Genomic DNA, 57212 nt, shown 5'->3' with positions numbered 1-57212 from the left:
CGGGCTGGCCTCGGGGCGGCCACCGAACTGCTGCGGCGGCCCGCCGTAGGGCTGGCCCTGCTGCGGGTGGGACGGACGCTGGCCGTACTGCTGCTGCGGCCCTTGACCGTAGGGCTGCTGGCCGAATTGTTGTTGCGGCTGCGGACCGTACTGCTGTTGCGGCTGTGCACCGTACTGCTGCTGGATTTGTTGCGGCTGCGGCTGGGCGGCGGGCTGACCGCCGGTCTGCGGCTGCTGCGCGTAGGACTGCCCACCCGTCGCGGGCTGCTGGGCGTAAGGCTGTCCGCCGGTCTGCGGGCGCTGGGCTTGGGGCTGACCGCCGGTCTGGGGCTGGTTCTGGTGCTGCGGGCGCAGCTGCTGCGCGAACTGATCGGACTGCGGCCGATCAGGTTGCTGCGGCGCCTGCGCCGGTTGCTGCTGGGGCTGAGTGTGATTGGTCCATTGGCTGCCGTCCCACCAGCGGAGCACTGGGGATCCGGGACGCTCGGGGTACCACCCCGCGGGTTGACTCATGGCCGCATCCTAACGGTGTACAGCGACTCTGCACTTTTTGCACTTTTCGCCCCGCTGTCACCTCTATGATGAGCGGTCGACATCGGGAGGCCGGTTCCAGGTCACCCGGGGAAACGGGGAAAGCATGTCGGCCACAGTCGAATTCGCGGTTTGCCACGGGCGCGGGCAACGGCTGGGCTTATGACCGACCTGGTGACGCGAGCCCAGCTGATCCTGCTGGCCCGAACCCTGCACGTGCCGGTGGAACGGCTCGCCCACCTCGAAAGACTCGGCCCGCACAAGCTGCACGAGCTGCAACAACGCATGGCGGGCACCATTTTCGACCAGCACGCGCCCGTCTTCGACCGGATCGCCAAGCTGGTTCCCCTCATCCCGCTGAGCATTTCACTGCCGATCGTGCAGAAACTGGTGCCGCCCACCATGACCGGGCGCGCGGCCGGGGCGATCGGGGTGCGCTATCCCGAGAAGGCGATCGAAGCGCTGCTGCGCATGGAGGTCGGCTACGCCGCGGACTGCGCGCCGTTCCTGGATCCGCGCACCGTCGGCCAGCTCGCCGACGACGCGCCGCCGGTGCCGGTGGTGGCCATCGTCAACGAGTTGCTGGCCCGCCGCGACTACATCACCGCCGGACCGTTCCTGGCCTATGCGACACCGGATCTCATCCGGGCCGTCGAGGAGGGGGTGCCCGACGACGAGGGCCTGATCCACTCGGCCTCCTACGCCTATTCGAGCGAGGCGATCAGCGCGGTGGTGCGTCAGCTGCTGGCGGGCAGCGGTCAGCGCCTGCCCCGGCTGCTGGGCACGGTGATCAACGGGTCCAAGGACTTACGGCTGGCCGCGCTGTCGGTGTTCGCGCGCTGCACCCCCGATGTGATCGCCGCGGTCGGCGACATCCTCTTCGAGGTGGCCCCGCCCTCGGCCATCGCCGATCTGCTGGCCACCTATATCGCCGCCGACGCCACCGCCGACATGCTGCGCTTCGTCGGCCACCTCAGCCCCACCGCCCTGACCCGCCTGGCCCTGAACCCGGTCCTGCCCGAGGTCGCCGAAACCCTCATCGACGCCGTCGACGGCAGCAGCGACGTCGCCGTCTGGCGCGGCATGCTCGAATCGCTGGCCCGCGCCCCCGTCGAGGTCCGCCGCCGCGCCGGCTACCGCCTGACCCAACTCGACACCCCGACACTGATCACCCTGCCCGCCCTGGCTCAGGCCGCCCGCCTGTGGCCGCCGCTGCTGTGGGTGCTGTCCGCCACCGACGTCGACGTCCAGGCCCACCTGGGCGAACTCTGGGCCACCACCACCCGCTTGGACCTGGCCGTCCTCGAACGCCGCATCACCGACCAGCGTCTGGACCCCCTGCTGGCCACCCTCACCACCACAATCCGCTTCCTGCGCTGACCCGCACGCTCGCCAATCCTGCCGCTGCCGCCGAATCCGATCGCGCCCGCGGCGTTCACGGCACGGGCAGCGGCACGGCCGGAGACGCGGGCGCGGTCGAAGGGCCGATCGCGCACCGGGCCCGGGCGTTGCACAGCGGGACTTCGGCCGCCGGGTTCGGTCGGTCGGCCAGGATCCAGCAAGGTCGGCCTGCGCGAATACGAGGTGAGCGGGCCGGAACCCTTGCGCGACGGGTGATTCCAATTCTCCGGCGGGGATCGACCTGCACCGGGCGGGGCAGGGCGGGCGGCGGCTGGGCAGGGCCGGTCGCGGAAGTGGTAGGAAAGGGACGTGTCCGAAACCGCCGAAAACCACAGCAGCCGCGCCGTGTCGGAAGTGGTGGACCTGGTCAGTGCGCTGATCCGGTTCGATACCTCCAACACCGGTGAACTCGAAACCACCAAGGGCGAGCGCGAGTGTGCGCTGTGGGTGGCCGAGCAACTCGCTGCGGCGGGGTATGAGACCGAGTATGTGGAGTCGGGGGCGCCGGGGCGCGGGAATGTGTTCGCGCGGTTGCAGGGTGCGGATCCCGCGCGGGGGGCGCTGATGATGCACGGGCATCTGGATGTGGTGCCCGCCGAGGCCGCGGACTGGAGTGTGCACCCGTTCTCCGGTACGGTGCGCGACGGCTACGTGTGGGGGCGCGGGGCGATCGATATGAAGGACATGGTCGGCATGATGCTGGCGGTGGCCCGGCAGTTCAAGATCGAGGGGACGGTGCCGCCGCGCGATATCGTGTGGGCCTTCGTCGCCGACGAGGAGAACGGCGGGCGGTGGGGGTGCCAGTGGCTGGTGGAGAATCGGCCCGATCTGTTCGAGGGGGTGACCGAGGCGGTCGGAGAGGTCGGCGGGTTCTCGCTGACCGTGCCCAAGCCCGACGGGTCCGAGCGGCGGCTGTATCTGGTCGAGACCGCGGAGAAGGGGCTGGGCTGGATGCGCTTGCGCGCCAAGGCCCGCGCCGGGCACGGCTCGTTCCTGCACGACGACAATGCGGTCACCATCCTGTCGCCGGCGGTGGCGCGGCTGGGGACCCACACCTTCCCGCTGGTGGTGTCGGATTCGGTGGCCGAGTTCCTGGCGGCGGTGGCCGAGGAGTCCGGGCTCGAATTCGATCCGGCCTCACCCGATATCGAGGGCCAGCTGGCAAAACTGGGGACCATTTCGCGCATCATCGGCGCGACCCTGCGTGACACCGCCAATCCGACCATGCTGCGGGCGGGCTACAAGGCCAATGTCATTCCGCAGACCGCCGAGGCCGTGGTCGACTGCCGGGTGGTGCCCGGGCGGCAGGCCGAATTCGAGCGCGAGGTCGACGCGCTGATCGGCCCGGACGTGGAGCGCGAGTGGATCACCAGGCTCGACTCCTACGAGACCACCTTCGACGGGCATCTCGTCGACGCCATGAACGAGGCCATCCTCGCCCACGATCCGGCCGGGCGCACCGTGCCCTACATGCTCTCCGGCGGCACCGACGCGAAGGCCTTCGCCAAGTTGGGGATTCGCTGCTTCGGCTTCGCGCCGCTGCGGCTGCCGCCCGAACTGGACTTCACCGCCCTGTTCCACGGGGTCGACGAGCGGGTTCCGGTGGAATCGCTCGAATTCGGCACCCGCGTACTGGAACACTTCCTTCTGCACAGCTGACGATTCGAAAGGACTTCTCGTGCCCGACTATTCGTACGACCCGTACGCCGCTCTGCCGCAGGTCCCCAGCTTCACGGTCACCTCCGCCGATGTCACCGACGGCCGGCCCTTCGCCAATGACCAGGTGTCGGGGGTGTTCGGGTCGGGTGGCAAGGACATCTCCCCGCAGCTTTCCTGGTCCGGATTCCCGGCCGAGACCAAGAGTTTCGCGGTCACCGTGTTCGATCCGGACGCGCCCACCGCGTCGGGCTTCTGGCACTGGGCAGTGGCCAATATCCCCGCCTCGGTCACCTCGCTGGCCTCCGGCGCGGGCAGTGAGGGCGGCACCCTGCCCGCCGGTGCGGTCCAGCTGCGCAACGACGGCGCGTTCCCCGGGTTCGTGGGCGCGTCCCCGCCGGCCGGGCACGGCTACCACCGCTACTTCATCGTCGTGCACGCCGTCGATGTGGAGTCCCTGGACATCGACGCCAACGGCACCCCCGCCTACCTGGGCTTCAACCTGTTCTTCCACAGCCTGGGGCGCGCGCAGATCATCGCCACCTACGAGGAACCGGCGAAGTAACCTCACCTCTGAGCCGTTGTGGCCCCGCGCGATTCGCCCGGGGCCACACCCATATCGAGCGACTGTCCCGCTCCCGACGCAGCTGAGCACCCGTCCCGCACCAGGTCGGCGATCAAGATCAGGGAGCTCTCACTGCGGAAATCTGTCCGAATTCCCGCGGTGAGAGCTCCCTGATCTTGAATGAGCCCGGCCAGCTCAGGGCGGCGCGGGGAGCGTGCGCGCCCGCGGCGCACCTTCAGGCGACGCAGTGGGGTGGCATCGCGTGGATATGACTGTGGGCCCGGACATTCGGTCCGGGCCCACAGTTGTCACGGCCGCCCGTGCTCCTGCCCGGCGTGCCGTGCGCACGTCGGGTGTCGGGTTACTTCATGTCGACCACGCCCGTGGGGGCGGGGGACAGGTACAGGGTGGCGATTTCGGTGGCGTATTTGGTGGCGATGGGGCTGCGCTTGAGTTTGAGGGTGGGGGTCAGTTCGTCGCCGCCGGGTTCCCAGCCCAGGTCGAGGATGGTGAAGCGTTTGATCTGCTCGACGCGGGAGAGTTTGGCGTTGGCGATGGTGACGGCGGCCTTGATCTCGGCGACGATCTCCGGGTGGGCGGCCAGGGTTTTCAGTTCGGCGTCGGGGGTGCCCAGGGCCTTGGCGCGCACCACGGCGGTGTCGATGTCGAGCACCACCAGCGCGGCGATGAACGGCTTGGCGTCGCCGATCGCCACCACCTGGCCGACCAATGAGGACGCCGCCTTGACGGTGTTCTCGATATTGGTGGGAGACAGGTTCTTTCCCGCCTCGTTGATGATGAGTTCCTTCTTGCGGTCGACGATGCTGACGTAGCCGTCGCCGTCGATGGTGGCCACGTCGCCGGTGTGCAGCCAGCCGTCGGCGTCGATGGCCTCGGCGGTCTTGTCGGGCATCTTGCGGTAGCCGTGGGTGACGATGCCGCCGCGGATGAGCAGCTCACCGTCCTCGGCCAGGCGCAGTTCCACGCCCTTCATCGGGATGCCGACGGTGCCCGGCTTGGGCCTGTCCAGCGGGGTGTAGGTGCCCACGCCGGAGGTTTCCGACATGCCCCACACCTCGGTCACCGTGAAGCCCAGGCCCAGCAGGTATTCCAGGGTTTCGGGCGGGATGGCGGCGGCGCCGGAGGCGGCGACCTTGAGTTCGTCGAAGCCCAGGGCGTGGCGCAGCTTGCTCAGCACCAGCGCGTCGGCCAGCTTGTGCTGCACCTCGAGCAGCGGGCCGCGGCCGGTGCCGGCCAGATCGGCGCGCGCGGTCTGGGCACCGACGTTCAGCGCCCAGTTGGCGAGAGCCTTCTTCACCGGGCTGGCCTCGGTGGCGAGTTTGGCATCGATACCGGCCTTGATCTTCTGCCACACCCGCGGCACGCCGAAGAAGGCGGTGGGGCGGGCGTCGGGCAGGGCGGCGGCGATCTCGCGCGGGTCGGGCACACAGGTCATCTGCACGCCGGTGAACAGGTTGGCGCAGTGGCCCGAAATGCGGTCGGCGACATGGGCGGCCGGCAGGGAGGACACCGAGCGGTCGTCCAGGCCGACGGTCAGCGGGCCTTCGACCAGGCCCACGATCGGGGCCACCACATTGCGGTGGGTGAGCTCGACGCCCTTGGACGGCCCGGTGGTGCCGGAGGTGTAGATCAGTGTCGCGATGTCCTCGGGTTTGACCGCCCGCCAGGCGGCGTCGAAGTCGAAGTCCGGCTTCGGCGCGGCCTCGACCTCGGCCAGGGTCAGCGTGCCCGCCGCCGAACCCTCCACCAGCACAATGTGTTCCAGCTCCACGCCCGCCGAGCGCACGGTGTCCAGGAACGCCGGCTCGGTGATGACCACCTTGTTCTCGGCATTGGTGAACAGGTGCGCGATCTGCTCGGGCGAGCTGGTGTTGTAGATCGAGAACGGCGTCGCACCCACGTGCAGTGCCGCGGTATCGACCAGATTGCACTCCGGCCGGTTGGTCAGCATGATCCCCACGGTGTCCCCGGGCCCCACCCCCAACCCGGCCAGCCCGGCGGCGATGCTGCGCACCCGCTCCCCGTACTCCCGCCAGGGGATCTGCTGTGTCCCCCCGACCGTCCGCAACGCCACCTGCCCCGGCCGCAGCGTCAACGTCTCCTGAAACGCCTCCGGAATCGTATAAACCGTCTTCCCAGATGCGTGCGCATACCCGATATCAGTCGTCATAACCCTTTTCCCGATTGCCTCTCGCTTCGCCCACCACACGCGCACCCACCTGCGCGAACCCCGACGTCCGAGAGAACGACCAACCCGATCCACGCGATGGCCACGCACCATCTGTGGCACGGCTCACTCATCGTAACCAGATCACGCCGATTGTGTCGCGGACTACAACGGCCACGCCGCTGGCCGAAACTATCGATCCGCCCGCCGCGGCACCGCACCCATGGTTCTCGCGCGGACTCCGGACGCGGCTATGCCGCCCGGTTCGGGATAGCTGTGGTTGGCGCCTCGCCGCTTGGCCTCCATGTACAACGCCGCGCGCTCGCTGCGGGGCTCGGTCGCCAGCGGCACCGCTTCGACCCTGAGCCCGGCATCCTGCACCGCCCGCAGCTTGTCGGGATTGTTGGTCATCAAGCGCACCGAACGCAGACCCAGATGCGTCAGCGCGTCCGCCGCATGGTCATAGGACCGCGAATCGATGGGATGGCCCAGTATGCGGTAAGCGTCGAAGGTATCGGCCCCGGTTTGCTCGCCGGTCCGCAGCCCCATTGCCTTCACGACCAGGCCCTCGCCCCGGCCCTCCTGTTCCAGATAGATGAGAACACCCTGTCCGTTCTCGTCCTGAATCAAATCCATGGCCAGCTCGAGCTCCGGTCCGCAGTCACAATCATCGGACTGCAGCGCATCGCCGTAGAGGCAGCGCGAGTGGATACGGACCAGGCAGCCGTCGCCCGGATGACCGAAGACCAGGACGTGGCCGACGACCTGCTCGACCACCCCACCGGGTCTGTCGCGCAGCTCCATCACCCGCACCGGCATCTCCCGGCCCTTGCGCGAGAGCGAATGCTCGGTTGCCTGAAGCTCTTTCACGGCCGCTCCAGCTGTTTGTACCCTTGGGTAATTATGGCCGAACTGGATCGACCACGGCGCCGGTCGGTCGTCTCCGAGCCGAACCGCTATGGGATTCACGGACGACCACGGTCCGAAACCGTCCTCGCCGCAACCGGGTTCGGATCGGCCTACCCGGACGTGCCGGACGTCCCGATCGTGGGGCAGAAGTGGCCACGGACCTGCTTTACCCGCACATACTCACGTACCACGTCATTGGGTAGATCTACCGCGACAGGCACGCGGGTGACCCGTATCCCTTCGAACTCGAGCTCGGCGACCTTGGCCGGATTGTTGGTCAGCAGCCGTATCGATGCCAGCCCGAGCCGTCTCAGTGTCACGGCCACCTGGCCGTAACTGCGGGAGTCGCTGGGGAACCCGAGCCATTCGTAGCTCTCGAAGGTATTGAGCCCCAACTGTTGGCTGACATGGTAGGCCCGCGACTTGGCGACCAGGCCCTCGCCACGTCCTTCCTGCTCGAGATAGAATAGCACTCCGCTGCCTTCGATCTGGATCTGATCCATCGACCATGCCAGTTGCGCACCGCAATCGCAGTCGTCGGAGGCCAGCGAATCCCCGTAGAAGCACCGCGAATGAATGCGGACCAAACAGCCGTCGCCGATATGACCGACGATCACTGCATGGCCGAAGGAGTGGTCATGGTTGACTCGCATCACGCGGATCGACAACTGTGAGCCCTTACGACTGAGGTAGTGCGCCGGGCCGATGGACAGGTCGGGCCGCGGCCCATCGAGGTGACCGCCGTCCGGGAGCGCACCGGCGTCTGCTGTCATGGACCGATCCTCCGATAGGGGTTCGGCCGGGACATCGAACCCAACCGATCGCGACGCACGATGGGCAGGCGTAATGCTAACCGCTGCGCCGGTCTGCTCGGCGTTTTCGCTCTGAAGTCCCGCTGTGTCGACGATCTCCACGCGCGAACGGCGTTTCCCCATCATCCGATTCGACCGAAACTACACGTTCGATATCGGCGCCGGTCGGCATCGAGTCGGGAACGTTGGGCGCCGGCGTGGTCGCTGCCATGGCCGCAGTCGCCCATTCAAAGTCGGCGAATTCGGCGCTGTGGCCCTGGGTGATCAAGCGATAGGTGAGCGCGGCCGAGAACGCCGATGCCGCCCCCGCCGAGCCCGGTAATACCGCGGCGAATCGTGCCAACTCCAGCGGGGCTCTGCGGACACGGTGAATCGTGCATCTCGAACCATCGACCGCGCACACTGCGCCGACACCGAATCGCAGTAGGCGTTCTATGACCGCTTCACTCGAGCTGTTCGGCCATAACCGACCCAGCTCGGCGGAGGAACCGATGAGGTAGTCCACGGCCCGCAGATACAGGTGCATCGACTGCGGTAATACCTGGGGAGGCGAGACCGCCACGATCAGCCACGGCGGCTCGGGCAGTGAATCCACCACGCGAAGTGTCTGTTCCACGACATCGGTGGCCTGTTCGAAGGTCACCAGCACCGCTCTGGAGTCGGCGATCGCCTGACGCACTGTCGATCGGTCGAGATCCGCTTCGGTCAGATTGATCCGAGGTTGTTTGAACGCGATCGAAAAGTGCAGCCCGGTCAGGTCCATGATCACCGCCGTGACCGCGGTACGCGCACCCGGCTGCACTTTGATCAGGCTCACGTCCACATTCTCAGTGGCGAGGTAGCGCAGGACGAATTCACCGTCGTCATCGTCACCGATTGCGGTGAGCAGGCGGACGTCGAGCCCGAGCCGGGCGAGGGCTACCGCACGGTTCAACCCTTTTCCGCCCGGATGCCGCCGGAAGTCGCCCCAGGCCGAGTCACCCGCGATCGGGATCTGCTCGACGATGTACAGCTCATCGATGACCGCGTCACCGATCACGGTCGCCGTATCCCGCTCCGAGGTGTCGGGCACCGAACCCGAGATGAGCAGATCAGCGAGCGCCTCGAACGCCTCCCGCTCCGGCGCATCGCGCAGCGTCCGGACCGTGGGCGCGGTCGGGATCTGGAGCACGCCGAGTACTTCGTGCAGTTTTCGCCAGGCCTGGGGGAGATAACGGCGGCGCTCGCCGAGATCGGGCCCGTACAGTCGATCGACGTCGATCTCGTTCGACGAGGGCTCCCGCAGCAAGCCCAGACACAGTTCGGCATCGACGATCAGCCGTTGGGTGGGCGGCAGTTGCTTAGCGACGTGCGCGATGGCCCCGGGCAGGGCTTGTTCTGGCGTCAGGTCGTTCAGGTGCGCATATCTCACCACCACGCTGAGCTGAGTCAGGGTGCTCGTTTCGATCTCGGTACTGCCCAAGCGATCCGAGCTCAATCCGGATCGGGTCCTGAGGCGCGTGAGGATACTGCGTACGGCAACGGCACCGGGGTCTTGGGACGACATGACAGAGTCGGCTTTTCGTGAGGGTGTGAGAATACGCCATCCACCTCTTACAGTACCGCCGACCCGTTTTCACGAACAGGCAAAACGCCAATTCTCTTGTAGGAACGGCAAATGCCGGAAGTCGGCGGCAACTGCCATACTTGCGGTAGCGAGTTTCGCACCTGCCAGACGGTACGGGAGGTGATGCCATGGGAGTGATGTACCTGATGCGGCGCATCCGGCGGGGTCCGCGCGCGGCGAGTCGGGTGAACGGGGAGCTCGAGGGCGAATGCGCACCTATGCGGGATCACGGATTCGCTTGCCCGACTTGCCGATAACCCAACGCCTAGTCGCCGCCCCGCCGTCCGCGCGGTTACCACCCGCTGGAAATCACACCACCGGCTGACCATCGACCATGATCTGTTGTCCGAGAAATTCCGAAATAGCGGCTGCCCCGATCGGCGACGATGCCTCACACAAATGGAGACCGTCGTGATCTATGAGAGCAGCCGATCGATGACCAGCAGCGTGACGCCGGAGTGGGCCCGGCGGCTGGCTCGGGATGAGCCTGCGTGGAAATTGAGTTGGCGGCCCGAGCCACTGTTGACTCGGGAGGAGGCTCGGGTCGCCTTACGGCTGACCGAGATGTGTTGTGGCACGGTGGAGCCGGATGAGCGGGCCGACGCGTTGGCGGCGCAGTTGGGGACGACGGTGCGGCATGTGGTGGCGGTGTTGCAGCAGCGCAGGCGGGAGAGGGGGGATTCGTCGTGACGGGCTATTACGTCGCAGTGCGGTGGACAATGATCTCGATTGCCGGAGCCGCGAGATCGACTGTGACATTTCGGGCATTTCATCGGAATTCGTGAGGGGGTGAAATACCGGGCGGTTGGAATGCGATGTGGGGGAGAGATTTGATGAGGGATAGGCCCGGTGCGGCGGATCGTTGTGGCGGGCGGAGTATGGCGTGGGGGCGGGGATCCCGTGGCTCGCGCCGATGGCCCTGGGAGGTTCTTGTGACGATCGATATCACGGTGCGGAAGATGACCAGTGATGTGAGTCCGGAGTATGCGGTGCGGGTGAGTGGGGGCGGGGTGGAGGAGTGGCGGTTGAGTTGGCTGCCGCGGCGGCGGCTTTCGCGGGAGCAGGCTCGGGCGGGGATGGAGTTGGATGAGGTGTTGTCGGATCCGGGGGCGGTGTATGACGAGGGGGCGCAGGCGCGGGCGGCGGGGCATGCGGCGCGGTTGGGGATCGGGGTGGATCGGGCGGTGATACTGCTGGCGCAGCGGCTGGCCGAGCGGATGTATCCGGATCCGGGGGCGGGACGCGGCGGGGCCACGGAGTTGCCGGTGCCGGTGGTGGTCGATCCCGGGTACGGTTCGCGCGCACCCGCTCATGCGGGTGCGCGCTCACGTCGTCTGTGGGGCTGACCGGACCGTCGGGAAAGGCCGCTCACGCCAACGGGTTCCGTGTCGCCGGACGGGGTGTTCCGACGACACGGTGGGCGGCCGTCCGGGGTCAGGCGCTGGTCTTGTGTTCTGCGCCTACGGCTTCGGACAGGTTGCTGTAGCCGTGGGCGCGGAGTTTGGCGGCCAGGCCCTGGTGGATGTGCTTGGCCCACAACGGGCCGCCGTAGATGAAGCCGGTGTAGCCCTGCAGCAGGGAGGCGCCGGCGAGGATGCGTTCCCATGCCTGGTCGGCGGTTTCGATGCCGCCCACCGAGATGAGGACGAGCTTGTCGCCCACGCGGGCGTACAGGCGGCGCAGTACCTCGAGGGAGCGGTCCGCGACCGGGGGGCCCGAGAGACCGCCTGCGCCAATGGGTTCCACCTCGGCGGCGGGGGTGTTGAGCCCGTCGCGGCGGATGGTGGTGTTGGTGGCGACGATGCCGGCCAGGCCGAGTTCGACGGCCAGGTCGGCGACGGCGTCGATGTCCTCGTCGGACAGGTCGGGGGCGATCTTGACCAGGACCGGGACCGAGACCTCGTCGAGGACGGCCTGCAGGATGGGGCGCAGGGAGGTGACCGCTTGCAGGTCGCGCAGGCCGGGGGTGTTGGGGGAGGACACGTTGACGACCATGAAGTCGGCCAGCGGGCCCAGCAGTTTGGCCGAGATGGCGTAGTCGCCGGCGGCGTCCTCGGGTTCGACGACCTTGGTCTTGCCGATATTGGCGCCGATGGGGACCCCGCCGGGCAGGCGGTCGGCGAGGTGTTCGGCCGCGGCGGCGGCGCCGAGGTTGTTGAAGCCCATGCGGTTGATGAGCGCCCGGTCGGCGGGCAGGCGGAACAGTCGCGGCGCGGGGTTGCCGGGCTGGGCCTGGGCGGTGACGGTGCCGATCTCGGCGTAGCCGAAACCCAGTGGGCCCCATGCGTCGACGCCGGAGGCGTTCTTGTCGAACCCGGCGGCCAGGCCCACGGGCGCGGGGAAGTCCACGCCGAACACGCGCGTGCGCAGGATCGGGTCGGGGTCGACGAGCAGCGCGCCGGTGAGCTTGCGGCCCGGGGTGAACCGGGTCGCCAGCGTCATGGCGGCGAAGACCAGATGGTGGATGGTTTCCGGCTGCAGCCGGAACATCACCTTCAGCAGCAGGGCGTACAGGCGCTCATACATTCGGGTTACATCACCGCCTCGGGTGTCGGGGATAGCAGGGGGCTCTTGCGGCGGCGTAACAGCACGCGACGACTGCCGTCGGTGTAGGCACGCACCCGCGACAGCTCCCAGCCGCCGTATTCGGCATGAATGGCTAGACGCATGGCGGTGGTCACCCTGCTGATGCCCGGTGGCAGCCGCAGGGGCACGTATTCCCATTCGTCGCTGGATTCCTCCCAGCCTTGCGGTAATGTGCGCGATTGGTGCGCAGATCGTGAGGCCCGAGCCATCACTGCCCTCTCTTCCGCTGGTCCGCGCCGATCCGTTGCAGACCGTCGCCGGTCGCGGATCCCACGAACATGTCACCGGTGCGGTCGTCGATGGTCACCGCGTTGGGCTGGCGCACCGTCGGGTAGCGCCCCACCTCTACCGGTATACCCGTCGACAGGTCGTAGCCGACGACTTCGTTGCTGCTTGTCAGCGTCACCCACACGGTCTCGGACCGCTGATCGTAGGCGAGTGCGTAGGGAGAGGAGCCTACCGGGAAACGCTGGTGCAGGACCAAGGGATCGGCCGTGTAGACCAGCAGTGCCCCGCCGGCGGTGTCGGTAACCAGGCGGCGGCCGAAATGGTCGCCGATCATGTTCGTCGCGCCGTCGCCCGCGCGCAGCGACAGTCCGAGCCTGGTGTCGCCGTCGGTCTGGACGATGGCGGTCTGGCGGCGGTCGAGCACCACGATCGCGCCGTCGCGCACGTCGACGGCATCGGCGGAGGACAGGCCCGAAATGGTGTGGCGCACAGTGCCGTCCGCGTCGAGCAGCACCACCTTGCCATTGGCCAGGCCCGCGACCAGGGTTCCGTCGGAGCGCAGCGCGGCCGAGCGCACATCGCCGTCGACCCCGAGCTCGGTGACCGCGCCGGTGGCGGCGTCCACGCGCACGATCTTGCCGGGCACCGCGACCAGGATCTCCCCGGGCTTGCCCGCCGAGAGCGCGGCCGCCTTGCCGGGCAGGGTGATCGAGCGGGTGCGGCCCTGGTCGGACAGTTGCAGGGTGGTCCCGGAGTCCACGACCGCGGCCAGCACGCCGGTGGCGGGTTCGTCGAACAGCAGCGAGATCGGCGCGCTGGGGCTCACCTCCCCGGCCGGGGCCGCCTTGGCCGCGGGGGCGGCGGCGGGGGTGGCGGGTTCACGAGTGGCGTTGTCGGCGTTGTTCTCCTGGGAGGAACATCCGGCCAGCAGGGTCACCACGGTCACACCCGCGAGGGCTGAACCGATCCAGCCGCGACGGCGCATGCAGCGAACTCCTTACTGACCGAACTGACCGACGAAATCATGCGTGCTCTCTAATCTGACCATGGTGCGCCACGATGCCCGATAAGCGGGGGTCTTCGGGACGGCGTGGCGCGTGCACGACCTGCCGGTTTGCATGATGTGACATGGGGTTTCGGGTGCGGTGTCGGTGCGGGCGGTTACCGTGGAAGGCAAAAAGGCGCTGTATCAGGGAGATGTGTTGGTAGCCGACCACCCTTCGGGCTTCACCGTCGAAGACGTGACCGTGGGTCGTTATGCGCACGGGTTCGGGGTCACCGCGGACGGGCGGTCCTTCGCTTTCCGGACCAATCGGGCGACGCTGACCGTGGAGATCTACCGCCGCGATCTCGATGCGGCGGTGCCCGCCCCCGAGGATGTCGAGGCGGTCGCGCTGGCGCCGGTGACCGATATCGATCTCGATGACGAGCGCAGCGTGGTGGCGCTGGTGCGGGACCTGATCCCGCAGGCCAGCCCGGTGCCGGCGGCACAGCCGCGCGAGACCACCACGGTGCGGGCGCTGCTGGGCCGGTTGAGCACGGTCATCGACGGCCGCTGAACCCGGCCCGGGGCAGTGTCTGTGACACGGGAATCACCATCGCGCGCAGCGCATGACAGACTGGCGGCACACAACCGCAGTTCGAGCTGACGAGGATGTTGATGCGACTTCGACGACCGGTGACCGCCGCGCTCCTGTTGACCGTGCTGGGCGCGTCGATCGCCGCGTGCGGCGGCTCCGACGACGAGTCCAAGGTGGCCGCGGCCCGCTCCTCGGCGTACGCGGCGCTGAGTTCGTCGTCACAGGCCGCGGCGGCCACCAGCGCCGCCCGGCCCGCCATCCCGACCGCGGCGCAACTGGATCAGCAGATGAAGGCGGCGCTGGATCCGAATCTGCCCGACAGCGACCGCACCGCGCTGATCGAGGACGGGGAGGCGTTCAAGGACGCGATCCCCGACATGTACAAGGCCCTGGCCGACAATCCGCGCGCGGTGTACGGGGTCAAGGATCCGGTGTTCGACAATCACGACGGCACCCTGACCGCGACGCTGAGCCTGGACAAGGACGGTTCGGGCACCAATATCCGCACCACCGTGGTGCATTTCGTGTACAAGGACGGGCGCTGGAAGATCTCGCGCACCGACCTGTGCGGGATTCTGCGCTCGGCCGATTACAAGACCGCGGCCTGCGGCTGATGCCCGAAGCCGGATCCCCGCGGTGGGGGCGTCTGATCCACCGCTTCCGGTATGCGGTGTTCGCGGCCTTCGGGCTGGTGGTGCTGGTGTCGGGATTCTACGGGCGCGACCTGGGGGATCATCTGACCCAGGAGGGCTGGTTCGACGAGTCCAGCCAGTCGGTGGCCGCCTCGAAGCTGGCCGACAGCACCTTCGGGCGCGACACCGACGCGGATCTGATCGCCGTCTACACCGCCCCGCCGGGGCTGACGATGGACGACGAGCCGGTGCGCGGCGCGGTGGCCGCGGAGCTGACGCGGCTGCGCACCACCTACCCGGACAAGATCTTGAAGATCGACTCCTATTGGGACGGCGCGCTGATGGGCCGCTTCGCCGACGCCTCGCGCGCCCACGCCTTCGCCAGCATCGGGTTGCGCGGGGACGGCGGCACCGACACGGTCAACAATTATCTGGCCGTCAAGAACGAATTCCATGCCGGGACACCGGGTTCGGGGCCGGGCGGCACCACGGTGCAGCTGGCCGGGTTGCAGCCGGTGGTCGAGGGCATCAACACCGGCATGCAGGACGACATCCATCGCGCCGAGCTGATCGCGCTGCCGCTGGTGGCGATCCTGCTGTATTTCGTGTTCGGCGGCGTCGTGGGCGCGCTACTACCGGTGCTCATCGGGGGCATGACGATTCTGGGCAGTCAGGGCATCATGCGGCTGCTCACCGATCATCTGCAGGTCAACGTGTTCGCCTCGGCGGTGGTCACATTGGTGAGCCTGGGGCTGGCCATCGACTACGGCCTGTTCGCGGTGACCCGGTTCCGCGAGGAGCTGGCCGCGGGGCGCAGCGTGGAGGAGGCGACCGCGCGCACGGTGGCCACCGCCGGGCGCACGGTGCTGTTCTCGGCGGCGATCATCGCGGTGAGCCTGGGCGCGTTGTTCATCTACCCGAACGGGGTGCTGCGCTCGGTGCCGCTGGGTGGCATCTCCTCGGTGCTGCTGGCGGCGGTGCTGTCGGTGACCGCGCTGCCCGCGGTGCTCTCGATCGTGGGCCGGCGCATCGACATGTGGGGCTGGCATCGGCTGGCCGGTATCCGCACCGCCGAGCAGATCGATGCCGGATTCTTCTCGCGGCTGGCGGTTTTCGCCATGCGCCGTCCCTGGCTGGTGATCGTGCCGGTGGTGCTGATGCTGCTGGGGTTGATCCTGCCGTTTCGTCACATCGAGTTCGGCGGGCTGTCCGAACGCTATCTGGCCTCCGACAATCCGGCGCGGGTCGCCCAGCAGGATTTCGACCGGTTGTTCCCGCAGTTCCGCACCGAGCCGTTGAAACTGGTGGTGGTGGGCGCGAATCCGCAGCAGCTCTCCGACATCCGGTATGAGGCCAACCAGCGGGTGGGTGCGCGGATGACGGGGCCCTTCGATCCGGCCGCCCCGACCAAGGACGCGGTGACGGTGCTGGCCAGCGGGCTGGCCGACAAACGCGACGCCGATGCGGTGATGGCGTCGCTGCGCGCGATCCCCGAGCCCGACGGGGTGGTGGTGATGGTGGCGGGTGTGCCCGCGCTGGAACGCGATTCGATCCAGGGGTTGATCAAGGGGCTGCCGTTGCTGGCGGCGATCCTGATCGCGGCGGCTCTGGCCCTGATGTACGCGGCGTTCCGGTCGCTGGTGCTGGCGATCAAGGCGGTGGTGATGAGCGCGCTCAGCCTGGGGGCGACGCTGGGGGTGCTGACCTGTATCTTCGTGGAGGGCCACGGGGCGGGGCTGTTCGATTTCACGCCGGGCCCGCTGATGTTCGCGGTGCTGGTGCTGATCGTGACGGTGCTGTTCGGGCTGTCCACCGACTACGAGGTGTTTCTGCAGTCGCGCATGGCCGAGGCGCGCGCGGCCGGCGCCGACGCACCCGAGGCGATCCGCTACGGCATCGCCCACACCGGTGGTGTGATCACCTCGGCCGCCGCGATTCTGATCGTGGTGACCGGGGCGTTCGGGTTCTCGGATCTGGTGCTGATGAAATACATTGCCTACGGCATGATCGCGGCACTGGTGTTGGACGCCACCGTGATTCGCATGCTGTTGACTCCGGCGGTGTTGAAATTGGTGTGGCGTTGAAGTTGGTGTGGCGATGAGCGTGCTCAAGGGCGCGAACCTGCTGGTCATGTTCCTGCTGGAATTGAGCGTGCTGGGTGCGGCGGCCTGGTGGGGCGCCACCGTGTCGGGCCCGCTCGCGGTGCGCATCCTGGTCGCGGTGGCCGCGGCGGCGGTGTTCATCGCGGTGTGGGCGCTGTTCGGGGCGGCCAACGAGCCGCGCTTCCCGCAAACCGGTTGGCGGCGGGTGGTATTGGAGCTGGGATGGTTCGGTGCGGCCTCGCTGCTGCTGGGGCTGGCCTGGACGCCGCCGGCCGGGCTGGTGATGTTCGCGCTGTGGTTCGGCAACGGGGTGCTGCGGCTGGTGTGGGGGCAGCAGAAGCTGTGACCGGCGGCCCGGAATCGATTGTGGTGCAGCGATTCCGGGCCGCCCGGCAGGTGCGTCAGCCGCGGACCGGCAGCACCAGTTGCGCGCCGGTGACCGGATGGTCGAACACGTCGACCGGATGCTGGTAGACGCGGGTGAGCAGTTCGGGGGTCAGGATCTGCCGCGGCGGGCCGTCGGCGGTGATGCGTCCGGCCTCGAGCACCGCGATGCGGTCGGCGTAGGCCGCGGCGACACCCAGATCGTGCAACACCACGACCACGGCCGCCCCGGCGCTGGCCCGCTCGCGGGCCAGGCGCAGCACCTGCTCCTGATGCCCGAGATCGAGTGCGGCGGTGGGTTCGTCGAGCAGCAGGGTCGCGGTGTCCTGGGCCAGCACGCGCGCCAGCGCCACGCGGGCGCGTTCACCGCCCGACAGTGCCGGGAACGGGCGCTCGGCGAAGCGTTCGACGTCGGTGGCGGCCATGGCCGCGGCGATGGCCGCCTCGTCCTGGTCCTGGCGGTCGGTGCGCGCCCATGGGGCCCGGCCCATGGCCACGACCTCGCGGGCGCGGAAGGCGAATCCGACGGTGTGCGATTGCGGCAGCACCGCGCGCCGGCGCGCCATGTCCAGGTGGGTCCAGTGGGTCAGGGCGTGCCCGTCGAGTGCGACGCTGCCACCGCAGAGTTCGAGTTCCCCGGCGAGTGCGGCCAGCAGGGTGGACTTCCCGGCGCCGTTGGGGCCGACCAGGGCCACGATCTGCCCGGCGATCACCGGGAAGTCGACGCCGTCGAGCACCGTGCGCGCACCGCGGCGCGCGCTGACATTGCGGGCGCGCAGGGTGACCGCGCCGGGTTCGGGGGTCTCCGGCAGCGCCGGTGTGCGGGTGAAAACCGTTGCCAGCCCGCGCAGCCCGCTCATGCCCAGCCTCCCGATCGCGAGCGGGTGCGGCGCAGCAGCCAGAAGAAGAACGGCCCGCCGACCAGCGAGGTGATCATGCCCAGCGGCAGGTCCGCGTTGTGGACCAGGGCGCGGGCCCCGATGTCGGCGGCCACCAGCACGGCCGCGCCGAGGAGCGCCGAGAGCGGGATGAGCACCCGGTGCCCGGGCCCGACCAGCATGCGCACCAGATGCGGCACGATCAGCCCGACGAACAGGATGATGCCGGTGAAGGCGACCCCGGCGGTGGCCAGGATCGCGACGACCACGATGATGTTGCGGCGCAACCGTTCCACGTCCACGCCCAGATGCCGGGCCGCGGATTCGCCGAGGGCGAGCAGGTCCAGGCGCGGGGCCATCCACACCGCGGCCGCGATACCGGCCAGGGTCAGCGGCCACACCACGTTGACCGCCTGCCAGGTGGCGCCGTTGAGGCTGCCCATCTGCCAGAACACCAGCTGGTCGCGCGCCGCCGGGGACGCCTTGAACAGCAGGAACGAGATCAGGCCCCCGGCAAAGGCATTGATGGCCACACCGGTGAGGATCAAGGTCACCACCTCGGTGCGCCCGCCCGAGCGCGAGAGCAGATACACCAGCGCCGTGGTGCCCAGCCCGGCCGCGAACGCGCCCGCCGCCACCGACCACGACGCCACGAACGCGCCCCCGATCACGATGACGGTGCCCGCCCCGACCGCCGCGCCCGCCGACACCCCGATCACGCCGGGTTCGGCCAGCGGATTGGCGAACACGCCCTGCAGCAGCGCGCCCGCGGTGGCCAGCGCCGCGCCGACCAGCACCGCGAGCACGACCCGCGGGAACCGCACCTCCCACAACGTCACATACCCGGCGGGATGCTGCGGCAGCGGACCCCAGTCCAGGCCGATGCGATGAAAGACACTGCCCGCGACCTCGGCCGGACTGGTCGGCACCTGCCCGATCCCCGCCGAGACCAAGGCCAGTACCACCAGCGCGACCAGCGCGGCCGCGAAGATCAGCGCGGTCCGCGAACGACTGCGCCGACCGGTCGGTTCCGGGTCGATGCTGGCCGGGAACTGCTGCGCGGCAACCGATTCCAGCATCGATGCGTCCACCGCGCCGGTCCGGCGATCGGTCGACTCGCCACCCTCGCCCCCCGCGGCCTCGCTCGTCGCGGCGTCGGCTGTGGCAGCGTCGGCGGTGGCGCGATCGGAGACCGCGGCGGTGGTGGCGCGGCCGGTCGTGTCGGTGGTCGCGGTGGGCGATGTGGGTTGGGTACCGGTGTGCCCGTGCGCTTTTGCCCCCGACGCCGAGCCGGTCGCGGCACCGGCGGCCGGACCCGCCGGGTTCGCGGGGGACGGGTTCGTCCCGTTGCCGTTCGGGGTGGCGGGGTCTGCTCCAGTGCCCGGATGCTGTTGCGGGGGTTGCGGATCGGTCATGCGTTGGCGGTGCCGTAGACGGCCTTGACCAGGGCGGTCAGGACGCGGCCGGTGTTGGGGCCGAAGGACAGCAGCACGGCGTCGGACATGTCGACCACGCGGCGGTCGCGCCCGGCGGGGGTCTGGGCGACGCCGGGGACCTTCTCGAGGCCGTCGACGCCGCCGACCGAGGCCAGGCCGTCGCTCATGACCAGCAGCACGTCGGGGGCGGCGGCGATCATGGCTTCGCTGGTGATGGGCAGGAAGTCCTGGGTGACGCCGGAGGCGGTGGCCGCGTCGGTTCCGCCGATGGCCGCGATCAGCGATTCGGCGCCGGAGCCGGGTCCGAAGATCATGGTGATGGCGGTGGAGCGCAGATACAGGAATGCGATCCTGGGCTTGGTGTCCTGGTGCGGGACCGAGGCGGTGGCGGCGGCGATCTCGTCGCCGGTGCGCTTGGCCAGCGCCACACCCGCCTGGTGCACTCCGAGCGCGTCGGCCACGGCCTGGATCTGGGGCACGACGCCGTCGAGGGTGCGTTTGGAGTCGAAGTAGACCACGGTGATGCCCAGCGACTCGAGCTGGTCGCGCAGGGCGGGGGTGACCGCGGTGGTGTCGGTGAGGAACACCGTGGGCCGCAGGGCGGCAACGGCTTCCACGCTCAGGGTGCCGCTGCCGCTGGACACGGTGGGCAGGTCGGTGACGGCGGGGAAGGCCGCGGAGTTGGAGCGGCCCACCAGTTTCGCGCGCAGGCCCAGTGCGACCACGGTCTGGGCGAGGGTGCCGTAGCGGTCGGCGGCGATGATGCGGCTGGCGTCGGTGACGGTGACCTCGGTGCCGTCGAAGGATTTCACGCTCACCGGCAGCGCCGGGGTGGGTTCGGGGCCGATGGCGACCGGGTCGAGGTCGCCGACGCTGGCGGTGACCGGGCCGCGTTGCCCGCTACTGCCCGAGGTGCCGCTGCCGCAGGCGCTGACGCCGGCGACCAGGCCGAGTCCGAGCAGCATGATCAGCAGGGGACGGGCGGCCGAGCGGGCAGTGCGGAGACACCTCATGCCGGTAAGGGTAGCCTTGCTCATTCTGTGCGTGCGCTCACGTCTCCCAGGGCCGCGGCGATGGCGCGCGGAAGTTCCAGGGCCTCGGCGGCCAGAATCCCGGTGAGCTGCCCGATGTCTCGCGCCCCGACCAGCATCGACGCCACCGCGGGCTGATCGCGCACCCAGGCCAGCGCGACCGCCAGCGGGGAGGTGCCCAGCCCGTCGGCGGCGGTGACCACCGCGTCGACCACGCGCACCGCGCGCTCGTCGAGGTGGGCGGTGATCTCGGCGGCGGTGGCCTCGTCCGCGCCGCGCGAGTCGGCGGGCACGCCGTCGCGGTATTTGCCGGTGAGGATGCCTCCGGCCAGCGGGGCGACGGCGAGCACGCCCAGGCCGTGATGCTGTGCGGCGGGCACGAATTCGTGCTCGACCCCGCGCGCGAGCAGCGAGTAGGGGGTGGTGGCGGCGGTCAGCGGGGCGGCCGCGGCCAGGGTGGCCAGCTGCCAGCCGTCGTAGCCGCGGGCCCCGGCGTAGCGGACCCGGCCCGAGCGCACCGCCCACGACAGGGTGTCGGCGATTTCCTCGAGGGGGGTGTGCGGGTCCCAGGCGGCGACGGTCCACAGGTCGAGGTGGTCGGTGCCGAGCTGGGTCAGGGTGTGGTCGAGCTGGCGCATCATGGTGCGCCGGGAGGCGTCCACGGTCCAGCGCACGGCGGCGGGCGCGTCGGCGGCGGCGTCGCTGAGTATCGGTGTGTATCCGGCGTTTCCGGCCAGCACCAGGTCTGCGCGCCCGATCTCGGAGACCAGTTCGCCCAGGATGTGTTGCGCGGCGCCGTCGCCGTAGGCCGGGGAGGTGTCGACCAGGGTGCCGCCCGCTTCCACGAACGCCATCAGCTGGGCGGCCGCGTCCTCGGCGTCGGTTTCGCGGCCCCAGGTGTGGGTGGCCAGCCCGAGCCGAGACACCCGCAGCCCGCTGCGGCCGACCGTGCGTTGTTCCATCACCGCGCTTGCACTTTCGTCACATGCGTCAGCCTAGGCGCACCTGTCGCATCTACCCCGCTATGGCCCGCGGCGAGATCGGCGGGTCGACGCGAAATTCGCGCGGGCGTGTCCGGATTCGGACATCGCCCGGTAAGGTCGCTGCGGTGTCGCGGCGCCCCTGCGCCACCGCGGCGGCCGGATCGCGCGGCGCCCGACTGGAATCGGGCAGTGCGCGAACCGAACCGGACGAACCGATAGGTGGGCGAGACGATCCGCCGGGGTGCACGAGACGGTCCGGCGGGCCCGCGGGTCCCCGTCCGGCGGTTGCGCGCACCGGTCGGGCCGGGTCGGCGGGGTGCGGGCCGGGTCCGATGGCGGACGCGGTCGGGCGCCGGGCGGGCCGCAACCGGGCAGGGTTGGTGAATGCCGGGCACGGTGGCGGCGAATCGTTCACCGGCGGTACAGGATTCGGGACTGGAGGGTGTGTGGGCGAGTCGATGACGTGGGTGCAGGCGCTGGTATTGGGCCTGGTGCAGGGGTTGACGGAGTTTCTGCCGATCTCATCCTCGGCGCATCTGCGGATCACCTCGGCGGTGTTCTTCGGCGACGACGCGGGGGCCTCGTTCACCGCGGTCACCCAGCTGGGCACCGAGGCGGCGGTGCTGGTGTACTTCGCCCGCGACATCTGGCGCATCCTGGTGGCCTGGTGCACCACGGTGTGGCTGAAGGTGGTTGTGCGGCAACGGGAGTCGGTGCCCGTGCACGAGGCGCCGACCACGCGGCTGCCGGTGCTGAGCGAAGACGGGCGCTTCACCTACGGCCCGGATCCCGAGGTCCAGCGCGAACTGGACTACCGGGTGGGCTGGTATGTGATCATCGCCACCGTCCCGATCGGGGTGCTGGGGCTGCTGTTCAAGGACCAGATCCGTACCGGCGCACGGAATCTGTGGCTGATCTCGATCATGCTGATCGTGTTCGCGCTGGTGATCGCGGCCGCGGAGTACTACTCGGGCAGGATCTACGGGCGCGCACGCCGCCCGCTCGAGCTGTTGACCACCCGCGACGGCCTCATCATGGGCCTGGCACAGTGCCTGGCGCTCATCCCGGGCGTGTCGCGTTCGGGGGCGACGTCCTCGGCGGGGCTGTTCTGCGGGCTGACTCGTGAGGCGGCGGTGCGGTTCTCGTTCCTGCTGGCGATTCCGGCGGTGGTGGCCTCGGGCCTGTTCTCGCTGCCCGATGCCTTCGAACCCGCCGGTGAGGGCCTCAATGCGTCGGGTCCGCAGCTGCTGGTGGCGACGCTGGTGTCGTTCGTGGTCGGGTATGCGTCGGTGGCGTGGCTGCTGAAGTTCGTGACGCGGCATTCGCTGGACTGGTTCGTGGGCTATCGCATCGTGCTGGGGTTGACGGTGATGGCGCTGCTGGCGACCGGCGTCGTGTCGGCGACCTAGTCGGTAGGCTGTCCCGGTGACGGTGATCCTGTTGCGGCACGGCGTGTCCACGTCGAACACTGCCCGCACCCTGGCCGGGCGCAGCGCCGGCGTCGATCTGACCGACCGCGGCCGTGAGCAGGCGCAGGGGCTGGTGCAGCGGCTGGGATCGCTGCCCATCGAGGCGATCGTGTGCTCACCGCTGCTGCGCTGCCAGCGCACCGTCGCCCCCCTGGCCGACAAGCTCGGTGTCGAGGCCGAACCCGACGAGCGGCTGCTCGAGGTCGACTACGGCGACTGGACCGGCAAGGCCCTGGGCGACCTGGTCAGCGAGCCGCTGTGGAAGGTGGTGCAGCGCCACGCCTCGGCGGCCACCTTCCCCTCCGGAGAGTCCTTGGCGCAGGTGCAGTTTCGCGCGGTGTCCGCTATCCGCGAACGCGATCGGCAATTGGCCGCCCGGCATGGTAGCGATGTGTTGTGGATTGCGTGCACGCACGGCGATGTCATCAAGGCGGTGCTGGCCGACGGTTTCGGCATCCACCTCGACGGCTTCCAGCGGATCGTGGTGGAACCGGCCTCGATCAGCGTCATCCGCTACACCCCGACCGCCCCGTATGTGTGGCGGGTGAACGACACCGGCCCGGATCTGTCCGGCTTGGCGGCGATTTCACCGCGAACCGGCGGCGCATCGCGCTCGGGGCCGGTTCCCGGCGGAGAAACGGGTACCACCGACAGTACGGATAATGGGGTTGCGGAACGCCCCGATTCATAAGTGTGAGTGAACCGAATGGAGGTGCAATGGGCCGGGCAATCCATATCTTCCGCACCCCCGATCGTTTCGTCGCCGGCACCGTCGGCGAGCCGGGCGACCGCGCGTTCTACCTGCAGGCGGTGCAGGAGCCGCGGGTGATCAGCGTGCTGCTCGAGAAGCAGCAGGTGAAGGTGCTGGCCGATCGGATGGGTCTGCTGCTGGACGAGGTGCAACGCCGGTTCGGCACGAACGTGCCGCCCCAGGCCGCCGATGTGGCCGACACCGCGCCGTTGGTCACCCCGATCGATGCCGAATTCCGGGTCGGCACCATGGGTTTGGGCTGGGACGCGGATGCGAACGCGGTGGTGGTGGAGTTGCTGGCGATCACCGAGACCGAGGTCGACGAGTCGGTGGTGCTCGATGACACCGAGGAGGGGCCCGACGCGGTGCGGGTGTTCCTGACCCCGATCCAGGCGCGCGAGTTCGCGTTGCGCTCGGCGCGGGTGATCGCCGCCGGGCGCCCGCCGTGCCCGCTGTGCGGGGAGCCGCTGTCCCCGGCCGGGCACATGTGCGTGCGCACCAACGGCTACAAGCGTGGCGAGATCTTCGGCGCCACCGAGACCGACGACGACGAGGACTGAATCGTGGACGACCCGCTGGCCACCGCCGAGCTGACGGTGATCGGGCAGGTCACCACCGCCAGCAATGTGACCCTGGTGTGCGAGACCGGCGAGGGGCTGCGCGTGGTGTACAAGCCGGTGCGCGGGGAGCGCCCGCTGTGGGATTTCCCCGACGGCACCCTGGCCGCGCGGGAGGTGGCCTCCTATCTGGTGTCGCAGGCGCTGGGCTGGGGCGTGATCCCCGAAACGGTGTTGGGCCAGGGGCCCTTCGGGCCGGGCATGGTGCAGCGCTGGATCGAGGTCGTCGAGGACGGCGAGGGTCCGGATCTGGTGGATCTGTGCCCGGTGGATGCGGTGCCGCCCGGCTATCGGGAGGTGTTGCGGGCGCTGGATCCGGCGGGGCATCCGGTGTCGCTGGTGCACGCCCAGGATCCGGGGCTGCTGCGCATGGCGGTGCTCGATGTGCTGATCAACAATGCCGACCGCAAGGGCGGGCACGCGCTGGCCGGGCGTGACGGGCGCGTGTACGGGGTCGATCACGGGATCTGCCTGCACGCCGAGCCGAAGTTGCGAACGGTGTTGTGGGGGTGGGCCGGTGAGCGGGTGGCCGATGAATTGCTCACCGACATCACGGTTCTGGTCAAGGCGCTGCCCGGGGAGCTGGGTGAGCGGCTGGCGGGGTTGATCACCGACGCCGAGATCGAGGCGCTCGAGGCGCGGGGGCGGGGTCTGCTCGAGGATCCGGTGATGCCGCGCCCCTCGGGTCAGCGCCCGATTCCCTGGCCCGCCTTCTGATTCCCGCCCCTCTTCCGATTCCCGCCCCCTATCGACGGTGTCGTTCGGTTCGGCGTGATTGCAACCGTTGACACTTCCGCGCCCGTGACTAGGGTGCAGGTCGGCCCGTCCGGGCGCGTGTCGCGCGGCACACCGGTGCGGGGGTGGCGGGGGCGCGCGGCGATCTCGGCGTTAACCTCGACTCATGCAGTCCTGGCCCGATATCGCCGTCCCTTCCGTTCCCGGATCCGGGCCGGCGTTGCGTCTCTACGACACCGCCGACAAGCAGGTCCGCCCGGTGACCCCGGGTGCGACGGCGACGATGTACGTGTGCGGCATCACCCCCTATGACGCCACCCATCTCGGGCATGCCGCCACCTATCTGGCCTTCGATCTGGTCAACCGGCTCTGGCGCGACGGCGGGCACGAGGTGCACTACGTGCAGAACACCACCGATGTCGATGATCCGCTGTTCGAGCGGGCGCGCCGCGACGGTATCGACTGGCGCGAGCTGGGTACCCGCGAGATCGAGTTGTTCCGTGCGGACATGGCCGCGTTGCGGGTGATCCCGCCGCGCGATTACATCGGCGCGATCGAGTCGGTGGCCGAGGTCGTGGAGCTCGTCGACAAGTTGCTGGCCTCGGGCGCGGCCTATGTGGTCGAGGATCCGCAGTATCCCGATGTGTACTTCCGCCACGACGCGACCGAGCAGTTCGGTTACGAGTCCGGCTATGACCGGGCGACCATGGAGCGACTGTTCGCCGAGCGCGGTGGCGATCCGGAGCGCCCGGGTAAACGCGATCCGATCGACGCGCTGCTGTGGCGGGCCGAGCGTCCCGGTGAGCCGTCGTGGCCGGCGCCCTTCGGGGCGGGCCGCCCGGGCTGGCACATCGAGTGTGCGGCGATCGCGCTCAACCGCCTCGGCACCGAGTTCGATGTGCAGGGCGGCGGCAGCGATCTGATCTACCCGCATCACGAGTATTCCGCCGCGCATGCCGAAGCGCTGGTGAAGGGCCGCCGTTTCGCCCGCCATTACGTGCATGCCGGGCTGATCGGCCTCGATGGCGAGAAGATGTCCAAGTCGCGCGGCAATCTGGTGTTCGTGTCCAAGCTGCGCCGCGCGGGCACCGATCCGGGCGCGATCCGGCTGGGCCTGTTCGCCGGACACTACCGTGCCGACCGGGAATGGTCGGATGTGGTACTGGCCGAGGCGAATTCGCGTCTCGAACGCTGGCGTGGCGCGGTGGCGCCGGCCGCGGGTCCCGACGCGAGCGACACGGTGGCGCGGGTGCGCCGGCATCTGGCCGATGATCTGGACACCCCCGGGGCGCTGGCCGCGATCGACGCCTGGGCGCAGCAGGCGCTGACCTACGGCGGCCCCGACGCCACCGCTCCGGCGTTGATCAAGGACACGGTCGACGCGCTGCTGGGCATCGCGCTCTGATCAGCCGGTCCGGCCCCGGCGCGAGCCGGGGCACTGCCGCGACACCGCGCAGGTCCTGACACCGCGCCGATCGGTCCTCGCTCCGGCCCGGCGCGACGGCGTGACTGGAATCCGGTGCGTGCCAGTCGGTTACAGCAGCTCGGCGAGCATGGCGGCGGCCTTGTCGGCGCCGTCGGCGGGCACGGGCAGGTAGTCGGGGTGGCGGGTGAGTTGTTTGCGCAGGGCTTCGGCGAGGGCGGCCGGGTCGGTGGCGACGGCGTAGTCGAGGTGGTGGCCGGCGCGGTGGCGGTCGAGGCGGTGGCGCACGTGGCGTTGCTGTTCGAAGTGGTGGCGCAGCGGGACGTAGAGGAACGGGATCTGCTGGGCGGTCAACTCCATGCAGGTGGTCAGCCCGCCCTGCACGATGGCGGCGTCGCAGGCGGCCAGGCGGCGGTGCGGGTCGGGCAGGAAGCCGTGGATCTGCACGCCGTCGGGGCGCGGCATGTCGGCGCGGTCGATGCGGGGTCCGGCGACCACGACGAAACGCACGTCGGGGTCGAGGTGGCGGACCAGGGGGACCGCGTCGAGGACGCGGCGCAGCAGGTGCTGCCCGACGCCGGAGCCGCCGGCGGTGACCAGGCAGATCTTTTCGCCCGGCGCGTAGCCGAATTCGGCGTGCAGTTGCGCGCGGCGCAGCCCGGCGGGGTCGAATCCGGTGATGTAGCCGGTGAATTCGAAGTGGTTTTCGGTCCAGTCGCGGATGCGGGGCAGGCCGGGACCGAGGCGGTCGGGCACGATGTCGTCGGGGTCGCCGATGAACAGGGAGCGGTCGCGCAGGCGCCGGTAGCGGGCGCGCTGGGTGATCATTTCCAGGTTGTAGTCGGCGGTGAGGGCGGCCTCGTGGGCGCCGCCGTCGGGTTGGAGCAGCCAGCCGACGAAGTCGGTGAGCCAGGCGTAGGCGAAGGTTTTCAGTTCGGGGTTCTCGTGCAGGAAATGGTCGATGTCCCAGGCTTCGTCGGCGATGACGAGGTCGTAGTGGCGTTCGGCGATCAGGTCGGCGAAGACCATGAAGTTGGTGACCAGGGACCCGCCGGTGAGGTCGGCGAGTTTGGCGGCGACGCCGGGTGGCACCACCGCGGTGGCCACCTACAGCGAGGGGGCGCGGCTGGCGCGCGAGACCGGGCGGCCGCTCGAGTTGGCGGGGAATCTGGCCGGTCTGGCGTGCGTGCAGGCGCGTCAGGGACGTTTCGACGACTGTGCGGCGAATGTGGCGGCGGCCCTGGAGATCTGCGAGCCGCGCCGTATCCACCTGTTCCGGGTGTGGGCGATGCAGGCGCGCGGGGATGCGGCGCTGGCGGCCGACGACCCCGAGACCGCGCGCGCCCGGTGGGAGGAGCTGGCGGGTTTGCTGACGCAGCTGGGGGTGCGGGATCCGGATGTGGATCCGGGCCCGGATCTGGTGGAAGCCTATCTGCGGGTGGGTCTTGCGCAGCGGGCGCGCCCGGTGGCGGCGGCGTATCTGGCCGCGGCGCGGCTCAAGGGGCAGCCGTGGGCGCTGGCGCGCGCGTATCGGGCGCTGGCGCTGCTGTCGGGCGACGCGGTGATGCTCGAGGCGTTCGAGACGGCGCTGGCCTGGCATGCGCGCACCCTCGACGCGTTCGAGGAGGCCCGCACCCGGCTGGCGTTCGGGGCCCGCCTGCGCCGGGCGCGCCGCCGCCGTGATCGGCGAGCCGGATTCGGGGTCGTGAGCGCCGCGGTGGCGCGCTGGTGTGCGGGTGGGTGGTTAATGGGTCGACCCGGGGGTGCGGGGTCGCGCATGCTGGAGGGCGGTGTGTCGCTGCGCAGGTGAGGAGATGTCGTTGGATACCCCGGATTCGGGCTCGGTGTCGTCGACGGCCACGGTGTCGCCGATGACGAGGGTGTCGCTGGCGGCCGCGCGGTTCGCGCGGGCCACCGATCGGCTGGTGGAGTGCGCGGTGTTCTATCGCGACATGCTCGGGCTGGCACAGCTTTTCGCGTTCGAGGATCACGCGGGCTACAGCGGGTTCGTGTTCGGGTTGCCCGATGCGCGCACGCAGTTGGAGTTGGTGCGCCGCGATGACGCGCCGCCACCGCCGCCGGCTGATCCCGAACACGCGGTGGTGTTGTATGTGCGGGCGGGGTTCGAGGGGTTGCGCACGCGGCTGGCCGGTCACGGTGTGGCCGAGGTGGTTCCGGACAATCCGTTTTGGGTGGCGGCGGGGGCGTTCGCGGTGACCGATCCCGACGGGTGGATGGTGATCGTGGTGCCGGCCGGACCGGAGCCGGTGGGTATCGAGGAGTACGACGGTGATCGGGCGGCGATCGCGTTCTCCTTCCGTGAGGCCGAGGATTCCGAGCAGGCCCTGCAGGGCCATATCGGGCGCGGGCGGGTGTGGGTGGCGCGGAGCGGGGCGGGGGTGGTGGTCGGTCACATCCAGGCGGCCCCGGAGGCGGACGGGTCGGTGTGGGAGATTCTCAATACCGCAGTGGCCGAGCCGTTCCGCGGTGGCGGGGTGGGCCGGGCGATGATCGAGACGGTGTTGTCGGCGGCCGCGGCGGCGGGGGTGGTGCGGGTGGAGGTGGCCACCGCGACCGCCGATGTCGGCAATCTGCGCTTCTATCAGCGGTGCGGGTTCCGGATGACGCGGGTGGTGGCCGATGTGTTCACCCCCGAGGCGGGGTATCCGGAGGTGATGGAGGTCGACGGGCTGCGGTTGCGCGATCAGGTGTGGTTCGCGCGCACTTTGTGAGCGCTGTGGTGAGTACCCGCGAACCGCAGGTGTTCCCTTGCCGGTGGCGGGGTGGACGCGCTGGTGTGGATCGCGCGGGTGCGCGAAGTCTGACGTAAACCACGGTTCTGTCTTCCCGTGGGTGGTGCGCGGCCGTACCGTGAGGGCCGGATGGTGTTCTGGGATCCTCAGCGAGGAGGTGGACCGTGACAGCGGTGCCGGGATTGCAGCGGTTGCGTGCGGTGGTCGAGCAGGGACTCGACCGCAGCGCGGGGGTACGCCGACAGTTGCGCGCGAGCGGTCAGCTGCTCGACAGTGTGCGCCGCGATCCGCGCATCGTGCGCGAACTGATCGCCGGATTCACCGGCCGCGGTGGGCAATCGGAGACGGCGGTCCCGGCCGCGCACGAGCTGCCCGCGGGGCTGGCCGACTACACGCGCACCGCGCACGCCCACCGCGAGCTCGACACCGGTGCGGCGGTGACGCTGGGGTATCTGGCGCAGCTGGGGCGGCTGCCCGAATGGGTGGTGTTCCATGCGGGCTGGCGCGGGGACGCGCCGGGCGCGGCGGCGGTGGGCGTCGCCTACACCCAAGCGGTCAAGTTCATGGGGATTCCGGCGGATGTGGCGTGGACGGTCACCGAGGTGAGCGAGCGCGGGCTGGGGTTGCGCGGGCGCGGCCCGCAGGGGCTGAGCCTGGGTTTGTGGATCACGGTGACTGCACGCGGGCCGGGGTCGGTGGTGTTCGTCGATGCCGGGTTGTCGGGGCAGCCGATCGAGGGTCCGCTGGGTGCGACGGTGGCGCGGGCGCTGGGTGATTCGCTGCGGGATTCCCTGGCCGCGTTGCCCGGTGCGCTGGCCACCGCCGGTGCCGGTGGCGCGTCGGGTGAGCGGGGTGCGCCCAAGGCGGTGCGGCATCGCGCGTCGGGGGTGGTGCTGGCGCCGACGACGCCGGTGCTGATCGGGGTCGGGCAGGTGGTGGAACGCAGCCCCGATGCCTCGTATGCCGATCCGGCGCAGCTGGCGGTGGCGGCGTTGCGGGCCGCGGCCGCCGATGCCGGGGCCGGGGATCGGCTGTTGCGGGCCGCGGACGCGGTGTTCGCGGTCGCGCCGACCTCCTGGCAGTACCGGGATCTGGGTGCGCTGGTGGCCGCGGCGGTCGGGGCGGGTCCGGTGGACACGGTGCAGTCAAGCCCCTTCGGCGGGGACGGCGGGCAGCTGGTGCTCAACGAGGCCGCGGCGGCGATCGCGGCCGGGGACTACGAGCTGGTGCTGGTGACCGGCGCCGAGGCCGGTGCCACGCAGGCGGCCGCGCAGCGCGCGGGCATCGACTTGGATTGGCCGACACAGGATTCGGCGGTGGCGCCGACGCGGACGGTGGGGATCGACAAGCCCGCCAACAATGCCGCGGAGGCCGCGGTGGGGTTGCAGGCGCCGATCAACATGTACGCGCTGCTCGAGTCGGCGAACCGGCACCGGTTGGGGCGCACGCTCGCCGAGCACGCGGTCGCGGTGGCCGAGTTGTGGGCGCGGCTGTCGGCGGTGGCGGCGGGCAACCGGTATGCCTGGCAGCGGCGGGAGTTCTCCGCGGCCGAGATCGCGACGGTCACCGACGCCAACCGCATGGTCTCGGCGCCCTACACCAAGCTCGAATGCGCGAATCTGGCCGTGGACATGGCCTCGGGCATCATCGTGGCCAGCGCGGCGGCCGCCGAGGCCGCCGGGGTGCCGCAGGACAAGTGGGTGTTCCTGCACGCGGGCGCCTCGGGCACCGACGAGTGGTTCGTGAGCGAGCGCGCCGAACTGGCGGCGTCCCCGGCCATTCGCGCGCTGGGCGCGGCGGTGCTCGACCACGCGGGCATCACCGCGGACGAGCTGGCCCACGTGGACCTGTACGCGTGTTTCCCGGTGGCGGTGCAGATCGCCGCGCGGGAGCTGGGGCTGCCCGTCGACGATCCGAAACGCCCGCTGTCGGTGACCGGCGGGCTGAGCTTCGGCGGCGGGCCGGGCAACAACTACGGCGGGCACGCGGTGGCGAGCCTGGTGCAGCGGTTGCGCGCCGAACCCGAATCCTTCGGCCTGGCCACCTCATTGGGCTGGTATCTGACCAAGCACGCGCTCGGAGTGTATTCGGCGACGCCACCGCGGCGGGCCTACCGGCATCTGACCCCGGTCATCGAGTAGCCCCCGGCCCGCCCGGCCCGCACCGGATACACCGGCGAGGCGGTGGTGGAGGCCTACACCCTGCCCTACGGCCGCGACGGCCACCCGGAGGCGGCGATCGTGAGCGCGCTGACCCCGGCCGGTGAGCGCGTCCTGCTGCGCTGCACCGATTCCGGCGTGCTGGGCACCCTCGCCGAGGACGACTGGCTGGGCCTGCCGGTCACCGTCGACGGCGACACCCTCACCCCCGCGGCCGGGGCCGCCGGGCCGGCCACGGCGGGTGCGGGCCGGGTCGAGTTGCCGCCTCCGCCACCGGCTCCGGTGCTCATCGAGCGGCGCGGGCCGGTCATGATCATCACCATCAACCGGCCGCGGGTGCGCAATGCGATCGATCTGGCGACGGCGGTCGGGCTCGAACGGGCCGTCGATGCCTTCGACGCCGATCCGGACGCGCGGATCGCGATCCTGACCGGTGCGGGCGGGTTCTTCAGTGCCGGAATGGATCTCAAGGCGGCCGCGCGCGGTGAGGTGCCGGTGACCGAGCGGCGCGGCATTCTGGGCATCGTGTCGCAGCCGCCGCGCAAACCGCTGATCGCGGCGGTGGAGGGTCCGGCGCTGGCCGGTGGCTGCGAGCTGGCGTTGGCCGCGGATCTGATTGTGGCGGCGGCGGATTCGACCTTCGGTATCCCCGAGGTCAAGCGCGGGCTGGTGGCGGTGGGCGGCGGGGTGCTACGGCTGTCGCAGCGGCTGCCGCGTGCGATCGCGATGGAGCTGGCGTTGACCGGTGACCCCATCAGCGCGGCCCGCGCCGCGCAGATCGGGCTGATCAATGCGGTGGCCGAGCCCGGGCGGGCGCTCGAGGCGGCGCTGGCGCTGGCCGAGCGGATCGCGGTCAATGCCCCGTTGAGTATCGATGCCTCCAAGCAGATCATCGAACAGGCCCCGGATTGGTCGGTGGCCGAGGCGTTCGCCAAGCAGGGCCAGGTCGCGGCGGCGGCCTTGTCGTCGGCCGATGCCGGGGAGGGCATGCGCGCGTTCGTGGAGAAGCGTCCGCCGCTGTGGCGGGGCCGCTGACCGGGCGGCGAGTCCCGGCGAGGGAGCATCGAGGAACGGTCATGACATCGGATCTGCTCGAGTCCACGCGCACCCTGCGGCGTGACGGGCTCACTTTGACCGCACGCCATTTCGGCCCGGCCGGGGCCCCGATGGTGATGCTGCTGCACGGGTTTCCCGATACCCCCCACACCTGGGACGGGCTGATTCCGCGGTTGGTGGCGGCGGGTTTTCAGGTGCTGGCGCCGTGGCTGCGCGGTTACACCCCGGGCTCGGCGTCGCGCTCGGCGCGCTATGACCCGATGGCGGTGAGCGCGGATGTGGCGGCCTGGCATCGGGAGCTGGGTGGCCCGCCCACGCATCTGGTGGGCCACGACTGGGGCGCGTTCGCGGCGATGATCCTGGCCAAGCAGGATCCGGGCCGGTGGGAGTCGTTGACGCTGTTGGCGATTCCGCCCTTCGGTGGCGGTCTCGCGCCGGGGATGTGGCGGTGGTTGCCGCGTCAGCTGGTGTTGTCGTCCTACATCCCGGTGATGCAGTCGGGGTATTCGCCGCGGTTGCTGACACGGCGGGACGCGGCGTTCGTGCGGGGTCTGTGGCGGCGCTGGTCGCCGGGCTGGGCGTTCACCGACGCCGAGTTCGCGCCCACCGCAGCCGTGTTCACCGATGCGACGATGGCGTGGGCGGCGACGCGCTATTACCGGTCGCTGTTCACGGTGGGCCGCAGTGCGACTCGGGAGTTCAACACGGTGTTGCTGGCGGCTGCGGCGCCGCTGCCGACGCTGGCGCTGGCCGGGTCGCGCGACGGCTGTATGTCCCCGCCACTGCAACGGGTGCTGGCCGAGCATGCGGGCGCGCGGCATGCGCAGCTGCCCGGCTGCGGGCATTTCCTCCAAGCCGAGCGTCCGGATGCGGTGGCGCAGTGGGTGATACCGCACCTACGGGCGGCCCGCGCGCCACGCTGACCGCCGGGGTCAGTGGCTCGAATGTGGATCGGCCTCGGTGCCGTTCATCCCGCGTGTGGCGCCGGAGCCGTTGTCGCCCATGGGCATCGGGTGGCCGTCCATGGGTGTGGGGGTGAAGGCGGGTGCCTGGCCGGGGTCGAGGATGAGGAATTGGCCCATCATGCCCTTGTCTTCGTGGTGGAGCAGGTGGCAGTGGTACATGTACGGGTGGGCGGCGTCGGCGGGTCCGGTGAAGCGCAGGGCCAGTTCGTAGGTGCGGCCGGGTTCGGTGTAGACGGTATCCTTCCATCCGGCCAGGTGTGGCGGTGGCGGGGTGGCGTCGATGGCGCGGATGCGGAATCGGGTGTCGTGGACGTGGAAGTTGTGGGGCCAGTCCTCGCGGTTGGTCACGGCCCAGATTTCGGTGGCGCCGGTGGGGATGGTCAGGTCGATGCGGTTCATGTCCATCTTCGCGCCGTTGATCATGAACCATTCGAGATCGAAACCGCGCGTGACCGGTTGGCCGGTATCCACGGGCGGCAAGGTGGCCAGGGTGGCGGGCAGCGCGGGGGACGCGGGCGCGTCGGGGGTGGCGCGCAGGGTGAGGACCTCGAAGCTGTCGTCGAAGCCGAAGCGTTCGGGGCGGTCGATGCCGGTGCGGGCGGTGACGGGCAAGGCGTGCAGCGCGGCAGCGGATCCGGGGGTGAGTTCGACGGTGATCTCGGCGCGTTCGCCGGGGCTCAGATGCAGGCGGGTCAGCGCTACCGGGGTGGGCAGCAGTCCGCCGTCGGTGGCGATCAGCGTGAAGCCGCGGTCGTCGGTGAAGCCGAGATTCAGTACGCGGCTGCAGGTTCCGTTGAGCAGGCGCAGGCGGGCGCGGGTGGCGGGCAGGTCGTGGTGGCCGGGGACGGCGCCGTTGACGGTGAGGGTGTCGCCGAGCAATCCGTAACTGCCGGTGGGTGTTTCGTCCAGGCGACCGTCGGGGGTGAAGCGGGCGTCGGCCACGACGACGGGGAGGTCGTCGATGCCGTAGCGGTGCGGCAGATCCAGGCCGTCGGACAGGTCGTCGTCGAGGTAGAACAGTCCGGCCAGTCCGCGGTAGACGTGTTTCTCGGTGGCGCCGTGCGGGTGTGGGTGGTACCAGAGGGTGGCGGCGGGCTGGTCGATGCGCCATTGCGGGGTCCAGGTGGCGCCGGGGGCGATCATCTGGTGGGGTCCGCCGTCGGCGGCGGCGGGTACGTGCATGCCGTGCCAGTGCACGCTGGTCGCTTCGGGCAGGGTGTTGGTGACGGTGAGCGAGGCGCTCTCCCCGCGTCGCGCGCGCAGCGTCGGCCCGAGGATCGACCCGTTGTATCCCCAGGTGGGGGTGAGGGTGTCGGTTCGGATCCGGCTGTGCCCGGCGCGGGCGGTGAGGGTGAAGTGCCGCACGCCCGCGGCGTCGAGGCGGCCCGGGTCCAAGGGCGGGATGGGCAGCGCCCGGGTGGCGGGTGCGGGGGTGGTGCGGGTGCCGCCGGTGGCGGTCAGGGCCAGGGGCAGGGCGGCGGCGGTGGCGAGCAGGCGTCGTCGCGAGATCACGGGTTTGCTCCTCGGGTCGGTGCGTCGACTCCACCCTGCTGGGTGCGCGGGCGCCGCGAGTCCTCCCGGAGGCCGCGTTCGGCGGCCCGATCGCGGCCACGGGAGTCTTGTGGCGGGGCGAGCCGTGTGCTATCGCGACCCGTGTGTGCCGGGCGGGCCGCGGGTTCTCTACGGTGGATTCGTGATCGATGTCGGTGGCCGGGGGCTGGGCTGGAGGGCGGTGCGGTGGCTGCCGCTGGCGCTGATCCCGGTGGTGTTGGCGGCGAGCACGTTCCCGGGCGAGTACCGGGTGCCGCCGGTGTACTGGCTGCTGGCGGTGGCGGCGGGTGTGGTGTTCGCGATCGGTGATCGATGGCCGCTGGCGATGTCGCTGAGCCTGTCGGGGCTGGCGGCGGGGATGTTCGTGATTCCGGCGTGGGGGCCTTCGGAGCTGGTGCCGTATCTGGGTGCGCTGGGGTTGGTGGAGGCGGTGGCGCGCGGTGGCCGGCGCGCGAGCGTGGCGGTGTCGGCGGCGTGGGCGCTGGCGTGGGTGGGCGGGCATTGGGGTGGGCACGCGCCGACGTTCTGGCGTGGGGCGACGTTCGTGGCGGCGGCCGCCTATGTCGGGTTGCCGCTGCTGGCGGGTTTGTATCTGCGCGGGCAGCGGCAGTTGACGGCGAGCCTGGCGGCGCGCGCGGCCGAGGCCGGGTTGCGGGCGCGCGCCGAGGAGCGCGCGGCGATGGCGCGCGAGCTGCACGATCTGGTCGCCCACCACATGGCCTCGATCGTGTTGCGGGTCAAGGTGGCTCGCCGGGTGCTCGCTGACCCCGATCCGCGGGTGGGCGAGGTGCTCGACGATGTGGGTGGCACCGCCTCGGGCGCGCTCACCGATATCCGGCGGCTGCTGGCGGGGCTGCGCGATCCGGGCCTGGGCGCGGCGCCGCTGCTCGATGCCGAGATGGTGCGCGCCGAGATCGCCGCAGCGGTCGAGCGGGTGCGCCGGGGCGGGTTGCGCGTGGATGCCGAGATCGCCACGCGCCTCGAGGGTCTGGACGCGATCGCGCGGCTGACGCTGCTGCGGCTGGTGCAGGAGTCGCTGACCAATGTGATGAAGCACGCCGACCGCGGCCGGCCGGTGTGGATCGCGGTGGCGCGCACCGAATCCGGTGTGGCGGTCCGGGTCGGCAACGCTGTCGCCGCGGCGGCGGGTCCGCCCGGGCACGGCCTGATCGGGATGGGTGAGCGGGCGGTGCTGGCCGGTGGCTCCCTGCACGCCGGTGCGCGCGGTGATCGGTGGCTGGTCCAGGCGCACCTGCCCGCGGTCTGCGCCACTGCGGCTACGGCGGACGGCACGCAATCCGTTACGCGATTCGGTGCGGAATCCGGCACGCAATGCGGTGCGGAGTTCGATGCGCAATCCGGTGCGCACCCAAGCGTTCCGGAGGCGACACGGGCCGGTGAGTCGGCAGCGGTTGCGCGGGCGGCAGCGGTTGCGCGGGCGGCGGGGCGGGGGTCGCGGTGATCGGGGTGTTGCTGGTCGATGATCAGCGTCTGGTGCGGGCGGGGCTGGCGATGCTGGTGGAGGCGACGCCGGGGTTGCGGGTGGTCGGTGAGGCCGCCGACGGGGTGACCGCGGTGCGGGCGGCCGCGCAGTTGTCACCGGATCTGGTGTTGATGGATCTGCGGATGCCGGGCATGGACGGGGTGGCGGCGACGCGGGCGATCGTGGCGGGCCCGTCGGCCCCGAAGGTGTTGGTGCTGACCACCTTCGACGATGACGAGCATCTGTTCCCGGCGCTGGCGGCGGGCGCGAGCGGGTATCTGGTGAAGGACACCGAGCCCGAGGCGCTGGTGGCCGCGCTCGGGCGGGTGCTCGACGGGGAGCTGTTGTTCTCCCCGCCGCTGCTGCGCCGGCTGGTCGCGCGCGCGATCGACGCACCCGGATCCCCGCCCGGATCCGCTACTGCCGCAGTCGATCTGACCGCCCGCGAGGCCGAGGTGCTGGCATTGGTGGGTGAAGGGTTCAGCAATGGCGAGATCGCCGATCGCCTGCATCTGGGGGTGACGACGGTCAAGAAGCATCTGGCTCGTCTGATGGACAAGACCGGGTGCGACAACCGGGTGCGCCTGGCGGTGTTCGCGGTCGGCCGGGCGCACTGAGCACCGCCGGCCCGCCGCGGGTGATCGGGCCGGGCGGCGCGGGAGTGCGGGTGTCGGGTCAGGCGTCGGCCAGGGCGGCGACGGCGGGGGCGAACATGGTGGACTTGATCGCCGTGAGAGTCGCCTGATCCTTGGCCCCGATCGGGCCCAGGATGCCCAGCGCGGCCGCGGTGAGCGTCTCGGCCTCGGCGGTGGCGTCGACCAGGTCGACGGCCAGGGCGTCGGGGCCGCCGTAGCGGCGGGCGGTGGTCATGGCCGCGATGGCGGTCTTCGGGGTGAGTTTGGCCTGGATGAGCGCGGCCATGCCGCGGGTGAACGGGATGCGGATGTCGGCTTCGGGGAAGCAGAAGAATCCGCGGTCGGCGCGCATGACCCGGTAGTCGTGGGCGATGGCGAGCATGGCCCCGGCACCGAAGGCGTGCCCGTTGAGCGCGGCCGCGGTCGGCATGGGGAAGGTGAGCAGGCGCGCCAGCAGCGACTGCACCTGCGCGACATACCATTCGGCGCGTTCCCCGTGCGCGGAGAGCCAGTCCAGATCCAGTCCGTTGGAGTAGAACTTGCCGGTGGCGGTGGTGATCAGGGCTTGGCTGCCGTCGGCGAGAACGGTGTCGAGGTGGGTGCCGATCTCGGTGAGAAGCTCGGGGGCGAAGCGGTTCTCGGTGTCGCCGAGGTCGAGCACGGCGATCTTGTCGTGGTGGGTCAGGGTGGGCATGGGTGTCCTTCCGGGGTGTTCAGGCCGGTGCGGGCCCGAGGTCGAGGACCGCGCGGACCGCGGCCTGCAACTGGTGGCGGGCGGTGGGATCGGTGAGCCGGTCGCGGGCGAGCAGGATCGCTGTCGGCAGGTCGACCAGGCACAGGGTGAGGGTGTCCACGGCGCGCGCGTCGGCGCGGTCCCAGAGCCGGCGCGCGAGGGTTTTCATCAGTTCGACCAGGGTGGTCTGGGTGGCGTCGAGGTCGGCGCGCACGGTGTCGGGCAGGTCGGCGCCGAGCAGGTCGGTGCGCCGGATCCGGAAGACCAGTTCGGTCGAGCGCGGGTGGCGGGCGGCGAATTCGGCGGGTGCGTCGGCGGCGGCCAGCACCGCGGCGACCGGGTCCCCGGCGTGGTCGACCAGTTCGGCCTGCACGGCCAGGAACCGGCGGGCGGCGCGAATCCAGGTGCGCCCCAGCAGTTCTGCCCGCGAGCCGAAGCTGTGGTAGAGCGCCCCGTTGGAGATGCCGGTGGCGGCGGCGACCGCGCGGATGGTGACCGCGGCGGGCCCGCCGTCCACGGCCAGCGCCTCGGCGGCGTCGAGCACGAGATCGGGGTCGTGGATGCGGGGGCGGGCCATGCACCGACCATAACAGAGCAAGTGCTCTGTTATGGAGGGTCAGTTTCCGCAGCCCCGGTCGGTCAGCGCGCTCAGCGCCCGCGCAACCCGCCGCGCCAGGCTGCGCTCCCGCCCGGGCACCACACACGCCACCACGCCCGCGACCACGGCCACGCTCACCGCGCCGGCCTGCCCCGCCGTCACGCCCAGCACGATGAGCGCGCACACGAACACGAAGCACATCCCGACCAGCGCGACCACACTCAACGCGACCTGCCATGTCCACGAATGCTGTTGCGCCCCGGCCGATCCGGTCACCGCGGCCCCCACAGATCCGGCCTGGGCCGTTTCGGCCGTCTCGACGGTGTGGGCGGGTCCGGTGCCGGGCGCGGCGGGGTGGGCCGGGGTGGTGTCGAGGATCATGCCCAGCAGGGCTTGGCCGCGGGTGAAGCGGCGCTCGGGCAGCCAGCTCAGTTGCCAGTCGGCGTCGTCGGCGGCGCCGGGGACGCGGTAGGCGAATTCGGGGGTGTGCACCGATTGCATGGCTTGCTCGCTGATGTGCAGGCGGCCGGCGTAGTGGCGTTGCAGGTGCGGGTCGAGGCCGTGGGCGAGGTAGCGGGCGCGCCGGGCGGGTGCGTGCCCGCGCGTGGCGGGGATGCCGGCGCGCACGGCCGCGGCGCCGGGGCTGCCGAAGGAGGAGTGTTCGAGCAGTTCCTCGACGCGAGCCGCAGGTGTTGCGCCCCTGTGGTGTTGGCTGTCGTACAGCACGGTTGCTCCCGGTGGTGGATTGGGTGGGTGGGCGCCACGTCATCGTGGGTTGCGCGCGAGCCGCGCGATCCAGTCGTGGCCGGCCATAAAGGCCGACCAGCGGCGTTCGACGGTGCGGGCGCTGGATTCGCCGTAGATTTCGGCGATTTCGGCGTTGGTGAGCCCGGTGGCCTTGCCCCACACGATGTTGCGGTCGCGCCCGGACAGCTGGGCCAGGCGGTGGCGCAGGTGGTCGCGGCCGGTGAGTTCGCGCACGGTGTCGTGGGTGGCGTAGTGGTCGGATTCGGGGCGGGCGGCTTCGTGGCGGGTGACGGCTTGCACGGTGCGGTGGTGGCGTTGCTGGGCGCGGCGTTGGAGGCGCAGTTCGTCGAGGAAGGCGTAGAGGCAGCGGCGGGTGAGGTAGGTCGTCATGGCGGCGCCGCCGGGTTGCCAGCCGGTGCCGGCCAGGGCGCGGCGGCGGAAGTCGTGCAGGGCGACGGCGACGGTGGCGTCGGCGAGGTCGTCGCGGTAGTCGTCGTCGAGGGCCAGCCGGTGCAGTTCGGCGGGGGTGAGTTCGGCGCGTACGCCGATGGCGCGCAGTTCGGTGCGGATGTGGCCGGTGGCCAGCCAGGCGCGCATCACCCCCAGGGCGTAGCGGGCCATTTCGGTCTGGGTGTACTGCCAGGCCGGGCCTGCGAAGCCTTCGTCGCGCAGTGGCGCGAACAGGGCGGTGTCGGCGGCGGCGCGGATGTGCGCGGCCGGGTCGGGGCGGGTTTCCGGTTCGCTTGTGGCGTCGGGGATTTCGCCTGCCGGGCGGATGCTGTTCACGGTTCCCACCCCCTGGATACGTCGAACATGACGGGCCTGCCTTCCACGGTGCGCCGTGGTGGTCGACCCCGGTGGCGCCGTGCTGGTGCTGATATCCCGGTTATACGCACACCCGTCCCGCGTCCCCCGGCCCGCGCGCGCACCGTGGAGCGCATCGCCGATTTCGATTGGGCCGCACGGTATTTCAGCAGGTCACACGGCATTCCCGCAGGCCGCACAGCATTCCGGCCGCGCCCGCCCGGCGGGGGCGGTCGCGGCCGGGTGGCGACGGTGCGGGTCAGGCGGCGAGTGCGGGTCAGGCGGTGGGTGCGGTGTCGGGTTCGTGCACGCCTTCGGCGAGTTCGGTCTCGTACATGCGGTCGATGTCGGTGGCGTATTTCTCGGCGATGGGTTTGCGGCGCAGTTTCATGGTGAGGGTGATCTCGTCGCCGCCGGGTTCCCAGAAGGTGGGCAGGATGGTGAAGCGTTTGATCTGTTCGACGCGTGAGAGCCGCGCGTTGCCGGCGGCCACGCCGCGGGCGATGTCGGCGATGACGGTCTTGTCGGCGGCCAGCGCGGCCGCGGAGGCGTCGGTCAGGCCGTGCTGGGCGGCGTAGGGGCCCGCGGATTCGGCGTCGAGGACGATGAGCGCGGTGTTGTAGGGCCGGTTGTCGCCGATGGTGACCAGGGCGCCGATGAGGGTGGTGGCGGCCTTGACGGTGTTCTCGATATTGGCCGGGGACATGTTCTTTCCGGCGGAGTTGATGATGAGTTCCTTCTTGCGGTCGACCACCCGCAGGTAGCCGTCGGCGTCTTCGGTGATGATGTCGCCGGTGGCCAGCCAGCCGTGCACATCGAGGGCGTCGGCGGTCTTGGCGGGTTCCTTGCGGTATTCGCGCATGACCAGCGGCCCGCGCACGAAGTATTCACCGTCCTCGCCGATGCGCGATTCGAGCCCGGGCAGCAGCTTTCCGACGGTGCCCAGCCGGGCCTGGCCGGGCGGGCTGACCGACACGACGCAGGTCAGCTCGGACATACCCCACACCTCGGAGATGGGGATGCCCAGCCCGTAGAAGAATCCGAGGGTTTCCGCGGGGATGGGCGCGGCACCGGAGAGCGCCCATTTGATTTGGTCGAGACCGATTTTGGCGCGCAGCGGGCCCAGTACCGCGGCGTCGGCTTTGTCCCATTCGGCGGCCTGGGTGTCGTCGAGGGGCACTCCGGCCAGCTGGGCGGTCGCTTTGCGGGCGGCCACGTCCATGGCCCAGTCCAGGGCGGCGCGGCGGGCGGGGTCGGTTTCGGCGGTGATCGAATATTCCACGGCCGCTTTGAGTTTCTCCCACACCCGTGGCACCGCGCCCCAGATGGTGGGGTGCACGTCGGCCAGGGCGGCGGGCAGCTGGGTGCGGTCGGGCACGACGGTGATCTGGGTGCCGAAGTATTCGTGCAGGTACAGGTTGGTGACCCGGTCGGCCATGTGCGCGGTCGGCAGGAACGAGGTGATGCGGTCACCGAATTCGACGGGCATGACCGAGGCGTAGGCGCGGCATTCGAATTCCAGGTTGGCGTGGGTGATCTCGACGCCCTTGGGGTTGCCGGTGGTGCCGGAGGTGTAGCAGAGGGTGACGATGTCGTCGGGTTCGATCGCGGCCCAGGTGGCGTCGAAGTCGAAGTCGTTGCGCCCCAGCTGGTGTAGTTGCGCCACCGAGATGCTGCCGGGGGCGGGGGCGTCGACGCACACGATGGTTTGCATGGGTATCCCGGCCGCGCGGATACGGTCGACGTATTGGGCTTCGCAGATCACCACCCGGTTGCCGGCATTGGCGAACACGTAGTTCAGCTGCTCGGGTGAGAGGGTGTTGTACACCGAGAACGAGGTCGCGCCGGTGTGCTGGGCGCCGACTTCGAGGGGGTAGAACTCGACGCGGTTGGCCATCATGAACGCGACGGTGTCCCCGCGTCCCACCCCGAGTGCCGCGAGCCCGGCGGCGGTGGCGCGCACCTGTGCGGCGTAGTCGCGCCAGGTCAGGGTGTGGGTGCCGCCGATATCGCGGACGGCGATCGCGTCGGGGTCGATCGCGGCGGTCGCCTGGAACGCGGCCGGGGCCGTATTGGGTTGGTTCATCGCAGTTCTCGCCTCCACTGTCCACCGAAGCCTTCTCAGACGGTAAGGCGCGGGACGGGTTCCGCGTGGGTGTTTGGACCGGTTCGGGGCGATCGTCCTAAGGGAGCGTTAGGAATCGGCCCGATCTCTTGGGAGCGGGTGTGTCGGGGGCCACAGTGGAGCCCGGATGTGATGAGGCATTCGCGGTGAGCGAGGGAGAACGACTGTGAGCAGGACACACGCGCCCGGGGAGGCCCGGGTGGTGGCGAACGTGATGCGCGGCTCGATCGGCAACCTCGTCGAATGGTAGGACTGGTATGTCTATGCGGCGTTCAGCGTGTATTTCGCCAAGACGTTCTTCCCCGCCGGGGACGCCACCGCCCAATTGCTGTCCACCGCCGCGGTTTTCGCGGTCGGATTCCTGATGCGCCCGATCGGCGGGTGGGCGCTGGGCCGCTACGCCGACCGGTTCGGGCGTCGCAGCGCGCTGACCCTGTCGGTGACGGTGATGGCGGCCGGTTCGCTGCTGATCGCGCTGACACCCTCCTACGCCTCGATCGGGCTGGCGGCGCCGGTGATCCTGCTGCTGGCACGGCTACTGCAGGGGCTCTCGGTGGGCGGGGAGTACGCGACCAGCGCCACCTATCTGTCGGAGGTGGCCTCGGCGGGGCGGCGCGGGTTCTATTCGAGCTTCCAGTACGTGACCCTGGTCTCGGGTCAGCTGGTCGCGCTCGGGGTGCGGATCGTGCTGCAGCAGGTGCTGACCGGCGCGCAGCTCTCGGCGTGGGGGTGGCGCATCCCGTTCCTGATCGGGGCGGCCTCGGCGGTGATGGTGACGCTGTTGCGCCGCGGCATGGACGAATCCGAATCCTTCCGCGCCGAGACCGCGGAATCGGGTGCGGGACAGGCGGGTTCGGGTCGGGGGTCGCTGGCGGTGCTGGCGCGCTATCCGCGCGAATGCCTGCTGGTGGCGGGTCTGACCCTGGGTGGCACGGTGGCGTTCTACACCTACACGACCTACATGCAGAAATACATGGTCAACACCTCCGGGATCGCGAAGTCGACGGTGGCGTGGATCAATTTCGTGGCGTTGCTGGTGTTGCTGCAGCCGATCGCCGGGGCGCTCTCGGATCGAATCGGGCGGCGCAAGCTGCTGATCGGGTTCGGGGTGGCGGGCACGATCGCCACGGTGCCGATCATGACGCTGCTCGGGCACACCAGAAACCCGGTGGCGGCGTTCACGTTGATGCTGGCGGCGCTGGCCGTCATCACCGGCTACACCTCGATCAACGCGATCGTGAAGGCCGAGCTGTTCCCCACCCGCATCCGCGCCCTGGGTGTCGGTCTGTCTATCACGCGTTCGCGCTGCTGGTTTCGCGGGCGGCGGCGGGGTCGGGGGTGTGGATAGACGTGCTGGTCACGGCCGGGTCCCTCGACAATCTGGCGTTGCTGGCGCGCGGGGACGCCGATATCGCACACCTTAGGGCAGTGCGGACCGATCCGCAGTACAGCGTGACGGGGTCACACCACCATCGGGCGTCACAGTGACGAACAAGCCTGGGGGAGTGGCGAATCGGCGGGGGAGCGCGGCAAGTCCCGGCGCGCGGCGGCTGCGCTGGCGCGGGGTCCACATGTGAGCCACACACCGCGGCGCGGTCAGCGGTGGGCCTGCGTGTAGATGCCCGCGGCTACGACCTCATCGCCGTGAGGGGTGGGGTGGAAGGGAATCGCGCCCGGTTCCCGCGGGTCCTGATAGTCGTTGATCCACGACTCGACCGAACACAATCCGTGGCCCGCCGTCGCCGCCCGCGCGTCGTAGAAGTCGACCGCGAGCAGCCGCGCCGCCTCCCGCTGCGCCTGATCGAGCCGGTTCACCGCGTTGATCGCCGCCCGCCCGCGCGGCTGCGTGAACCGCGCCGCACCGAACGCGTCGAAGCACACCGAATCCTGACCGGTGCCGAACAATTCCGGATATCCGACCAGCACGATGCGCGCGTTCGGGGCGTAATACTTCACGTAGGTGACCACACTGCGCAGCCGTTCGGCATAGCGCTCGCCGGTGACCTCACGCGTATCCAGCCCCCGGTCGGGCACCGCGGCCTCGGCCCCGCATCCACGAATCAGGTCCAGCACGCACTGTTGCAGTGCGTACCACATGGTCGTGGTGTTCTCGCCCCATCGATCATTGAGCCCGAACTGCAAGGCCACCAGCTCGGTTCGCGGCCCGAACGCCCCGGCCCGGGCGGCGTGTTCGGCCTCCGAGGCGGCGGTGCGGGTCGGCGGGGTGACGATCGATGCTCCCGGGCAGGACACATCGAGGAAGTCCGCGGTCCCCGCCACCCCCAGCGCAGCGCCCAATCGCGTGGGCCACGACGTGCTCCCGTGCGCGCAGTCCTCGGCCTCCGAATCCACCACCCACGCATTGGCGCTGAACGAATCTCCCAGCACCACCACCTGTTTGCCCTGCGCGGGAGCCGCCGAGACCGCGCCCAGCCCGCTCGCCGAAGCAGCGACCGCCAATACCACCGCGACCCAGGACCTCATCGCAAACCTCACGCAACACTTTGAAACGAACATATTTCATCCAAGGGTGAGTCTAGGCAGCATCCCCACGCCCCCGCGGCGGTCCGCCCGCATTTCCGCCCCCCAATTCCTCGCCCCCTGAACCCTGGGGCCCGCCGCCGGGCCCTCGCAACACCTCGAATGCCGCGAATCCGGCCCGACGGCAACAACTTCCACCATCCAGCCAGCCCACCTCATTACGTCACTGTGACGCAATGACCGGTCAGGGGGAGTCGCAGGGGAGTAGCCGACCGACAACCCCGGCACGCCCGAGCCCTGAATCCGAGCCGCATTCAGCCGATCCGGCCAATATCGGAAAATTTCCACCAAAGACCGGATAAGCCAAAAAATTTCATTTCAGCCCTCGCATGGCATCCACGGCATCGGCGAGGGCGGAACCCGGCGCGGGGGAATCCGCGAGCCCGCAGCGCCCCGGACCCGGCGAGCCGAGCGCGCGCACGTGAACACCGCATGCGCACAACATCTTTCAAGATCATTCCCGATGCCGTAACCGCGCCGATAATCAAAATTATGTCAAGTTGAGTGTGGAGGGCCGTCCCCGACAACGGCCACACAACTCCCCTCCGCTACGCCGGGGTGACGGCTCGCACGACGAGCATGCGTTGCGGGCTCGGGCAGATCAGGCTGTCCCAGGGCAGCCACATGGATTCGGTGTTGTCGGGCGGGTAGACGCGCAAGGTGTTGGTGCGCAGGGCGGCGCAGTCGTTGACCTGTTTCGGGTAGGTGATGAATTCGAACTCGGCGGCGGCACCGGGCGCGAGGACGACCGGGGTGGGCTTGGGGGCGCCGGGGCCCTGGTCGCGTTCGGCGGGTTCGCCGACGGGGTCGCCGGTGGGGCCGTTGGTCTGGGAGATGCCGGGGAATCCTTGGATGACACAGGTTTTGGAGCTCTGGTTGATGAATTTGAGGAACCAGTCCCCTCCCACCGGGCCGCCGCGGCCCTTGTCCAGAACGATCTGGAGGGTCACGCACTTGGGGACGGCGCCATTGCCCGGTGTCGTCGGATCGGTCACGGGCGCCCCGGCATTGTCCCCGTCGTGGTCGATGCCTCCCGGAGTCGAACCGCCGGGCTGCGTCGCCTGCCCCGGCTGCGTCGCCTGCCCGGGTTGGGTGGTCTGCGCGGCCGGGGTGGTCGACGCGGGTCCCGTCGTGGTGGTCGGGTCGCACCCGCTGACCGAGATGGCGACACCGGCCCCGAACGCGGCGACAATCACTGACTTGATCCGCATGAGATCCCCTCGAGTTCGGTACTGCAACCGTTCGTCTGCAAACAGCACATCGAGCCCTCCCCGACCCCGTTACTTCCCGGTACGAGCGAAAGTTTGCGTAATCGCCTGCGGTTCAGCGCAGTTCGTCGTAGCCTTGCGCGAAACCCCCTGCTCCGGGCACCTGCCGGCAAAGCGTTAACACCGCACCGGCGTCACTGGTGCCCCAGAAAGTGGGGGCCGGTCGGTGCGGCTTCTCCCCCGCGGCCCGCGCGGTGAACCGACCCGCGATCGATGTCGTGGTCCAGAGCGGGATGCCTCCGACATGAGCGATCAAGACTTGATTCATTCCAGAAAAACGGGCAGAGTGTGGGTTGTGCCCACGCCTACGGATTTCGAGCGCATATTGCGCGGGGCCGCCTTGCGTGTGACCGCACCGCGGCTCGCGGTGCTGACCGCGGTACACGAGCACCCCCACTCCGACACCGACTCGCTCCTCGGTTTCGTACGCGAAAACCTCGGCGGGGTCTCCCACCAGGCCGTCTACGACGTCCTGCGGGCCCTGACCAGTGCCGGACTGCTGCGCCGGATCCAGCCCATGGGCTCGGTCGCCCTCTACGAGACCCGCGTCGGCGACAACCACCACCACGTGGTGTGCCGCTCCTGCGGGCAGATCGCCGACGTCGACTGCGCCGTCGGCGACGCACCCTGCCTGACCGCCTCCGACAACCACGGGTTCGCGCTCGACGAGGCCGAGGTCGTCTACTGGGGCCTGTGCCCCGAATGCTCGAAAACAGCGGCAACACAACAGAAGTAGCGGCCACAATTCGTGGTCGACAGCCCCGATCACCGACATGGAAGGACATATCGTGACTGAAGCCACTACCGGCGGCTGCCCCGTCGCGCACGACCGCCAGACCGACCCGGCCGAAGGCGGCAGCACCAACCGCGCCTGGTGGCCCAACCAGCTCAACCTGAAGATCCTGCAGAAGAACCCGGCCTTCGCCAACCCCATGGACGAGGGCTACGACTACGCCGCCGAGTTCGCCACCCTCGACCTGGCCGCCGTCAAGGCCGACATCGTCGAGGTCATGCACACCTCCCAGGACTGGTGGCCCGCCGATTTCGGCCACTACGGCCCGTTCTTCATCCGCATGTCCTGGCACGCCGCCGGCACCTACCGCGTGCAGGACGGCCGCGGCGGCGCCGGAGCCGGCATGCAGCGCTTCGCGCCGCTGAACTCCTGGCCCGACAACGCCTCCCTCGACAAGGCCCGCCGCCTGCTGTGGCCGGTCAAGAAGAAGTACGGCAAGAAGCTGTCGTGGGCCGACCTCATCGTCTACGCCGGCAACGTCGCCCTCGAGGACATGGGCTTCGAAACCTTCGGCTTCGGCGGCGGCCGCGTCGACCAGTGGGAGCCCGAAGAGGACGTGTACTGGGGCCCGGAGACCGAATGGCTCGGCGACGCCCGCTACACCGGCAAGCGCGACCTCGAAAACCCGCTCGCCGCGGTCCAGATGGGTCTGATCTACGTCAATCCCGAAGGCCCCAACGGCAACCCGGATCCGATCCTGGCCGCGGTCGACATCCGCGAAACCTTCGCCCGCATGGCCATGAACGACGAGGAGACCGCCGCCCTGATCGTCGGCGGCCACACCTTCGGCAAGACCCACGGCGCCGGCCCGGCCGACAACGTCGGCCCCGAGCCCGAGGCCGCCCCGCTCGAGGAGCAGGGCCTGGGCTGGGTATCCACCTACGGCACCGGCGTCGGCAAGGACGCCATCACCTCCGGGCTGGAAGTCACCTGGACTCCCACCCCCACCAAGTGGGACAACTCCTTCCTCGAAACCCTCTACGGCAACGAGTGGGAACTGTCCAAGTCCCCCGCGGGCGCACACCAGTGGGTCGCCAAGGACGGCCAGGCCACCATCCCCGACGCCTTCAACCCGGCGATCCGCTGGCTGCCGACCATGCTCACCACCGACCTGTCGATGCGCATGGACCCGATCTACGAGCAGATCACCCGCCGCTGGCTCGAGCACCCCGAAGAGCTGGCCGCGGCCTTCGCCAAGGCCTGGTACAAGCTCACCCACCGCGACATGGGCCCCAAGGTCCGCTACCTCGGCCCCGAGGTGCCCGCCGAGACCCTGCTGTGGCAGGACCCGATCCCGGCCGTGGACCACGAGCTCATCTCCGACGCCGACGCCACCGCCCTCAAGGCCAAGATCGTCGAGTCGGGTCTGACCGTGGCGCAACTGGTTTCGACCGCGTGGGCGGCCGCCTCCTGCTACCGCGGCTCGGACATGCGCGGCGGCGTCAACGGCGGCCGCATCCGCCTGCAGCCGCAGGCCGGCTGGGAGGTCAACCAGCCCGACGAGCTCGCCCAGGTGATCCGCGTCCTGGAAGGCATCCAGGCCGGCTTCGGCAAGCCCGTCTCCTTCGCCGACCTGGTCGTGCTGGCCGGTAACGCCGGTATCGAGCAGGCCGCCAAGGCCGCCGGCGTCGACATCGAGGTCCCGTTCCGCGCGGGCCGCACCGACGCCACCCAGGAGCAGACCGACGTCGAGTCGTTCGCGGCGCTCGAAACCGCCGCCGACGGCTTCCGCAACTACCTCGGCAAGGGCACCACCATCCCCGCCGAGTACCTGCTGCTCGACAAGGCCAACCTGCTCACCCTCTCCGCCCCGGAGATGACCGTCCTGGTCGGCGGCCTGCGCGTGCTCGGCGCCAACCACGGCGGCTCGCAGCAGGGTGTGTTCACCGACGAGCCGGGCGTGCTGTCCACGGACTTCTTCGTGAACCTGCTCGACATGTCCACCAAGTGGTCCCCGGTCGACGCCGACAACTCGAGCTACAACGGCACCGACCGCACCACCGGCGCCCCCAAGTGGACCGCCTCCCGCGTCGACCTGGTCTTCGGCTCCAACTCCCAGCTGCGCGCCCTGGCCGAGGTCTACGCCGAAGACGACTCCAAGCAGAAGTTCGTCAACGACTTCGTCGCCGCCTGGACCAAGGTCATGGAGCTCGACCGCTTCGACCTGGCCTGATCCCGACGGGAGGACCGGCACCGCGCCGGTCCTCCCCCGGAACCGACAAGGTGTCCCGCGAACCGAATCCGGCTCGCGGGACACCTTTTCCGTCACCACCCGGCCTCCCGCACCTCCACCCGGCCGTGGAAGCGCTGACCGATATCCCCGCCGTCATGGTCGTAGGCGGCCATGATGTCGGCCAGCTCGGCACGCACCAGCCGCAACGCCTCGGATTCGACACCGGGCCCCGACCAGCCCCACGTCGGCGGGACGTGCGCGACAAGGATCCGAATGCCCGCGTCGAAGGGAGTGTCCACCGTGTAGGTGATCCCCTCCGGCGCGTCACGAATCGCATTGCGGGCGGCCAGTTCTCCCGGCACCGCCGCATCGGCGAAGACCCGCGCCAGCGCGATATCCTCCCGGATCATGTCCGCGAGGCGCGAAAGCCCCGCATGCCGCCCACCGCGGGAATGCCGCTGCCCGTAGCTGCGATCCCCGGCCGTCGGGCGGGCCCGACCGGGGTTGCCGAGAATCCGGTCCAGCAGGCGCTGCGCCGCCGCCCGTTCGGCCGCACCGGTCCGCGGATGTTCGATCAGACTGCGCAGCCGTTGAATTCGGCTCTCCGCGGCCACGTGCTTCCATTCCGACGCCTTCGACCTCCGGTCATGCCAGTGCCCCGGGTCGCGATGCCATGACCGGCAGCGTGACCCGGGGCCTCGGGTGGGCTCAGGCGGGGCGGGGTTCGTGGGCGATGCCCGCGTGCTCCGCACCGCGGCGGAAGCGCAGCAGCCGTAGCGCGTTCGCGACCACCAGGAGAGTGGAACCCTCGTGGATGAACACCGCCGGGCCGATCGGCAGGCCGATCAGGGTGGCGGGGACCAGGGCCGCGACGATCACCAGCGCGACCGTCAGGTTCTGGCGGATGATCGCCGCGGTGCGGCGGCTCAGGGCCACCGCGAAGGGCAGGCGGCCGATGTCGTCGGACATCAGGGCCACGTCGGCGGTCTCCAGGGCGACGGCCGATCCGCCTGCACCCATCGCGATTCCGACCGAGGAGTTCACCATGGCGGGCGCATCGTTCACACCGTCACCGACCATGGCCGTGCCGCCCTTAGCGTTCAGGCGCGCGATCATCGACACCTTGTCCTCGGGCAGCAGGCCACCGTGGGCGGCATCCAGGCCCAGACCGTCGGCGACCGCGTCGGCCACCCGCTGATTGTCACCGGAGATGACGACCATATCGGTGATGCCCAGGCCGCGTAGCTGTTCGATCACGGAAGCCGCCTCGGCGCGCGGGGTGTCCATGACACCGAGCACACCCAGATAGACGCCGCCGTGGCGCACGATCATCGTGGTGCGGCCCAGCGCGTGCAGCCGGTCCACGGTCGCGGCGACCTGCTCCGGCACACCGGCGGGATCCAGCTCCTCGAACATCGTCAGATTGCCGATCTCGGTGGGGTGGCCGTCCACCCGCGCCGTCACACCGCGGCCCGTCACCGAATTGACCTCCTCGGCAACGCTTTCCGTACCGGAGGCGACCTCGCCGGCCAGATCACGGGTGATCGCCGCGGCCAGCGGATGATCACTGAAGGACTCGACGGCCACCACCGTGGTCACCAACCGCTCCCGCAGCTCGGGCCGCACCGGCACGATGTCGGTGACGCGGGGCTGACCCCAGGTCAGGGTGCCCGTCTTGTCGAACGCGATCGCCTTGACCCGGCCCAGCGACTCCAGCGGCCCACCACCCTTGGCCAGCACGCCCGCCTGCGCCGCCCGCGCCACCCCCGCGAGCACCGCGCTCGGGGTCGCGATGGCCAGCGCGCACGGGCTGGCCGCGACCAGCACCACCATGCCGCGATAGAAGCTGTCCGCGAACGGCTCCGACAACGCCAGCGCACCGAATCCGATCACCGTCAGCACACCCGCGATCACGGCCGGGACGTACACCAGCTGGAAGCGGTCGATGAAGCGCTGGGTCGGCGACTTCTGGGTGTCGGTGTCACGAACCATGGCGATCACCCGCGCCAGCGTCGAGTCCTCGGCGCGATTGGTCACCAGCACCTCGAGCGCACCCGAACCGTTGAGCGTGCCCGCGAACACGCGATGCGACTCCGACACGGGGCCTCGGCCCGCCACGGCGGCCTGCGCGTCGGCGACCGGTTGCTTGTCGACCGGCATGCTCTCCCCCGTCACCGACGATTCGTCGATGGCGGAAGTACCGGCGACCACGATCCCGTCCGCGCTCAGCCGCGAATTCGGCAGCACCACAACGGTATCCCCGACCCGCAGGTCCGCCACGTCGATCTCCTCGACCCGGTCGGGACCCCGGCGCACCAGCGCCGTGCGGGGCTCGAGTTCACCCAGCGCCGCGATCGACCGCTCGGCGCGGCTCATGGCGTATTCCTCGAGCGCGTGGCCGAGGCTGAACAGGAACAGCAGCACCGAACCCTCGGCCCACTTCCCCACCGCCGCCGCACCCACCGCGGCCACGAGCATCAGGAAGTCGACCTCGAAGCGGCCGCGCCGGATGGTCTCGACCGCCGAGCGGACGGTGAAGAAGCCACCCAGCACGTACGTCGCGAGAAACAGCGTCGTCGGCACCCACCCCGGAGTGTCGAACAGATACTCCGTCGCCATACCCGCGGCGTAGGTGATGCCGGATCCGATCGCGAAGCCCATCTCCGCGCGCGGTGCCAGCAGGCCGTCGCCGTGCCCATTCTCGGCTTGCCGGTTGTTCGCTGTGGTCTCCATACCTGTGAGAATAACTTAGTTACATGCGCATGTCTGCATGTGTTTATTCACGGAAGGTGTGTGAGATTCGACCGATCTATCCCGCAGCGCAGGCCGCCGCGAGCCGCTCGATATCGGCGGGCCGCACCCGGCAGCAGCCGCCCACGATGGCCGCGCCGAGACCCGCCCACCCAGCGGCCCGCGCGACCGAAAATTGGGACTCCCCCACCCAGCGCCGATGCTCGGCGTCCCACTCCTCCCCGCTGTTCGGGTATACGATCACCGGCTTGCCCGTGATCTCCCGCGCCAGCGTCACCGCCGCCGCCACGTCCCCGGGCGCGCAGCAGTTCACGCCCATGGCCACGATCTCGCGCACCTCGGCCGCGAGCGCGAAGGCCGCGCGCAGGGACTGCCCGGCCCGGGTCCGCTCTCCCGCGATGGTGTAGCTCAGCCATGCGGGCACCCCGCTACTGTCGAGCAGCCCGGCGAGCGCCTCGGCCTCGTCGATATCCGGGATGGTCTCCAGCGCAAGCACATCCGCCCCGGCCTGGGCCAGCACCTCGAGCCGCGGCAGATGCCAGCGCTTCAACGCCGCGATCGAAAGCCCGTAGCGGCCGCGATATTCCGAGCCGTCGGCCAGCGCCGCCCCGTAGGGCCCGACCGAGGCGGCGACCCAGCGCTCCCGGCCGTCGTCGAACTCCGCGCGGGCCGCACCCGCCAGCTCCACGCTGCGTCGCAGCAGCCGCACACCCTGATCCCGGTCGATGCCGCAGGCCGAGAATCCCTCGAAGGAGGCCTGATAGCTCGCGGTCGTCGCGATCACCGCTCCGGCCCGGAAGTAGGCGGCATGCACGGCCCGGATCTCATCGGGCGCGTCCGAGAGCAGTCGCGCCGACCACAATTCGCCGGACAGGTCGTGACCGCGCGCCTCGAGTTCGGTGGCCAGCCCGCCATCGGAGATCAGCACCTCGCCCAGTGGAACTCCGAACACGACCACCGGCCTCCAAACTGAAACCTGTTCTATGTTGGATGGCGTGGATGTCACCTACGAGAACACCCGACGCGAAATCGCCACCGACAAAGGCGTCCTGCGCTACCACGAGGCCGGCGACGGCCCACCCCTGATTCTGCTCCACGGCTCCGGAATCGGCGTGAACGGCTGGCGCAACTTCCGCGGCAACCTCGGCTTCTACGCCGACCACTTCCACTGCTACGTCCTGGAATTCCCCGGCTTCGGCGTCAGCGACCCCGTCCCCGGCCACCCCGTCCTCACCGCCGTCGACTCCGTCGTCCGCTTCATGGACGCCCTGAACATCGACTCCGCCGCCATGCTCGGCAACTCCATGGGCGGCGTGGTCGCCGTCAACGTCGCCATCGCACACCCGCAGCGGGTCGAAAAGCTCATCGCCATCGGCGGCGTCGGCCACAGCCTGCTCAGCGCCAACCCCAGCGAAGGCACCCGCCTGCTCTCCGAATTCGCCGACAACCCCACCCGCGAGGGCCTCGACCGCTGGCTGCGCTGCATGATCTACGACCCCAAGATGATCACCGACGACCTCGTCGAGGAACGCTGGAACGCCGCCGTCGATCCGGCCGCCCAGGCCAGCCTCAAAGCCATGTACGGGTCCGAAGCCCTTGCGCTGCAACAACAGTTCCTCGAGCACTCGCCCACCCCGCCGTACTGGTCCATGCTGCACAAGGTCAAGAGCCCGGTCCTGCTGACCTGGGGCGCCGACGACCGCCAATGCCCCACCGACATGGCGCTCATCCCGCTGCGCCAGATCCCCGACGCCGAACTGCACGTCTTCCCCAAGTGCGGCCACTGGGTCATGTACGAGGCCAAGGAAGCCTTCGAACGCGTCACCCTCGAATTCCTGCACCGTTGAACAAGACCGCGGGTGGGTACGCCATACCCACCCGCGCCACGGTCAGCGACCGCCGAACACCGTCGCCTGCGCGGCGGTCAGCAACGTCACCAACTCCTCACACTCCTTGTCGTCGAGCACCGCGAACGCGGGCGCGATCAACTCCTCGGTGATCGACTCCGCCTGCATCCACCGGCCCTTCAACTCCGCGGTGATCTCGTCGAACGGCTCCGGCCAGCCGAAATTGCGCGCCTGATCCGGCCCCTGCTTCAACGGCGACCCGGCGATCAGCACCGCCTGCAACGGCGTCAGCCCACTACCCAGCACACCCACCAGGTGCAGACCGCCACGCAGCTCACGCAGCACGTGAATCAGCTGCAGCACCAGCCCCGGCGCGTCCGAGGCCTGCGGCAGCGCCCGCCAGCCCGCGAACAGCGGCGCACCCACCGGATCGGCCGCGGCCACCACCCGCTGTAGCAGTTCGGCCAACCGACCGGCGTCCTCGAACCCGGCCAGCTTGCGGCGGCCGAAGTCCTGGCAGGCCTTCAGATATCCCTGCGCACCCGCCGCCGCGGAGGTCGAGGCGGTCGACTCCCACGCCTGGCGAATGGCCTCGGGACGGAAGAAACCGAACGCCGCGGTCACCACATCGGCATCCACATCACCCAGCACCCCGCCGCGCCCGCGCGTGTAGCCCGGCATGAAACCCGGTACTCCGGTGCTGTCGGCGAAGACTCGGGCTTCGCGGGAGAACATGAATCCCCCACCGATGGTCTGGATCTGATCCTTCACCGCGGACGCTACCGACATGTCCGTTCCTCTCTGACGACATCTCGAACACCCCATTCTTACGGGACGGTCGAGACCACCTTCCTCAGGTGTCCCCAACTCACGTCGGTGCTGGTGCCGAGTGAGTTTCGGTTCCCGCGTCATCCAGGCCGGTTCCGCCGACACCGTCATGGTGTCGACCAGCGCCTTCCCGTCGACGGGCCTTGTTGACCCGGCCTCTTGTCGAGAGGTCCGGGGATCGTGAAATGTCGTTGTGCATCGTCGCCCACACAGCAAGATTGACGGCCGCATTCGTATCGCGGTCCGCGCCGAACCCGCACTCGCACACGAATATTCGTTCGGCAAGTGTGAGAGCCGAATTGATGACTCCGCAGGAGGAGCACCGCTTGCTCGAGGGGTACCATCGATCCGCGACGACCACGGTCCCACCCCGCCACTGCTGCTTGTAGGTCAGCAGCCGCGCGAATTCACCCCATGCGGCGTCGCTGATCGCACTTGCCGATCGTCGGTTGCGAAGCACACCCGCCACATTCAGGTCCTCGATCACAAGCCGGTCGTGGGTCTTGACCAGCTTGTTCGTGACCCGATGCAGGAAATCGCGGCGAACGGCCGCGATATGACGGTGATAGCGCGCCAACCGGAGGGCCACGCGACGTCGGCGACCGGATCCTTTCTTCTTACGGGACAGCATCTTCGACAGCTGCTGTAGTTGCGAGACACCCACCGCGAGGGCCCGCGAAGGATCATCGACGCGGGCGACCTCAGCGCCCTGGGTGGTGGCGGCAACCAGGAATACCGCGAGCCCGCGGTCCACCCCGACCCACCCGCTGGAGTCCGACACCGGAAGTGCCGACTCCGCCCGCCACTCAGCCTGAAAGGGGTGTCGGTCAGATCCGCTAACCTTCAAGCGGTGCTAGGACATTCACATGCGACCAGCGGCGCGCTCGCCTGGTCGGCGGCTGCGGCGGCGCTGCCGTTCACCGTCTTGACCTATCCCGCAGTGCAATCCGGGGCCATCGGCTCCGTCGATCTGGTGATGGGAACCTTCCTCACCGCGGGCGCCGCGCTGCTGCCCGACGCCGATCACCCCTCGGGCACTATTTCCCATGTGCTGGGGCCGATCTCGCACTACGCGTGCAAGTTCATCTCGTGGATCTCCGGCGGGCACCGCCACGGCACCCACTCCTTCGCCTTCGTCGCCGCCGTCACCTACGGCACCTGGGCCGGGGAACACCTGCTCGGCCGCTGGTTCACGCTCGCGCTGGTGTTCTTCCTGCTCGCCCTCGCCATCAAGTCGCTGGGCCTGGCCCCCAGCGGTGACGGGCTCAAGTCCTACGGCACCGTCGTGATCCTCGCCGTCTGCGGCACTTTCGCCATCGACCACTGGATCAGCGACAAACCCGCCTGGCTGCCCTTCTCCGTCGGCCTCGGCGCCCTGGCCCACCTCATCGGCGACTGCCTCACCGACCGCGGCTGCCGGCTGCTGTGGCCCTTGAAGATCCGCACCCGCATCCCGATCGTCGACCGCACCGGCAACAAGGTCGAGACCATGATCCTGGTGCCGCTGTTCGCCCTCGGCACCCTCGCCCTGCTCTGGTACACACTGACCCACCACCCCTGAACCGCCTCGTATGATCCGAAGACCACCGCCGCGGGCAGAACGGAGCACAGCATGAGCGATCGCGAGGAACTGAGCTGGGAGCTATTCGGCGAGGCCAGCCGCGAGCTGGCGCACACCATCGCCGATGACGGCTTCGAACCCGACCTCATCCTGTCGATCGCCCGCGGTGGCCTGTTCGTCGCCGGATCCCTCGGCTACGCCCTCGACGTCAAGAACCTGCACGTCATGAACGTCCAGTTTGCGACGGCATAGGGAAGCTCCCCACTGGAAATCACCCGGTCGGGGAGCTTTTCCTATTGCAGGACAATCGGTTACGACTCTCAGCCCCTCCGCCAACTCATCCGGTGAGATCAGCCGGAATCTCGTTCGATCACGCTGAATTCGTGCTCTTAAACGTGCTATGCGTGCCACGGCATCAGACCCACTGACCAGGCTGTAACGTCTCCTCGAAGGCCCAACATCCTTCAGCCTCAGCCCCTCCAGCCAATCACGCCAGATGCCGCCGGAGGGGCTCAGTGCTACCCGCCCACCCAAGCGCGCTCGGTAGCCCAAATCACGCCACCGTTTTCGTAGCCGCCAATCCTCCCGGTCACTGGCCGGATCACACACCGGGCGGACACATGACCGCGAAACCCGAACACCATACGGGTTTGACATCCCAACACGCTCGCCGCCAGCCTGGACAATTGACCAGTTCCCAAGGAGAGGCCGCGACCGTGCACGACAACACCCCCAACGCGAAACCGAAGATGTCCAAGGGCAAGAAGTGGGGAATTGGCCTCGCTGCATTCCTGGGACTCGCTGCTATCGGCTCACTCCTGCCCGACGACAAGAAGGAAACCAAGGCAGAAGCAGCCACGGAAATCACCACATCCACTCAGCCGAAGGTGACCAAGGACGCCCCTTACGTGATCACCGACAACCTGAGCAATGCGCAGGGCAAACACTCCGGCATCAAGTTCGAGCCCGTCGATATCCTGCCCGCACTCCAGCAGTCCGGCGCGGCGCCGGCCGACGAGATCACCACCAACACCCGGTCCGTCATCGACTCCGGCAACTGGGCGATCGTGGCGCAGTGCAACACCTACACGGAAGGCGAGCCGTTGAAGGTGGGCGTTATCAAGGTGAGCGAATATCAGGAGCAAGGCAAGTACAACAGCACGCTCCTTGATCTCGGTTTGGTCGGTGGTGATACCGGGAAGGATTCCCCCGGCCGGATGTTCGTGGACAACTTCCACGCCTACGCCCTGGATTGCGCCGCTTAGCCATCGCCGCCGAACGAAGACCCCCGACCCGAACCATGGGTGTGGGGGTCCTGTCGTCTACGGGGTTAGTACT

At 69.7% G+C, this 57212-nt stretch carries 52 protein-coding genes and 3 pseudogenes (1 of these 55 running past the window's edge); 29 read left to right on the top strand and 26 right to left on the bottom strand.

Annotation, left to right across the window (positions count from 1 at the left end; genetic code table 11):
- Positions 1 to 513, bottom strand: the start of a protein-coding gene (locus tag NS2_RS10620) for an LURP-one-related family protein (protein ID WP_033087261.1). The gene continues 693 nt to the left of window position 1, outside the view; the window shows 513 of its 1206 coding nt (coding positions 1-513); its start codon is at positions 511 to 513; its stop codon lies off the left edge, out of view.
- Between the two features lie 180 nt (positions 514 to 693).
- Here NS2_RS10620 and NS2_RS10615 point away from each other — a divergent pair, with 180 nt between their 5' ends.
- The 3 genes from NS2_RS10615 (at position 694) to NS2_RS10605 (ending at position 4153) form a co-directional block, all read left to right on the top strand.
- On the top strand, positions 694 to 1911 hold the full coding sequence (locus NS2_RS10615) for a hypothetical protein (RefSeq protein WP_052086255.1): 1218 nt from the start codon (positions 694 to 696) through the stop codon (positions 1909 to 1911).
- Between the two features lie 330 nt (positions 1912 to 2241).
- Positions 2242 to 3591 (top strand): M20/M25/M40 family metallo-hydrolase, encoded by a 1350-nt coding sequence (locus NS2_RS10610; protein ID WP_147207148.1) that lies wholly within the window; start codon positions 2242 to 2244, stop codon positions 3589 to 3591.
- Positions 3592 to 3610: 19 nt separating this feature from the next.
- Positions 3611 to 4153 carry a YbhB/YbcL family Raf kinase inhibitor-like protein gene (locus NS2_RS10605; protein WP_033087260.1) on the top strand — a complete coding sequence of 181 codons (543 nt, stop codon included), beginning with the start codon at positions 3611 to 3613 and terminating at the stop codon, positions 4151 to 4153.
- A gap of 361 nt (positions 4154 to 4514) precedes the next feature.
- Here NS2_RS10605 and NS2_RS10600 read toward each other — a convergent pair whose 3' ends face one another.
- The 4 genes from NS2_RS10600 to NS2_RS10585 all read right to left on the bottom strand — a co-directional run bounded on the left by NS2_RS10600 (position 4515) and on the right by NS2_RS10585 (position 9524).
- Positions 4515 to 6344, bottom strand: a complete 1830-nt coding sequence (locus NS2_RS10600; RefSeq protein ID WP_147207147.1) for an AMP-dependent synthetase/ligase — start codon at positions 6342 to 6344, stop codon at positions 4515 to 4517.
- 189 nt (positions 6345 to 6533) lie between these two features.
- Positions 6534 to 7211, bottom strand: a complete 678-nt coding sequence (locus NS2_RS10595) for a GTP cyclohydrolase II (protein ID WP_228102789.1) — start codon at positions 7209 to 7211, stop codon at positions 6534 to 6536.
- Positions 7212 to 7360: 149 nt separating this feature from the next.
- Positions 7361 to 8023, bottom strand: coding sequence for a GTP cyclohydrolase II RibA (gene ribA / locus NS2_RS10590; RefSeq protein WP_081985818.1), 663 nt, complete (start codon positions 8021 to 8023; stop codon positions 7361 to 7363).
- Between the two features lie 76 nt (positions 8024 to 8099).
- A complete protein-coding gene (locus NS2_RS10585) occupies positions 8100 to 9524 on the bottom strand; it encodes a carbohydrate kinase family protein (protein WP_186817589.1) in 1425 nt (474 codons plus the stop codon).
- A gap of 579 nt (positions 9525 to 10103) precedes the next feature.
- On the opposite strand from NS2_RS10585, the gene NS2_RS10580 reads away from it, so the two are divergent.
- Together NS2_RS10580 and NS2_RS35955 are read left to right on the top strand one after the other, a co-directional pair.
- Complete coding sequence (locus NS2_RS10580) at positions 10104 to 10358, top strand: hypothetical protein (protein ID WP_147207145.1); 255 nt, start codon at positions 10104 to 10106, stop codon at positions 10356 to 10358.
- A 269-nt stretch (positions 10359 to 10627) separates the two neighbouring features.
- Positions 10628 to 11014 carry a hypothetical protein gene (locus NS2_RS35955; RefSeq protein ID WP_063864959.1) on the top strand — a complete coding sequence of 129 codons (387 nt, stop codon included), beginning with the start codon at positions 10628 to 10630 and terminating at the stop codon, positions 11012 to 11014.
- 88 nt (positions 11015 to 11102) lie between these two features.
- On the opposite strand, the gene NS2_RS10570 is transcribed toward NS2_RS35955, so the two are convergent.
- The 3 genes from NS2_RS10570 to NS2_RS10560 are packed head-to-tail and all read right to left on the bottom strand — an operon-like array spanning position 11103 to position 13467.
- Positions 11103 to 12182: a quinone-dependent dihydroorotate dehydrogenase gene (locus tag NS2_RS10570; RefSeq protein WP_033087282.1), complete on the bottom strand. Its 1080-nt coding sequence runs from the start codon at positions 12180 to 12182 to the stop codon at positions 11103 to 11105.
- Positions 12183 to 12199: 17 nt separating this feature from the next.
- Positions 12200 to 12463, bottom strand: a complete 264-nt coding sequence (locus NS2_RS10565) for a DUF5703 family protein (protein ID WP_033087257.1) — start codon at positions 12461 to 12463, stop codon at positions 12200 to 12202.
- Complete coding sequence (locus NS2_RS10560) at positions 12463 to 13467, bottom strand: YncE family protein (protein ID WP_033087256.1); 1005 nt, start codon at positions 13465 to 13467, stop codon at positions 12463 to 12465. Before NS2_RS10560 ends, NS2_RS10565 begins: the two co-directional genes overlap by 1 nt.
- A 181-nt stretch (positions 13468 to 13648) precedes the next feature.
- Here NS2_RS10560 and NS2_RS10555 point away from each other — a divergent pair, with 181 nt between their 5' ends.
- The 4 genes from NS2_RS10555 (at position 13649) to NS2_RS10540 (ending at position 17142) form a co-directional block, all read left to right on the top strand.
- The gene (locus NS2_RS10555; RefSeq protein ID WP_228102788.1) at positions 13649 to 14041 is read left to right on the top strand and encodes a hypothetical protein; all 393 of its coding nucleotides are present in this window, start codon (positions 13649 to 13651) and stop codon (positions 14039 to 14041) included.
- Positions 14042 to 14142: 101 nt separating this feature from the next.
- Positions 14143 to 14676, top strand: coding sequence for a WKL family lipoprotein (locus NS2_RS10550; protein ID WP_228102787.1), 534 nt, complete (start codon positions 14143 to 14145; stop codon positions 14674 to 14676).
- Positions 14676 to 16778: an MMPL family transporter gene (locus tag NS2_RS10545; protein ID WP_033087254.1), complete on the top strand. Its 2103-nt coding sequence runs from the start codon at positions 14676 to 14678 to the stop codon at positions 16776 to 16778. The genes NS2_RS10550 and NS2_RS10545 overlap by 1 nt, the downstream gene beginning before the upstream one ends.
- Positions 16779 to 16791: 13 nt before the next feature.
- Entirely contained in the window at positions 16792 to 17142 is a 351-nt protein-coding gene (locus NS2_RS10540; RefSeq protein WP_033087280.1) for a DUF2568 domain-containing protein, read from the top strand.
- A 55-nt stretch (positions 17143 to 17197) separates the two neighbouring features.
- Here the strand turns inward: NS2_RS10540 and NS2_RS10535 are convergent, their stop codons facing one another.
- From NS2_RS10535 to NS2_RS10520, 4 genes are all read right to left on the bottom strand, one after another.
- Positions 17198 to 18040 (bottom strand): heme ABC transporter ATP-binding protein, encoded by an 843-nt coding sequence (locus tag NS2_RS10535; RefSeq protein ID WP_071344179.1) that lies wholly within the window; start codon positions 18038 to 18040, stop codon positions 17198 to 17200.
- Positions 18037 to 19137 (bottom strand): FecCD family ABC transporter permease, encoded by a 1101-nt coding sequence (locus NS2_RS10530; RefSeq protein WP_081985823.1) that lies wholly within the window; start codon positions 19135 to 19137, stop codon positions 18037 to 18039. The genes NS2_RS10535 and NS2_RS10530 overlap by 4 nt, the downstream gene beginning before the upstream one ends.
- A 332-nt stretch (positions 19138 to 19469) precedes the next feature.
- A complete protein-coding gene (locus NS2_RS10525; protein ID WP_033087252.1) occupies positions 19470 to 20507 on the bottom strand; it encodes a heme/hemin ABC transporter substrate-binding protein in 1038 nt (345 codons plus the stop codon).
- A 20-nt stretch (positions 20508 to 20527) separates the two neighbouring features.
- The gene (locus NS2_RS10520; RefSeq protein WP_147207144.1) at positions 20528 to 21487 is read right to left on the bottom strand and encodes an aldo/keto reductase; all 960 of its coding nucleotides are present in this window, start codon (positions 21485 to 21487) and stop codon (positions 20528 to 20530) included.
- 23 nt (positions 21488 to 21510) lie between these two features.
- Here NS2_RS10520 and NS2_RS10515 point away from each other — a divergent pair, with 23 nt between their 5' ends.
- The 5 genes from NS2_RS10515 (at position 21511) to mshC (ending at position 26485) form a co-directional block, all read left to right on the top strand.
- Positions 21511 to 22917 carry an undecaprenyl-diphosphate phosphatase gene (locus NS2_RS10515; RefSeq protein WP_306455122.1) on the top strand — a complete coding sequence of 469 codons (1407 nt, stop codon included), beginning with the start codon at positions 21511 to 21513 and terminating at the stop codon, positions 22915 to 22917.
- Positions 22918 to 22933: 16 nt separating this feature from the next.
- A complete protein-coding gene (locus NS2_RS10510) occupies positions 22934 to 23668 on the top strand; it encodes a histidine phosphatase family protein (RefSeq protein WP_033087250.1) in 735 nt (244 codons plus the stop codon).
- A 26-nt stretch (positions 23669 to 23694) separates the two neighbouring features.
- On the top strand, positions 23695 to 24288 hold the full coding sequence (locus tag NS2_RS10505) for a DUF3090 domain-containing protein (protein WP_033087249.1): 594 nt from the start codon (positions 23695 to 23697) through the stop codon (positions 24286 to 24288).
- 3 nt (positions 24289 to 24291) lie between these two features.
- Positions 24292 to 25062, top strand: coding sequence for an SCO1664 family protein (locus tag NS2_RS10500; protein WP_228102786.1), 771 nt, complete (start codon positions 24292 to 24294; stop codon positions 25060 to 25062).
- A gap of 184 nt (positions 25063 to 25246) precedes the next feature.
- Positions 25247 to 26485, top strand: coding sequence for a cysteine--1-D-myo-inosityl 2-amino-2-deoxy-alpha-D-glucopyranoside ligase (gene mshC / locus NS2_RS10495; protein ID WP_033087247.1), 1239 nt, complete (start codon positions 25247 to 25249; stop codon positions 26483 to 26485).
- 129 nt (positions 26486 to 26614) lie between these two features.
- Here the strand turns inward: mshC and NS2_RS10490 are convergent, their stop codons facing one another.
- Positions 26615 to 27610, bottom strand: a complete 996-nt coding sequence (locus tag NS2_RS10490) for a glycosyltransferase (RefSeq protein ID WP_052086251.1) — start codon at positions 27608 to 27610, stop codon at positions 26615 to 26617.
- On the opposite strand from NS2_RS10490, the gene NS2_RS10485 reads away from it, so the two are divergent.
- From NS2_RS10485 to NS2_RS10470, 6 genes and pseudogenes are all read left to right on the top strand, one after another.
- Positions 27603 to 28313 (top strand): hypothetical protein, encoded by a 711-nt coding sequence (locus NS2_RS10485; RefSeq protein ID WP_033087246.1) that lies wholly within the window; start codon positions 27603 to 27605, stop codon positions 28311 to 28313. The genes NS2_RS10490 and NS2_RS10485 overlap by 8 nt on opposite strands.
- Before the next feature lie 4 nt (positions 28314 to 28317).
- Positions 28318 to 29235 carry a GNAT family N-acetyltransferase gene (locus NS2_RS10480; RefSeq protein ID WP_081985816.1) on the top strand — a complete coding sequence of 306 codons (918 nt, stop codon included), beginning with the start codon at positions 28318 to 28320 and terminating at the stop codon, positions 29233 to 29235.
- A gap of 185 nt (positions 29236 to 29420) precedes the next feature.
- Positions 29421 to 31397 carry an SRPBCC family protein gene (locus tag NS2_RS37345; RefSeq protein ID WP_261772272.1) on the top strand — a complete coding sequence of 659 codons (1977 nt, stop codon included), beginning with the start codon at positions 29421 to 29423 and terminating at the stop codon, positions 31395 to 31397.
- A 15-nt stretch (positions 31398 to 31412) separates the two neighbouring features.
- A pseudogene (locus tag NS2_RS37340) lies at positions 31413 to 31601 on the top strand (TLP1 C-terminal extension domain-containing protein); the annotation flags it as partial.
- A gap of 72 nt (positions 31602 to 31673) precedes the next feature.
- Entirely contained in the window at positions 31674 to 32450 is a 777-nt protein-coding gene (locus tag NS2_RS37335; RefSeq protein WP_261772273.1) for a crotonase/enoyl-CoA hydratase family protein, read from the top strand.
- A gap of 41 nt (positions 32451 to 32491) precedes the next feature.
- Positions 32492 to 33394, top strand: a complete 903-nt coding sequence (locus NS2_RS10470; protein ID WP_033087245.1) for an alpha/beta fold hydrolase — start codon at positions 32492 to 32494, stop codon at positions 33392 to 33394.
- Positions 33395 to 33403: 9 nt separating this feature from the next.
- On the opposite strand, the gene NS2_RS10465 is transcribed toward NS2_RS10470, so the two are convergent.
- Positions 33404 to 34948, bottom strand: a complete 1545-nt coding sequence (locus tag NS2_RS10465; RefSeq protein ID WP_045437008.1) for a multicopper oxidase family protein — start codon at positions 34946 to 34948, stop codon at positions 33404 to 33406.
- Positions 34949 to 35129: 181 nt separating this feature from the next.
- Here NS2_RS10465 and NS2_RS10460 point away from each other — a divergent pair, with 181 nt between their 5' ends.
- Positions 35130 to 36449: a sensor histidine kinase gene (locus NS2_RS10460; protein WP_081985821.1), complete on the top strand. Its 1320-nt coding sequence runs from the start codon at positions 35130 to 35132 to the stop codon at positions 36447 to 36449.
- Entirely contained in the window at positions 36446 to 37087 is a 642-nt protein-coding gene (locus NS2_RS10455; RefSeq protein WP_147207143.1) for a response regulator, read from the top strand. The genes NS2_RS10460 and NS2_RS10455 overlap by 4 nt, the downstream gene beginning before the upstream one ends.
- A 58-nt stretch (positions 37088 to 37145) precedes the next feature.
- Here the strand turns inward: NS2_RS10455 and NS2_RS10450 are convergent, their stop codons facing one another.
- From NS2_RS10450 to fadD11, 5 genes are all read right to left on the bottom strand, one after another.
- Positions 37146 to 37799 carry an enoyl-CoA hydratase-related protein gene (locus NS2_RS10450; RefSeq protein WP_033087243.1) on the bottom strand — a complete coding sequence of 218 codons (654 nt, stop codon included), beginning with the start codon at positions 37797 to 37799 and terminating at the stop codon, positions 37146 to 37148.
- Positions 37800 to 37818: 19 nt separating this feature from the next.
- Positions 37819 to 38415: a TetR/AcrR family transcriptional regulator gene (locus NS2_RS10445; protein ID WP_033087242.1), complete on the bottom strand. Its 597-nt coding sequence runs from the start codon at positions 38413 to 38415 to the stop codon at positions 37819 to 37821.
- Positions 38416 to 38454: 39 nt separating this feature from the next.
- Complete coding sequence (locus NS2_RS10440) at positions 38455 to 39162, bottom strand: hypothetical protein (protein ID WP_147207142.1); 708 nt, start codon at positions 39160 to 39162, stop codon at positions 38455 to 38457.
- A 39-nt stretch (positions 39163 to 39201) separates the two neighbouring features.
- Entirely contained in the window at positions 39202 to 39969 is a 768-nt protein-coding gene (locus tag NS2_RS10435) for an RNA polymerase sigma factor (RefSeq protein ID WP_143161334.1), read from the bottom strand.
- A gap of 295 nt (positions 39970 to 40264) precedes the next feature.
- A complete protein-coding gene (gene fadD11 / locus NS2_RS10430) occupies positions 40265 to 42073 on the bottom strand; it encodes a fatty acid--CoA ligase FadD11 (protein ID WP_033087239.1) in 1809 nt (602 codons plus the stop codon).
- Between the two features lie 253 nt (positions 42074 to 42326).
- On the opposite strand from fadD11, the pseudogene NS2_RS10425 reads away from it, so the two are divergent.
- Positions 42327 to 43433: pseudogene (locus tag NS2_RS10425) on the top strand (MFS transporter); the annotation flags it as partial.
- Positions 43434 to 43708: 275 nt separating this feature from the next.
- On the opposite strand, the gene NS2_RS10420 reads toward NS2_RS10425, so the two are convergent.
- Positions 43709 to 44596 (bottom strand): SGNH/GDSL hydrolase family protein, encoded by an 888-nt coding sequence (locus NS2_RS10420; protein WP_052086250.1) that lies wholly within the window; start codon positions 44594 to 44596, stop codon positions 43709 to 43711.
- A 605-nt stretch (positions 44597 to 45201) separates the two neighbouring features.
- Positions 45202 to 45864: a DUF4232 domain-containing protein gene (locus NS2_RS10415; protein ID WP_033087238.1), complete on the bottom strand. Its 663-nt coding sequence runs from the start codon at positions 45862 to 45864 to the stop codon at positions 45202 to 45204.
- A 352-nt stretch (positions 45865 to 46216) separates the two neighbouring features.
- Between NS2_RS10415 and NS2_RS10410 the strand changes: the two genes are divergently transcribed.
- Positions 46217 to 46657 (top strand): Fur family transcriptional regulator, encoded by a 441-nt coding sequence (locus NS2_RS10410; protein ID WP_033087237.1) that lies wholly within the window; start codon positions 46217 to 46219, stop codon positions 46655 to 46657.
- A gap of 37 nt (positions 46658 to 46694) precedes the next feature.
- The gene (gene katG, locus NS2_RS10405) at positions 46695 to 48887 is read left to right on the top strand and encodes a catalase/peroxidase HPI (RefSeq protein ID WP_096490583.1); all 2193 of its coding nucleotides are present in this window, start codon (positions 46695 to 46697) and stop codon (positions 48885 to 48887) included.
- 92 nt (positions 48888 to 48979) lie between these two features.
- Here katG and NS2_RS10400 read toward each other — a convergent pair whose 3' ends face one another.
- From NS2_RS10400 to mmuM, 3 genes are all read right to left on the bottom strand, one after another.
- Complete coding sequence (locus tag NS2_RS10400; protein ID WP_033087235.1) at positions 48980 to 49501, bottom strand: hypothetical protein; 522 nt, start codon at positions 49499 to 49501, stop codon at positions 48980 to 48982.
- Between the two features lie 94 nt (positions 49502 to 49595).
- Positions 49596 to 51620, bottom strand: a complete 2025-nt coding sequence (locus NS2_RS10395) for a heavy metal translocating P-type ATPase (RefSeq protein WP_033087234.1) — start codon at positions 51618 to 51620, stop codon at positions 49596 to 49598.
- Positions 51621 to 51696: 76 nt separating this feature from the next.
- Complete coding sequence (mmuM, locus tag NS2_RS10390; protein WP_033087270.1) at positions 51697 to 52590, bottom strand: homocysteine S-methyltransferase; 894 nt, start codon at positions 52588 to 52590, stop codon at positions 51697 to 51699.
- Positions 52591 to 52633: 43 nt separating this feature from the next.
- Between mmuM and NS2_RS10385 the strand changes: the two genes are divergently transcribed.
- Positions 52634 to 53485 (top strand): alpha/beta fold hydrolase, encoded by an 852-nt coding sequence (locus NS2_RS10385; RefSeq protein ID WP_033087269.1) that lies wholly within the window; start codon positions 52634 to 52636, stop codon positions 53483 to 53485.
- Positions 53486 to 53527: 42 nt separating this feature from the next.
- On the opposite strand, the gene NS2_RS10380 is transcribed toward NS2_RS10385, so the two are convergent.
- Positions 53528 to 54274 carry an SCO6745 family protein gene (locus NS2_RS10380; RefSeq protein WP_033087233.1) on the bottom strand — a complete coding sequence of 249 codons (747 nt, stop codon included), beginning with the start codon at positions 54272 to 54274 and terminating at the stop codon, positions 53528 to 53530.
- Between the two features lie 79 nt (positions 54275 to 54353).
- Entirely contained in the window at positions 54354 to 55094 is a 741-nt protein-coding gene (locus tag NS2_RS10375; protein WP_052486596.1) for an RNA-guided endonuclease InsQ/TnpB family protein, read from the bottom strand.
- A 69-nt stretch (positions 55095 to 55163) separates the two neighbouring features.
- Between NS2_RS10375 and NS2_RS10370 the strand changes: the two genes are divergently transcribed.
- From NS2_RS10370 to NS2_RS10360, 3 genes and pseudogenes are all read left to right on the top strand, one after another.
- Complete coding sequence (locus NS2_RS10370) at positions 55164 to 55874, top strand: metal-dependent hydrolase (protein ID WP_033087232.1); 711 nt, start codon at positions 55164 to 55166, stop codon at positions 55872 to 55874.
- 51 nt (positions 55875 to 55925) lie between these two features.
- Positions 55926 to 56120: pseudogene (locus tag NS2_RS10365) on the top strand (phosphoribosyltransferase); the annotation flags it as partial.
- A 470-nt stretch (positions 56121 to 56590) separates the two neighbouring features.
- Positions 56591 to 57139 carry a hypothetical protein gene (locus tag NS2_RS10360; protein ID WP_033087231.1) on the top strand — a complete coding sequence of 183 codons (549 nt, stop codon included), beginning with the start codon at positions 56591 to 56593 and terminating at the stop codon, positions 57137 to 57139.
- Positions 57140 to 57212: the final 73 nt, after the last annotated feature.

Origin of the sequence: Nocardia seriolae NBRC 15557 (assembly GCF_007990715.1) — a bacterium.
Taxonomy (GTDB): domain Bacteria; phylum Actinomycetota; class Actinomycetes; order Mycobacteriales; family Mycobacteriaceae; genus Nocardia; species Nocardia seriolae.
This window is presented reverse-complemented; position numbering and strand designations above follow the sequence as displayed.

What these genes read in the sequence shown, in the direction of transcription:
- NS2_RS10565 (WP_033087257.1), bottom strand. Translation starts at nt 12,463, where the DNA reads ATGGCTCGGGCCTCACGATCTGCGCACCAATCGCGCACATTACCGCAA.
- NS2_RS10515 (WP_306455122.1), top strand. Translation starts at nt 21,511, where the DNA reads ATGCGTCAGCCTAGGCGCACCTGTCGCATCTACCCCGCTATGGCCCGC.
- NS2_RS10450 (WP_033087243.1), bottom strand. Translation starts at nt 37,799, where the DNA reads ATGCCCACCCTGACCCACCACGACAAGATCGCCGTGCTCGACCTCGGC.
- NS2_RS10445 (WP_033087242.1), bottom strand. Translation starts at nt 38,415, where the DNA reads ATGGCCCGCCCCCGCATCCACGACCCCGATCTCGTGCTCGACGCCGCC.
- NS2_RS10560 (WP_033087256.1), bottom strand. Translation starts at nt 13,467, where the DNA reads ATGCGCCGTCGCGGCTGGATCGGTTCAGCCCTCGCGGGTGTGACCGTG.
- NS2_RS10525 (WP_033087252.1), bottom strand. Translation starts at nt 20,507, where the DNA reads ATGAGGTGTCTCCGCACTGCCCGCTCGGCCGCCCGTCCCCTGCTGATC.
- NS2_RS10520 (WP_147207144.1), bottom strand. Translation starts at nt 21,487, where the DNA reads ATGGAACAACGCACGGTCGGCCGCAGCGGGCTGCGGGTGTCTCGGCTC.
- NS2_RS10480 (WP_081985816.1), top strand. Translation starts at nt 28,318, where the DNA reads ATGTCGTTGGATACCCCGGATTCGGGCTCGGTGTCGTCGACGGCCACG.
- NS2_RS10615 (WP_052086255.1), top strand. Translation starts at nt 694, where the DNA reads ATGACCGACCTGGTGACGCGAGCCCAGCTGATCCTGCTGGCCCGAACC.
- ribA (WP_081985818.1), bottom strand. Translation starts at nt 8,023, where the DNA reads ATGACAGCAGACGCCGGTGCGCTCCCGGACGGCGGTCACCTCGATGGG.
- NS2_RS10580 (WP_147207145.1), top strand. Translation starts at nt 10,104, where the DNA reads ATGACCAGCAGCGTGACGCCGGAGTGGGCCCGGCGGCTGGCTCGGGAT.
- NS2_RS10415 (WP_033087238.1), bottom strand. Translation starts at nt 45,864, where the DNA reads ATGCGGATCAAGTCAGTGATTGTCGCCGCGTTCGGGGCCGGTGTCGCC.
- fadD11 (WP_033087239.1), bottom strand. Translation starts at nt 42,073, where the DNA reads ATGAACCAACCCAATACGGCCCCGGCCGCGTTCCAGGCGACCGCCGCG.
- NS2_RS35955 (WP_063864959.1), top strand. Translation starts at nt 10,628, where the DNA reads ATGACCAGTGATGTGAGTCCGGAGTATGCGGTGCGGGTGAGTGGGGGC.
- NS2_RS10380 (WP_033087233.1), bottom strand. Translation starts at nt 54,274, where the DNA reads ATGTCGGTAGCGTCCGCGGTGAAGGATCAGATCCAGACCATCGGTGGG.
- NS2_RS10540 (WP_033087280.1), top strand. Translation starts at nt 16,792, where the DNA reads ATGAGCGTGCTCAAGGGCGCGAACCTGCTGGTCATGTTCCTGCTGGAA.
- mshC (WP_033087247.1), top strand. Translation starts at nt 25,247, where the DNA reads ATGCAGTCCTGGCCCGATATCGCCGTCCCTTCCGTTCCCGGATCCGGG.
- NS2_RS10395 (WP_033087234.1), bottom strand. Translation starts at nt 51,620, where the DNA reads ATGGAGACCACAGCGAACAACCGGCAAGCCGAGAATGGGCACGGCGAC.
- NS2_RS10600 (WP_147207147.1), bottom strand. Translation starts at nt 6,344, where the DNA reads ATGACGACTGATATCGGGTATGCGCACGCATCTGGGAAGACGGTTTAT.
- NS2_RS10550 (WP_228102787.1), top strand. Translation starts at nt 14,143, where the DNA reads ATGCGACTTCGACGACCGGTGACCGCCGCGCTCCTGTTGACCGTGCTG.
- NS2_RS10420 (WP_052086250.1), bottom strand. Translation starts at nt 44,596, where the DNA reads ATGAGGTCCTGGGTCGCGGTGGTATTGGCGGTCGCTGCTTCGGCGAGC.
- NS2_RS10470 (WP_033087245.1), top strand. Translation starts at nt 32,492, where the DNA reads ATGACATCGGATCTGCTCGAGTCCACGCGCACCCTGCGGCGTGACGGG.
- NS2_RS10545 (WP_033087254.1), top strand. Translation starts at nt 14,676, where the DNA reads ATGCCCGAAGCCGGATCCCCGCGGTGGGGGCGTCTGATCCACCGCTTC.
- NS2_RS10505 (WP_033087249.1), top strand. Translation starts at nt 23,695, where the DNA reads ATGGGCCGGGCAATCCATATCTTCCGCACCCCCGATCGTTTCGTCGCC.
- NS2_RS10535 (WP_071344179.1), bottom strand. Translation starts at nt 18,040, where the DNA reads ATGAGCGGGCTGCGCGGGCTGGCAACGGTTTTCACCCGCACACCGGCG.
- NS2_RS10530 (WP_081985823.1), bottom strand. Translation starts at nt 19,137, where the DNA reads ATGCTGGAATCGGTTGCCGCGCAGCAGTTCCCGGCCAGCATCGACCCG.
- katG (WP_096490583.1), top strand. Translation starts at nt 46,695, where the DNA reads ATGGAAGGACATATCGTGACTGAAGCCACTACCGGCGGCTGCCCCGTC.